The organism is Roseateles sp., assembly GCF_039595295.1.
Taxonomy (GTDB): domain Bacteria; phylum Pseudomonadota; class Gammaproteobacteria; order Burkholderiales; family Burkholderiaceae_C; genus Roseateles.
In genome coordinates this window covers 115344-172372 of record NZ_JBCNLU010000005.1, presented here as the reverse complement: position 1 = coordinate 172372, position 57029 = coordinate 115344, and the positions used below count along the sequence as shown (strand labels likewise).

Below are 57029 nucleotides of genomic sequence, written 5' to 3'. Positions count from 1 at the left end.
TTGGCCAGCTTCTGGATCTGATAGGCCAGCTGACGGCGGCCCCAGTCTTCCACGCGATGCACCTTGCCACCACCGTTGGTGACCAGGCCCTTGTAGCGCTCCAGCATGGCCGGAACTTGTTCGCTTTGATCCGGATGGATCAGCAGAACGATCTCGTAATGACGCATAAACACTCCTTGTGGGTTTCAGCGACCCGCCGCGTCAAGCGCTGCAAGTCTGAAAGCCGGACCCCAGCGTCAAACTCGTGGGCCCAGCAAGGGAAGCCGAAGATTCTAATTGATTTGAGGGGGTGGCGTCCAGCCCGGCCGGTGCAGGCCTCGCTGCAAGGCCCGTGACGCGGCCGAGGGCGGCGGTGTCAGCAGGCTGACCACGACCAGCGTGAGCGCTCCGGCCGGGATGCCGAACAGCGCTGCCGCGACCGGCTGGATGCCCCACCACAGCTGCGGATCGCCCGGCAGCCCCAGCGCCTGACGCAGGCCGGCGTGGGCGCTGATCATGTAATAGACGGTCACGCCCAGACCGGCCAGCATCGCGGCCGCCCCGCCCTGCTTGTTGGCGCGGCCCCAGAAGATGCCGCCCACCAGCACCGGCACCAGGCTCGCGCCCGCGAGCGAGAACGCCGCCGACACCAGCATCAGGATCTCCGCCGGCTTCTGCGCCGCGACGGCCGCGGCGGTCAGCGCGGTGGCCAGCAACAGCGCCTTGGAGATCGTCACCCGCTGCGTCATCGTCGCGCGCGGATTGAGGACGCGGTAGTAAACGTCGTGGGACAGCGCGCTGGAGATGGTCAGCAGCAGCCCGTCCGCCGTCGACAGCGCGGCGGCCAGCGCGCCGGCCGCCACCATCGCGCCCAGCACGTAGGGCAACCCGGCGAGCTCCGGCGTCATCAGCAGCACGATGTCCCCGCCCAGCTGCAATTCGCCGAGCTGCAGGATCCCGTCGTGGTTGATGTCGTGGATGCTCAGCAGCGAGGGATCGACGCGCATCCACTGCCGGATCCAGTTGGGCAGCTCCGCGATGGGCATGCCGACCAGGTGGTTGAAGACCTCGTACTTGAGCATCACCGCCAGCGCGGGCGCGCTCAGATACAGCAGCGCGATGAAGAACAGCGACCAGCCGACCGAGCGGCGCGTCTCGGCCACGCTGGCGGTCGTGTAGTAGCGGGTGAGGATGTGCGGCAGGCCGGCGGTACCGACCATCAGCACGAAGACCAGCGCCAGGAAGTTGCGGCGCGACAGGTCGAAGCGCTCCTGCTCCTCGGGCGTGCCGGCGGGATCGCCCGCGAAGGGCCGCGCGTGCGGCGGCATGCCTGCGAGCGGCTCGGCGCGCTGGCGGTTGGAGACCACCGCCCGCTGCCAGACCTCGCGCGCTTCGGCCTCGGTGCGCGGCAACGCGGCGCGCAGCTTCTCCGCGGCCTGGATCTGCGCGAGCGGCGCGTCCTCGGCCTTCAATCGCGCGATGACTTGCGAGGCGCGCTGGCGCTCGGCGTCCAGCGACTGCGGCAGGCCGGCGAGCAGCCGCTCATGCTCGACCGCGCGCTGCTCGTAGAGGGCGCGCACCTCGAGCTCCTTGGGATCCTCGAGCAGTTGCCGCTCGCGGGCGGTGATCTGGCGGACCTCGCTGCCCGCGGTGATCTGCGGCAGCGGGAAGCCTGTCTGCTGGACCGAGAGCCACATTACCGGCAGCACGTAGGCCACGATCATGATGATGTACTGCGCCACCTGGGTCCAGGTCACGGCCCGCATGCCGCCGAGAAAGGAACAAACCAGCACCCCGCCCAGACCGACGAACAGGCCGATCTCGAAGGTCAGGCCGGTGAGGCGCGTGGTGATCAAGCCGATCGCGTAGATCTGCGCGACGAGATAGATGAACGAGACCAGGACCGCGGCAGCCGCGCCCATCACGCGCAGCGCGCGGCTGTCGAAACGGGCGCCGAGGAAGTCGGGAACGGTGAAGCCGGCGAAGCGTCGCAGATAGGGCGCGAGCAGCAACGCGACCAGGCAGAAGCCGCCCGTCCAGCCGAGCACGAAGGCCAAGCCGCCGTAGCCCGCCAGGTACAGGCTGCCCGCCATGCCCAGGAAGCTGGCGGCGCTCATCCAATCGGCGCCCGCGGCCATGCCGTTGTAGAACGCGGGCACGCGCCGGCCGGCGACGTAGTACTCGACCGGATCGGTGGTGCGGCTGAACACGCCGATGCCGGCGTAGACCAGCACGGTCAGCAGCAGGAAGGAAAAGCCCAGCCACTGCTTGGGCATGCCCAGCCGCTCCAGCAGACCGAGCAGCGCGACCAGCAGCACGAAGCCCACCGTATAGGCGGCGTAGCTGCGGTTCAGGCGGCGGCGGAAGGCGGCATCGGGGAGTCGGGACATGGCCGCGCATCATCGACCGTGCACGGCTCGATGCGCATCCACAACTTCCCGACCGCCCACCCGCCCTCGCCCAGCGCTGGGCGGTGGGAGCGAAATGAAAAAGCGGCCCGGAGGCCGCTCGTGGCGATCGTGAGGTCGCGAGATCTCGGATCTCGGATCAGCGCTTGGCGAGTCGCTGCCAGGTTTCGACCACCGTGTCCGGGTTCAGGGACAGCGAGGCGATGCCCTCGGCCGCCAGCCATTCGGCGAAGTCGGCATGGTCGCTGGGCCCTTGGCCGCAGATGCCGACGTACTTGCCGGTGGCGCGGCAGGCCGCGATGGCGCGCGAGATCATGGCCTTGACCGCCGGGTCGCGTTCGTCGAAGTCACCCGAGAGCAGCTCCAGGCCGGAGTCGCGGTCCAGACCCAGCGTCAACTGCGTCAGGTCATTCGAGCCGATGGACATGCCGTCGAAGTGCTCCAGGAACTGCTCGGCCAGGATGGCGTTGCTCGGGACCTCGCACATCATGATGACGCGCAGGCCGTCGGTACCGCCCGCCGCGGCGCGCTTCAGACCGCGCTCGGCCAGCATGGCCACGACCTTCTCGGCCTGCTTCACCGTGCGGACGAAGGGCACCATGATCTCGACGTTGGTCAGGCCCATGTCGTGACGCACGCGCTTGAGCGCCTCGCACTCCATCGCGAACGCGTCCTGGAATTCGCCCGAGATGTAGCGCGACGCGCCGCGGAAGCCCAGCATCGGGTTCTCTTCGTCCGGCTCGTAGCGCGAGCCGCCGATCAGCTTGCGGTACTCGTTGCTCTTGAAGTCGGACAGACGCACGATCACCGGTTGCGGCCAGAACGCCGCGGCGATCGTCGCGATGCCTTCGGCCAGCTTGTCGACGTAGAACGCGCGCGGCGACGCGTGACCGCGGGCCACCGACTCGACCGCCTTCTTCAGGTCGTTGTCGATGTTCGGATAGTCCAGGATCGCCTTGGGATGGACGCCGATGTTGTTGTTGATGATGAATTCAAGCCGCGCCAGGCCCACGCCGCTGTTGGGCATCTGCGCGAAGTTGAAGGCCAGCTGCGGATTGCCGACGTTCATCATGATCTTCACCGGGCTGTAAGGCATCTCCCCGCGGTGGACTTCGCTGATCTCGGTCTCGAGCAGCCCGTCGTAGATGTAGCCGGTGTCGCCTTCGGAGCAGGCCACCGTGACCAACTGGCCGTCCTTCAGGCGGTCGGTCGCGTCGCCGCAACCCACGACCGCCGGGATGCCCAGCTCGCGCGCGATGATGGCCGCGTGACACGTGCGACCGCCGCGGTTGGTGACGATGGCGCTGGCGCGCTTCATCACCGGCTCCCAGTTCGGGTCGGTCATGTCGGTGACCAGCACGTCGCCCGGCTGCACGCGCTCCATCTCGGCGACGCTGTCGACCAGTCGGACCGGACCGGTGCCGATCTTCTGGCCGATCGCGCGGCCCTCAGCCAGCACCGTGCCCTGGCCCTTGAGCTTGAAACGCTGTTCGACCTGCCCCTCGGACTGGCTCTTCACCGTCTCGGGACGCGCCTGCAGGATGTAGAGCTGGCCGTCGCCGCCGTCCTTGCCCCACTCGATGTCCATCGGGCGGCCGTAATGCTGCTCGATGATCACCGCGTACTTGGCCAGTTGCACCACGTCCTCGTCGGTCAGCGAGTAGCGGTTGCGCTGCTCGACGTCGACGTCGACGGTCTTGACCAGTTTGCCGCTGGCGGCCTTCTCTTCAGGGGTCGAGAAGGTCATCTGGATCAGCTTGGACCCCAGGTTGCGACGGATCAGCGCGAACTTGCCGCGCTGCAGCGCCGGCTTGTGGACGTAGAACTCGTCCGGGTTGACGGCGCCCTGCACCACCGTCTCGCCCAGGCCGTAGCTGGAGGTGATGAAGACCACGTCCTTGAAGCCGGACTCGGTGTCGATGGTGAACATCACGCCGGCCGCGCCCAAGTCGGAGCGCACCATGCGCTGCACGCCCGCCGACAGGGCGACGTCACTGTGCGCGAAGCCCTTGTGCACGCGGTAGCTGATCGCACGGTCGTTGTAGAGCGACGCGAAGACTTCCTTCATCTTGTGCAGCACGTCCTCGATGCCGACGACGTTCAGGAAGGTTTCCTGCTGACCGGCGAAGGAGGCGTCGGGCAGGTCTTCCGCGGTGGCGGACGAACGCACGGCAAACGACGCGTCGGGGTTGTCGGCGGTCAGCGCGGCGAAGGACGAGCGGATCGCCGCTTCCAGGTCGGCCGGGAAGGGTTGGGCTTCGATCCAGCCGCGGATCTCGGCGCCGGCTTCGGCCAGCGCGCGGACATCGTCGGTGTTGAGCGTGGCCAGACGCTTCTGGATGCGGGCATCCAGACCCTCGTGCTTGAGGAAGTCGCGGAAGGCGTGCGCCGTGGTGGCGAAGCCGCCGGGCACGCGCACGCCGGTTTCGGCCAGCTGCGAGATCATTTCGCCGAGCGAGGCGTTCTTGCCGCCGACCGACTCGACGTCGGTCATCCTCAGTTTCTCGAAGGGTACGACCAGGGCGGTCGCCTCGAAGCGAGCATCAGACATGGGAAAACTCCGTGATGTTGAGAAACCGGGGCTCCCTGCACACGCCCCGCCGCACAGGTCACCACAGTGACGGCGCGGGGGATGGGCATGACGCGGCGCGCGACAGGTCTTGTCGATTCTTGTGGGCGACGCGGGGCGGCGTTCATGCGGGTCAGGGGCAAGTTGCGGGCGATTCTAGTGGGTCGCCGATCTATGATGTAAGCCCTCGTTCGGGGCCCGGTCGGCGACAAGCTTCGCCCTTTGGCACATGGCGTTCCCGGAATGGAAAAGGCTCTGCCCGAAAGCGCTTCATGACCCAGCACACCGTGTTCTTCGTCTCGGATGGCACCGGCATCACCGCCGAAACCTTCGGTAACTCCATCCTGGCCCAGTTCTCGGTGAAAGCCCGCCACGTGCGTCGTCCCTTCGTCGACAACGCCGACAAGGCCATCCAGCTGGTGCGCGAGATCAACGAGACCGGCGAGCGCGAAGGCCAGCGGCCCATCGTCTTCGCCACGCTGGTGAACCGCGAGGTGCTCAACGTCGTGCGGCAGGACTGCCAGGGCCTGGTGCTGGACATGTTTGGCACCTTCATCGCGCCACTGGAGGACGAGTTCCGCATCAAGTCCAACCACCGCGTCGGTCGCTTCTCGGATGTGGCCAAGAGCCAGGAGTACCACGACCGGATCGAGGCCATCAACTTCTCGCTGGCGCATGACGACGGCCAGTCGGCGCGCAACCTGGACACGGCGGACGTGATCCTGGTCGGCGTGAGCCGCTGCGGCAAGACGCCCACGTCGCTGTATCTGGCGATGCAGCACGGCATCAAGGCGGCGAATTACCCGCTGATCCCCGAGGACTTCGAGCGCGGTCACCTCCCCTCGCTGCTGATCCCGCACAAGAAGAAGTGCTTCGGCCTGACCATCGATCCGGAGCGTCTGGCGCAGGTGCGCAACGAGCGCCGCCCCGGCAGCAAGTACGCCGATCTGATGAACTGCCATTACGAGGTCCGCGAGGCCGAGACCATGATGAAGAAGGCGGGCATCAACTGGCTGTCCTCGACGCACAAGTCCATCGAGGAGATCGCGACGACGATTCTTCGCGACATCCGCCCGGACCGCTTGATGTATTGAGCGCGGAGCATCCTGAAGCATGCCGGCTTCCGCGCTGGCCTTGGTCGTCGCCGCTGCGCTGATCCACGCGCTGTGGAACTTCGCCGCCAAGAAGGCCCAGGGCAATCATCATTTCGCCTGCATGACCGCGGTCGGCGTGACGCTGCTGTGGCTGCCGGTCGTGTGGGTCCTCGGCTTCGACGAACTGCCCCACTGGGGCTGGCATGCCTGGACCGCGACCATCGCCAGCGCCGTCGTGCACCTGGCCTACTTCAACGCGCTGCTCGCCGGCTATCGCGCCGCGGACATGACGGTGGTCTATCCGGTCGCGCGCGGCAGCGGGCCGCTGCTGTCGTCCGTGGTCGCCGTGATGCTGCTGGGCGAGCACCTCGGCCTGGGCGGTGCGCTCGGGCTGGCGGGGGTGGTCGGCGGCATCCTGCTGATGGCGGCGGGTCCCACGTTCTTCTCCAAGGGCGCGAATCAAGATCCCGAGCTGCATCGCAAGCGCCAACTGGGCATCGCCTGGGGCGCGCTGACCGGCGCGACCATCGCCGCCTACAGCGTCATCGACGGCTACGCGGTGAAGGTGCTGGCGCTCTCGCCCATCCTCTACGACTACCTGTGCAACCTGCTGCGCGTCCCGGTGAGCCTGCCGGCGGTGCTGCGTGACCGCGCGGGCTTCATGCCGGCGCTGCGCAAGCAGTGGAAGCATGCGCTGATCGTGGCGATCGGCGCGCCGACGGCCTACATCCTGGTGCTCTATGCGATGCGGCTGGCGCCGCTGTCACGCGTCGCGCCGGCGCGCGAGCTGTCGATGCTCTTCGCCGCGCTGATCGGCGGTCAGTTGCTGGGCGAGGGTGAACGCGGCTGGCGCATCGCGGGCGCGGTGTTCATCGCGATGGGCGTCGCTGCCTTGGCGATGGCCCGCTGAAAGCGCCGCTCCTCAGACGAGACGGCGTCGCGCGGACTCGTAGAGACAGATGGAGGCCGCGCTCGCGACGTTGAGCGACTCCTCGCCCCCCGGCTGCGGAATGCCGATGCGCAGCGCGCAGCGCTGCATCAGCGCCTCCGACACGCCCTGCCCTTCATGCCCCATGACCCAGGCGCACGGGTTCGGCAGATCGGCCTCGTGCAGCAGCGCATCCGAATGCGAGCTCGTCGCCAGCAGCGGGACCTTCAGCGCCTCAAGATCCTCGACAGCCAAGCCCTCGATGAGCTTCAGTCCAAAGTGCGCGCCCATCCCGGCGCGGAGCACCTTGGGCGACCACAGTGCCGCCGTACCCTTGAGCGCCAGCACCTGCCGGAAGCCCAGCGCCGCGGCGCTGCGCAGGATGGTGCCCACGTTGCCCGCGTCCTGCAGTCGGTCCAGCACGATGGAATCCGCGCGCGCCTCCATGCGCGGCGGCGCCGGCAGCGCCAGCTCGAAGCCGATCTGGGCCGGCGACTCCAGCCCGGACACCGTCTTGAACAGCGCCGGCGACACCACCAACACCTTGGGCGCCACGTCCGCCAACGCCCGCATCGCCTCGTCAGCCGCGGCGGCATCGGTGATCAGCGCCAGCGCCGGTACCACGCCGCGCTGCACCGCCGCACGCGCGAGGTGATCGCCCTCCAGCCAGATGCCGCCCAGCTTGCGATAGGCGCCGCCGTCCTGGGCCAACTTGCGCAGGTGCTGCAGCTTGGGGTTGTCTCGCGCGGTGATCGACTGCCAGCTCATGCGGCGCTCATTCCAGGTTGCTTGCGGGCTCGCGCCCGCGGGATCGGATCAATCGAGCTCGGTCACGCCGGCGCCGGCATTCGCGCCCGCGCCGACACCGATGGTCAGGCTCACGGCGCTCAGCTCCAGCGTGCGCACCGGCGCGAAGGTCTGCCGATGCCAGGCCGACGCGCCATGCAGGCGCAGCGCTTCCAGGTGCTCCCGCGTGCCGTAGCCCTTGTGGTTGTCGAATCCGTACTGCGGGTACTGCTCGTGCATCTGCAGGCAGAAGCGGTCCCGATGCACCTTGGCCAGGATGGACGCCGCCGAGATCGCCGGCACCAGCGCATCGCCCTTGACGATGGCCTCGGCCGGAATGCGCAGCACGGGAAGCCGGTTGCCGTCCACCTGCACCCGCGCGGGCTTGAGCCGCAGGCCCTCGACCGCGCGGCGCATCGCCAGCATCGTCGCCTGCAGGATGTTGATCTGGTCGATCTCCTCGACGGTCGCCTCGGCGATGCAGAAGCACAGCGCCTTGGCCCGGATCTCGTCGAAGAGCTGCTCGCGCTTCTTCTCGCTGAGCACCTTGGAGTCGCCCAGCCCCTTGATCGGATTCTGGTCGTCCAGGATCACCGCGGCGGCCACCACAGGGCCGGCCAGCGGACCGCGGCCCGCCTCGTCGACTCCGCAGAGCAAGCCCTCGCGCGCCCACTCCAGGCCGAGCTGTTCGGGCGGCTCAGCGGCCGAGGATTTTCGCGATCGCATCGCCGGCCCTTTGCGCGGTGTTGCAGCGCAGCTGTTGGTGGATCTCGAGGAAGCGCGCCTGCAGACGCGCGCGCCGCGGCGCGTCGTCCAGCCAGGCCAGACCTTCCGCGGCGATGCGCTCGCCGGTGCACTCGTCCTGCAGGCACTCGGGCACCAGGGTCTCGCGCGCGAGCACGTTCGGCAATCCCACCCAGGGGAGCAGCGCCTTGCCCTTCATCCGCCAGGCGTTGAACCAGTGCAGCTTGTAGGCGATGACCATGGGCCGCTTGAGCAGCGCCGCCTCCAGCGTCGCCGTGCCGCTGGCCACCAGCGTCAGATCGCAGGCCGCCAGCGCATCCTGCGCGCGGCCGTCGAGCAGCGTCAGCGGCAACCCGGCGCCATGACGCGAGACCAGGGCCTCGACCAGCGGCCGCAGCCCCGGCGCGATCGGGATCACGAAGCGCAGCTCGGGCCGCGCCTTCAGCATCCGCTGCGCCGCGTCCAGCAGCGCGGGTCCGATGTAGGTCAGCTCGCTGTTGCGGCTGCCCGGCAGCAACGCGACGATCGTGTCCCGCTCGCCGAAGCCGAGCTCGCGGCGGGCTTCCTCGGTGGGCGGCTCGAACGAGATCTGGTCGGCCAAGGGATGTCCGACATAGGTCGATGCGATGCCGGCCTTGGCCAGGATCTCGGGCTCGAAGGGGAACAGGCACAGCACGTGATCCGCGCTGCGCTTGATCGTGTTCACACGCTCCGCGCGCCAAGCCCAGATGGACGGGCAGACGAAGTGGACGGTCTTGATGCCCGCCTCGCGCAGCCGCTGCTCGAGACCGAAATTGAAGTCCGGCGCGTCGACGCCGACGAACACGGAAGGCCGCTCCGCGATCAGGCGGTCGCCGAGCTGACGACGGATCGCCAGCAGCTCACGGATGTTCTTGATCGCGTCCCAGTAGCCGAAGATCGACAGCTTGTGGCTGGGCCACCAGGCGTCGAAACCTTGCGTCTGCATCTTGGGCCCGCCGATGCCGGCTGAGCTCAGCGCAGGCCAGCGGGCCTTGAGGCCCTGCAGCAGCAGGCTCGCGAGCAAATCCCCGGAGGCCTCGCCGGCCACCAGGCCCAGTCGAGGATCCGTGGAGGTCATGACGCGCAGTCCGTGGGGCTTAGCGGACGAGGCCGCGTTTGGCGGCCGCCACGAAGTCCAGCATCAGCTGGATGTCGCGCAGCGACTCCGCGTCCTGTCCGTGCTTGAGCGCCTCGATGTTGGCGACCGATTGCTCCAGCGTCGTGCCGTCGCGGAACAGCAGCTTGTGGACTTGCCGGATCACGCCGATGCGGTCGTTGCTGAAGCCGCGGCGACGCAGGCCGGTCAGGTTGACCGCGCGCACCGTCAGCGGGTTGCCGTCGACGGTCATGTAGGGGGCGACGTCCTGCGCGACATGGCCCTGGAATCCGATCATCGCGTGCGCGCCCACATGCACGAACTGGTGGATGCCGGTCAGACCGCCGATCGTGGCCCAGTCGCCGACATGGACGTGGCCCGCCAGCGTCGCGTTGTTGGCCAGCACGCAGTGGTCGCCGATCACCACGTCATGGGCCAGATGCACGTAGGCCATGATCCAGTTGTCGGAGCCGACGCAGGTCACGCCCTGCTCCTTGAACGTGCCGGTATTGAACGTGCAGAACTCGCGGATCGTGTTGCGATCGCCGATGACGAGCTCGGTCACTTCGCCGCCGTGGCTCATGTCCTGCGGCATCGCGCCGATGGACGCGAACTGGAAGATCTTGTTGTCGCGACCGATCGTGGTCTTGCCCTCGACGACCGTGTGCGGGCCGATCGACGTCCCGGCGCCGATGCGCACCTCCGGACCGATCACCGCGTAGGGACCGATCTGGACCGAGTCGTCGAGCTGCGCCTTCGGGTCGACGATGGCGGTGGAATGGATCTGGGCCATGGGCGAATCGAACGAAAGCCGCGCGCTCAGCAGTCGAGCTTGCGCATGGTGCACATCAGGCCGGCTTCGGCCACGACGTCGTTGCCGACCAGCGCCTTGGCGCCGAACTTGTAGATGCCGGCCTTGGCGCGGTCCAGCGTCACTTCCAGGATCAGCTGGTCGCCCGGCTCGACCGGACGCTTGAAGCGCGCGTTGTCGATGCCGGCGAAGTACACGACATGGTTCTCGTCCAGCGTGAAGTTGTAGCTCTCCACCGCCAGCAGCGTCGCGGCCTGGGCCAGCGCCTCCAGGATCAGCACGCCCGGCATCACCGGCCGGTGCGGGAAGTGGCCTTGGAAAAACGGCTCGTTGATGCTGACGTTCTTCAGCGCGCGGATGCGCACGCCCTTCTCGACCTCGATGACGCGGTCGACGAGAAGAATGGGGTAGCGATGGGGCAGCTTCTCGAGGATGCCGTGGATATCGATGAGCTTCTCGGTGGTCATGTCGTCTTCTTTTCCAAAGCGCGCACGCGCTGGCGCAGGTCGTAGAGACCGCGCAGCGCGGCGGCATTCTTCTGCCACGAGGCCGCATCCTCGAAGGGCCACATGCCGGCGTAGGCGCCGGGTTTGTCGATGCTGTTGCTGATGTTGGCCGTGGGCCCGATCTGCACGCCGTCGGTGATCTTGATGTGCCCGTTGATGCGGGCGGCGCCGGCGATGATGCAGTTGGCGCCGATCTCGGCGCTGCCCGCGATCGCGACCGCGCCGGCGATCGCCGTGCCGCGGCCGATCTTCACGTTGTGGGCGATCTGAACCAGGTTGTCGATGATGACGCCGTCGGCGATCACCGTGTCGCCCAGCGCGCCGCGGTCGATGCAGGTGTTGGCGCCGATGTCCACGCCGTCGCCGATGCGGACCGCGCCGAGCTGCTCGATCTTGACCCACTCGACGCCCTGCTCGCCCTTGGTCGGGGCGAAGCCGAAGCCGTCGGCACCGATCACCGCGCCGCTGTGGATCAGCGAGCGCTCGCCGATCACGCAATCGCGGCCGAAGACCACATGCGGTTCAAGAACGGTGTGCGCGCCGACGCGGGCGTCCTGCTCGACGATCGTGTGCGCGCCGATGCGCACGCCCTCGCCCAACACGGCGCCGGACTCGATCACCGCATGCGGGCCGACCTCGACATCACGCCCGATGACCGCGTCCGCCGCGACCGTCGCGGTCGGATGGACGGCCGGTGCCGCGCGCGGCTTGCGCATGTTCGCGGCCCACCACTGGGTCAGGCGCGCGAAGTAGAGATAGGGATCCGGCGTGACGATGCAGCAGGCGATCGTGCCCGCGCCCTGACGCGCTGCGGCGGCCTCGGCCTGCTTCGGATGCACGATGACGCACGCAGCTTGCGTCGACGCGAGCTGCGCCTCGTACTTCGGATTCGAGAGAAACGCGATCGCGTCCGCGCCGGCGTCCTCCAGCGGAGCGATCGCTGCGATCGCCACGTCGGAGGCACCAACAAGATCGCCGCCCAAGGCGGCGATCAGTTCCGAGACCTGCACCTGCTTCACGGTCACTTCTGAGCGTTGAGCGCGTCTATCACCTTCTTCGTGATGTCCACGCGGGGGCTGGCATGAATCGCGTCCTGAACGATCAGGTCGTACTTTTCCTGCTCGAAGATCTGCTTGATGACCTTGTTGGCCTTCTCGACCAGGGCCGTCGTCTCTTCGCTCTTGCGCTGCGCGACGTCCTCGTTGAACTCGCGGCGCTTGCGCTGCAGATCGCGGTCCTGCTCAATCAGCTCGCGCTGACGGCGGTTGCGCTCGACGTCGCCCAGTGCCGGGCCGTCCTTGTCCAGCTTCTCGGCGGACGCGCGCAGCTTGCCTTCCTGGTCCAGCAGCGCCTTCTCGCGGCGGCTGAACTCGGCCTGCAGCTTGGCCTCCGCCGCCTTGGCGAGATTGGTCTCGCGCAGGATGCGTTCGCTGTTGACGTAGCCGATCTTGACTTCCTGGGCTTGCGCGCTCAGGGACGCCGTCGCCGCCAGACAGGCGGCCACGACGATCTGCGACAGCTTGCTCTTCATCAGAATGCAGTCCCGATCTGGAATTGGAATCGCTCGATTCTATCCGTGGGCTTCTTGCGCAGCGGGGAGCCGTAGCTCAGGCGCAGCGGACCCATGGGGGACAGCCAGCTGATGCCGACGCCGGCCGACACGCGCGTGTCCTTGAACTCGAGCTTCTCGTCCTGGCCCCACACGTTGCCGGCGTCCACGAAGCCGAACAGGCGGAAGCTCTTGTCGTTGCCCGATCCGGGCACGGGGACGTAGAACTCGGTGTTGATGTTGAACTTGCGGTTGCCGCCGGTGTACGAGCCGGTGACGTCGACGGGACCCAGCGTGCCGGGCTCGAAGACCCGCACCGAACCCAGGCCGCCGCCGTAGAAGTTCTTGAAGATTGGGTACGGGCGTCCGCCCAGGCCCTTGCCGTAGGCGACTTCGCCGTTGACCATCAGCGAGAACTTGCGGCCCAGGGGAATGAACTGCTGGTACTGCAGGTTGGCGATGGTGTACTGCGAATCGCCGATCGGGCTCAGTTCCAGGTTGACGCGCTTCATCGAGCCGGCGGTCGGCGTGATCACCGAGTCGCGGTTGTCGCGCTTCCAGCCGATGGTCAGGGGGATGGACATGGCCGAGGAGCCGAACTGGTTGCGGAACAGCCAGTAGCTGTTGGGCAGGCCGGTCGTGGTCGTGATGCGGGTGGTCTCGTAGCCGATGCCGAAGAAGACGGTGTCGTCTTCCGAGAACGGGACGCCGAACTTGACCGAGCCGCCGTAGGACGCGAACTCGTATTCCTCGCCCAGGTTGTTGATCGGCTTGACGGTCCGGTAGAACACGTCGATCGCGCGCGAGACGCCGTCCACGGTGAAGTACGGGTCGACCGTGGTCACGCCCAGCGAGCGGCCCGTGCTGGCCGTGTTCACCTGGATGCCCAGGTAGTTGCCGGAGCCGAAGACGTTTTCCTGCGAGATCGAGCCCGACAGCGACAGCTTGCTGGCGCTGGAGTAGCCGGCGCCGATCTGGATATTGCCGGTGGGGCGCTCGGTCACGGTCAGGGTGACGTCGACCTGGTCCGGGGAGCCGGGGACTTCCGAGGTGTCGATGGACACGTCCTTGAAGTAACCCAGACGCTCGACGCGGTCACGCGAAGCCTTGATGCGAGCGCCGTCGTACCAGGACGATTCGAACTGTCGGAACTCGCGACGGATGACTTCGTCACGGGTGCGGGTGTTGCCGGAGACCAGCACGCGGCGCACGTAGACGCGGCGTTGCGGCTCGCCCACCAGCGTCACGGTGACCTGGCCGGTCGCGCGGTCGATCTCGGGACGGCTCTCGACGCGCGCGAACGCATAGCCGAAGGTGCCGTACAGGTCCTGGAAGTTGCGGGTGGTCTGCGCGACCGCCTCGCCGTTGTAGGCCTGGCCGGGCTTGAGCGCGATCAGGCGCTTGAATTCTTCCTCGCGGCCCAGGAACTCGCCTTCCAGCTTGACCGCGTTGACCGTGTAGGGCTGGCCCTCGTTCACGGTGACGGCGATGCTGATGCGCTGCTTGTCCGGAGAGATCGTGACCTGGGTCGACTCGACGTTGAACTCCAGATAGCCGCGGTTCAGGTAGTACGAGCGGATCGTCTCCAGGTCGGCGTTCAGCTTGGCGCGGGAGTAGCGGTCGGTCTTGGTGTACCAGGTCAGCCAGCCCGAGGTCGTCTGTTCCAGCAGGCCCAGCAGCGTGCTCTCGCTGAAGACCTTGTTGCCCAGGATGCGGATCTCGGCGATCTTGGCCGGCTCGCCCTCGGTCACCGAGAAGCTGACGTTGACGCGGTTGCGCTCGATCGGGGTGATCGTGGTCGTGACCTCGGCACCGTACAGCGAGCGGGTCAGGTATTGACGCTTGAGCTCCTGCTCGGCGCGGTCGGCCAGCGCCTTGTCGAAGGGCTTGCCTTCACCGATGCCCACGTCCTTCAGGGACTTGCTCAGCGCCTCGGTGTCGAATTCTTTCAGACCGACGAAACTGACGTTGGCGATGATCGGACGTTCCTCGATCACCACGACGACCGCATCGGTGTCGATGTTGATCCGCACGTCCTTGAACAGACCGGTCGCGAACAGCGCGCGCAAAGCCGCGGCGCCCTTCTCGTCGTTGTAGGTGTCGCCGATGCGGAACGGGAGCGCCGCGAAGACCGTCCCCGGGTCGGTCCGTTGCAGGCCCTCGACACGGATGTCCTTCAGAACGAACGGGTCGACGGCCCAGGCGGATCCGGCGTGCAGCGCGGTGGCCAGCACCGCCAGTTGAATCACATGGGGGCGCAAAGCGTCGGGCAGGAATCGGGACATGCGGAAGCTTCAGTGCAGACCCAGCGAGCGGGTCAGATCGTTGAAAAGGGCCAGGCTCATCATCAGCGCCACCACGGCGATCCCCGCGCGTTGCAGCTGCTTGAGCCACCACTCGGAGACAGGGCGGCCGCTCAGACCCTCGAAAAGATAATACATCAGGTGTCCGCCATCGAGCATCGGCAGCGGCAGCAGGTTCAGGACGCCCAAGCTCACGCTGACGGCGCCGAGGAAGCTCAGGAATGCGGCGATGCCCAGCGTCGCCGACTGGTCCGCCGCCTTGGCGATGGTGATGGGGCCGCTCAGGTTCTTTACCGAAGCTTCACCGACCAACATCCGGCCCAGCGTCTTGACCGTCAGCGCGCTCAGCTCCCAGGTGCGGGTCAGGCCTTGCCTGATCGATTCGACGGGGCCGTAGTGGACGGTGACCATGTCGGCCTTGCCCGCAAAGCCCGCGCCGATGCGAGCAACGCGGTCCTCCCCGACCACGTCCACGCGCGGCGTGACGTCGAACTCAAGCACCTGCCCGTCACGCTGCACGGCCACGTGCAACGGCTTGGCCTGACCGTCCGAGACGGCGCGGCGCACGCGCTGGATCATCCAGGACGCATCGGGCACCGGCTCGCCGTCGATGCGCAGCACGCGATCACCGGCGCGCAGGCCTGCGGCCTCCGCCGGATCACCCGCGATCAGTTGCCCAAGCACCGGCGCCGCAAACACGCCGCCCAGTCCGAGCTGACGCATCGCGCGCTCGTCGAAGTCACGGCTCTCCAGCGTGTCGGTGTCGAGTCGCAAGGTGCGGCGGCCGTGGCCCTGCGCATTGCTGACGTCGAGGAACAGCGGCCGCTTGTCCGCCACCGCCTGCGCCACCTGCCAGCCGAAGTCCGGCATCGAGCGGATCTCGTCCCACGCCTGTCCGTCCTCGGACCAGGCCTGGATCCAGTCGCCGGCGCGCAGCCCCGCGCGATCGGCCAGCCCGCCGACCACCGGCGTGCCGAGCACCGCCTTGGCCTCGTCGCGCCCGATCCAGCCGGCAGCCGCGAACAGCGCCACCGCGAGCACCAGATTCGCGGCCGGTCCGGCGGCGGTAATGAACGCGCGCTGCCAGAGCGTCTTGCGATTGAAGGACCGATCGCGCAGATGCGCGGGCACGTCACCGTCGCGCTCATTGAGCATGAGCACGTAGCCGCCGAAGGGGATGGCGCTGAACGCAAACTCCGTGCCGTCGCGATTGGTCCGGCGCATCAGCACGCGGCCGAAGCCGAAGGAGAAGCGCAGCACCTTGACGCCGCAGGCCAGCGCCGCGCGGTAGTGACCCCACTCGTGGATCACGATGAGCACGCCGATCGTGATGAAGTAGTACAGGAGTTGGGAGAGCACGTCAGCGGTCCGATCGACGGAAAGGTCAGTGGGCGCCGAGTGACGCGATCAGGCTCTGCGCGTGACGCCGAGCGCGAGCGTCCAACGTCAACAGCCCCTCGACGCTGTCGACCTCGCCGGCCTGCGGCGCAACGCTTTCCAGCGTCGCCCGGTTGACCCGGCAGATGTGGTCGAAGCGCAGCTTGCGGTCCAGGAACGCGGCGACCGCTTCCTCATTGGCCGCGTTCAGCACTGCGGTGCTGCCCTCGGCGGCACGCAGCGCCTGCCAGGACAGATGCAGCCCGGGGAAGCGATGAACGTCGGCCTCCTCGAACGTGAGCGTCGGCTTGGCCAGGAAATCAAGCGGGTCGGCGCCGGAGGTGATGCGCGCCGGGAAGGACAGCGCATAGGCGATGGGGACGCGCATGTCGGGCGTGCCCATCTGCGCCAGCACCGAGCGGTCGCGGCAGACGACCATCGAATGGATGATGCTCTGCGGATGGATCACGACCTTGACCTGCTCCGGGGTCAGGTCGAACAGCCACCGCGCCTCGATGACCTCGAGCGCCTTGTTCATCATGGTCGCCGAGTCCACCGAGATCTTGCGGCCCATCACCCAGTTCGGATGCGCGCAGGCCTGCTCGGGCGTGACGCCGGACAGCGTCGACGGGTCGCGCTGGCGAAAGGGGCCGCCGGACGCTGTCAGCACGATGTGATCGATGCGTTCATGCCAGGTCGAGCGGTCCTCGGGCAGGCACTGGAAGATCGCCGAATGCTCGGAGTCCACCGGCAGCAGCGTCGCGCCGCCCTGCTCCACCGCGCGCATGAACAGCGCGCCGCCCAGCACGATGGCTTCCTTGTTGGCGAGCAGCAGGCGCTTGCCCGCGCGCGCCGCGGCGATCGCCGGCGACAGGCCGGCCGCGCCGACGATGGCGGCCATCACCGCATCGACTTCTGGATGGGCGGCGATCTCGCTCAGCGCGGCCAGACCGTCCAGGACTTCCGTGCGGGACCCCGCCTCGCGCAGCTTCACGCGGAGCTCCGCGGCCAGCGCGGGATCGGGCAGCACGGCGAAACGCGGCGCGTGCTGCACGCATTGAGCGGCGAGTTCGTCGACCCGGCTCATCGCCGACAGCGCGAAGACGCGATGGCGATCCGGATGGCGCGCGATCACGTCCAGCGTGTTGGTCCCGATCGATCCGGTGGATCCCAGCACGCAGACCTGCTGCGGGCGGTTGGAGGAATGGCTCATCGCGAACGGACCCGAAAAAGCAGGATCAAAGAGAGGTCAGCGCCAGCGCCAGCGGCAGCACAGGGAGCAGCGCGTCGACCCGGTCGAGCACGCCGCCATGGCCGGGCAGGAGCTGGCTGCTGTCCTTGGCGCCGGCGGCGCGCTTGACCAGCGACTCGAAGAGATCGCCGACCACGCTCATGGCCGACAGGAAGATCAGCGCGAGCACCGCCACCACGCCCAGCCGCTGCACCAGCACCGTGTACATCGAGGCCGAGTCCACGGCCACGCGCGCGTCGATCACATGGACCCAGACGAAGCCCAACGCGATCACGCCGATCAGGCCGCCGATGGCGCCTTCCCAGCTCTTGCCCGGGCTGATCGCCGGGGCGAGCTTGCGGCGGCCGAAGGCCTTGCCGGAGAAGTAGGCGGCGATGTCGGCCATCCAGACCAGGCACATCGCCGACAGCAGGAAGTTGATGCCGCGTTGCTTGGCGACGACCAGCGCCAGCCACGCCGCCCACAGCAGCACCGCGCCCAGCGCCAGGCGCAGCGTCGGGGACAGCTTGGGCCAGCCGACCACGCCGGCCGCCAGCGCACGCACGCCGCCGAGCACCCACACCCCGCCCGCCAGCCACCAGCACCAAGCGGGCACCGCGAAGCCCAGCGTATAGAGCGTGAGCGCGCAGACCGCGGCGAGCGCCAGACCGAAGCCCACCGCGAACGCGCCGGGCTTGCCGTTCAAGCGCGACCACTCCCAGCCGGCCGCGCCGATCATGACCAGCGTCAGCAGCGCGAACCACAGCGGGTTCGAAGCGAAGAGCGCCGGCAACAGGATCGCCAGCAGCAGAACCGCGGTGATCACGCGTTGGAGCAGCATCTCAGGCCTCCTGGGGCACGCCGGGAACGTTGACGCCGCCGAAGCGGCGGTCGCGGGCGCCGAACGCGGCGATCGCCTCGTCCAGCTGCGCCTCGCCGAACTCCGGCCAGAGGCAGTCGGAGAAGACGAACTCGGTGTACGCGGCCTGCCAGAGCATGAAGTTGCTGATGCGCAGCTCGCCGCCGGTGCGGATGAAGAGGTCGGGGTCGGGCGCGTAGCTCATCGCCATGAACTCCGACAGCTTGGCTTCCGTCAGCTCGTTGGCGGGGACCCCGGCCTCGATCGCCTTGCGGCAGGCCTGGACGATGTCCCAGCGGCCGCCGTAGTTGAAGGCGACGTTGAGCGTGAGCTTGCTGTTGTGCGCGGTCGAGTTCTCAGCCTCGGCCCAGGCGGCGCGCAGCTTGTCGGAGACCGCCTCGCGGTCGCCCACGATGCGGATGCGCACGCCCATCGCGCCCATGCGGGCCAGATAGCGCGACACCGCCGCCAGCACCAGACCCATCAGGCCGGACACCTCGTCGCTGGGCCGCTTCCAGTTCTCGCTGGAGAACGCGAAGACGGTGAGAAATTCGATCTCACGATCGATGCAGGCCTGGACCACGCGCACCAGCGCATCCACGCCCTGCTTGTGGCCGAAGAAGCGCGGGAGGAAACGCTTCTTGGCCCAGCGGCCGTTGCCATCCATGACGATGGCGACATGGCGGGGCACTCCCGCCTTGCGGTCTTCGCTCACGAGCCGCGTGCCGATCAGACCGCCATGATCTCGGCTTCCTTGGCCGAGAGCAGCTTGTCGATCTCGTTGACGACGCGGTCGGTCAGCTTCTGGACTTCGTCCTGGCTGCGACGCTCGTCGTCCTCGGTGATGACCTTGTCCTTGGCCATCTTCTTCGCCTGTTCATTCGCGTCGCGGCGCAGGTTGCGCACGGCGACCTTGGCGTCCTCGGCGGCACCCTTGGCCACCTTCACCAGATCGCGGCGGCGCTCTTCCGACAGCGGAGGCATGGGGACGCGGATCAGGTCGCCCATGGACGACGGGTTCAGGCCCAGGTCCGACTCGCGGATGGCCTTCTCGATCTTCTGGCTCATGCCCTTTTCCCAGGGCTGCACGCTGACCGTGCGGGCATCCAGCAGCGTGACGTTGGCCACCTGCGAAATCGGGACCATCGAGCCGTAGTAGTCCACGTGCACCTGGTCCAGCAGACCCGGGTGGGCGCGACCGGTACGGATCTTCTGCAGCTCGTTCTTGAAGGCCTCGACGGACTTGGCCATCTTGGCTTCGACGTTCTTCTTGATGTCGGCGATGCTCATGTTCTTTTCCTCAATCGAAGTCTGGGACGATGCGGCACTCTCAACGCGCCGCGCCGGTCAGACGTGCACCAGCGTGCCCTCGTCCTCGCCCATGACGACGCGCTTGAGCGCGCCCGGCTTGAAGATCGAGAACACCTTGATCGGGAGCTTCTGGTCGCGGCACAGCGCGAACGCCGTCGCGTCCAGCACTTGCAAGTTCTTGCTGATGGCCTCGTCGAAGCTGATGCGCGTGTAGCGCGTGGCCGTCGGGTCCTTCTTCGGATCGGCGGAGTAGACGCCGTCGACCTTGGTCGCCTTCAGGACGATCTCGGCGCCGATCTCGGCACCGCGCAGCGCGGCGGCCGTGTCGGTCGTGAAGAAGGGGTTGCCCGTGCCGGCCGCGAAGACGACGACCTTGCCCTCTTCCAGATACTGCAGCGCCTTGGGGCGCACGTAGGGCTCGACGACCTGCTCGATCGCGATGGCGGACATGACGCGGGCGGTCATGCCTTCCTGGCGCATCGTGTCGGCCAGGGCCAGCGAGTTCATCACCGTCGCCAGCATGCCCATGTAGTCGGCCGTCGCGCGGTCCATGCCGACCGAGCCGCCGGCCACGCCGCGGAAGATGTTGCCCCCGCCGATCACGACCGCGACCTCCACACCCAGCTTCGTCACTTCCTGGATTTCCTGCACCATGCGGACGATGGTCGCGCGGTTGATGCCGTAGGAATCGTCACCCATCAGGGCTTCGCCGGAGAGCTTGAGCAGGATGCGTTTGTGCGCGGGCATTGTTACCTCGTCTATACAACCAAAGGAGAGTGTCGTGCCTGCTGCGCAGGGCTTGCAGGGGCACAAGTGTAAAGGGCGCCAGAGGCGCCCTTTTTGAGTCGCGGAGCTTACTGCTGCTTGCTCGCGGCGGCCACCTGGGCAGCCACTTCGGCGGCGAAGTCGTCGACCTTCTTCTCGATGCCTTCACCGACCACGTACAGGGTGAAGGACTTCACCGTGGTGGCCTTGTCCTTGAGCATCTGAGCCACGGTCTGCTTGCCGTCGGCGGCCTTCACGAAGACTTGATCCAGCAGCGAGACTTCCTTCAGGAACTTCTGCACCGAGCCCTCGACCATCTTGGCGACGATCTCGGCCGGCTTGCCGGACTCGGCGGCCTTCTCGGTGGCGATCTTGCGTTCCTTCTCGACCAGATCGGCCGAGACATCGGCGGACGACAGCGCGGCCGGCTTCATCGCGGCGACGTGCATGGCGACGTCCTTGGCGGCGACGTCGTCACCGTCGAACTCGACCACGACGCCGATGCGGGTGCCGTGCAGGTACGAGGCCAGCTTCGAAGCGCCTTCATAGCGCTTGAAGCGGCGGATGGTCATGTTCTCGCCGATCTTGCCGATCAGGCCCTTGCGCACGTCTTCCACCGTCGGGCCGAAGCCTTCTTGCGACAGCGGCAGCGCGGACAGCGCGGCGATGTCGGCCGGGTTGGCGTCGACGATCAGGCCGGCGACGGCGTTGACGAAGGCCAGGAAGGCATCGTTCTTGGAGACGAAGTCGGTTTCGCAGTTGACTTCGACGATGGCGCCGACGTTGCCCTTCACGGCCGCGGCGACGATGCCTTCAGCGGTGACGCGCGAGGCGGCCTTGCCGGCCTTGTTGCCCAGCTTGACGCGAAGGATCTCTTCCGCGCGCTCCATGTCGCCTTCGGCCTCGGTCAGCGCCTTCTTGCACTCCATCATGGGAGCGTCGGTGCGGGCGCGCAGCTCGGCGACCATGCTTGCGGTAATTGCTGCCATTTCAATCTCCGTGTGTCGCGATGCCGGAACGACCCGGCACCGCAGATATCTGAATCTGATTGGACGAAGGGGGCTGAATCAGCCCCCTTGTCAGAACCCGTGAGGGTCAGGGCCTGGATCAGGCGCCTTCGTTCACTTCGACGAATTCATCGCCTTCGGCGGCGACAGCGGTCACGACTTCGTTCGAAGCGTTGGCGCGGCCTTCCAGCACGGCGTCGGCGACCGCCTTGGCGTACAGCGCGACAGCCTTGGCCGAGTCGTCGTTGCCAGGAATGACGTAATCGATGCCTTCGGGCGAGTGGTTGGTGTCGACCACGCCGATGACCGGGATGCCCAGCTTCTTGGCTTCGGCGACGGCAATCTTGTGATAGCCGACGTCGATGACAAACAGCGCGTCCGGCAGGCCGGCCATGTCCTGGATGCCGCCGATGTTCTTTTCCAGCTTGCTGATGTCGCGTTGGAACATCAGGGCTTCCTTCTTGATCGCGGGCTGGGTGCCGGCGTCGATCTGGGCCTGCATGTCCTTGAGCTTCTTCAGCGAGGTCTTGACCGTCTTGAAGTTGGTCAGCGTGCCGCCCAGCCAACGCTGGTTCACGCTCGGGACGCCAGCGCGCTCGGCTTCGGCGGCGACGATGTCGCGGGCCTGACGCTTGGTGCCGACCATCAGGATCGTGCCGCGCTTGGACGACAGCTGGCGCACGAACTTCAGGGCTTCCTCGAACGCGGGCAGCGTCTTCTCGAGGTTGATGATGTGGATCTTGTTGCGATGGCCGTAGATATACGGGGCCATCTTGGGATTCCAAAAGCGGGTTTGGTGGCCAAAGTGGACGCCGGCTTCCAGCATCTCGCGCATCGTGACGGACATGTAATAACTCCGAAGGTTGGTTCTAGAATCCGGCGCGAATCGCAACAGCTGCTTGCCGTTGCAACACCTTTGATCGCCGGATCCGCGAATTTGCGAGGTGAGCCAGCGGATCGGCCGCCTTCCACACCCCGCGTTCCCACCAGACTCCAGCCCCTTTGGCTGGCTTATCCGGCGAAACCCGACGAGTATAACCCGTTTTCGCATGCCGATCGACCTCACCGAGGCCCTCACTGCGCTGGGCGCCTGCCGCCGCGACGCCCGCGCCCTGTTGGAAGAGAGCCTCGCCCAGGCCGACAGCCCGGCTTGCGAGCACGTCTTCCTGCGCCGCTTCGACGACCAGGCCCGCGCCGCCGCGCAAGCCAGCGACGCGCTGGCCGGGCGCGGCGCGCCGCGTCCGTTGCTGGGCGGATTGGCGGTGTCGGTGAAGGATCTCTTCGACGTCGCCGGGCAGCCGACCACCGCCGCCTCCGCCGCGATGGCGGACGCACCTCCCGCCGCGCAGGATTCGCCCGCTGTCGCCCGACTGCGCGCCGCAGGAGCCGCGCTCATCGGCCACACCAACCTGAGCGAGTTCGCCTTCTCTGGCGTCGGCATCAATCCGCATCACGGCACGCCCCGGAATCCGGTGACACGCTCCATCGACGGCAAGGACCGCATCCCCGGCGGCTCGACCTCCGGCGGCGCCGTCAGCGTCGCGACCGGCGCGGCCTGGGCGGCGCTGGGCTCGGACACGGGCGGCTCGCTGCGCATCCCCGCGGCGCTGCAAGGTCTGGTCGGATTCAAGAGCACCGCGCGTCTCGTCCCGCTGGGCGGTGCGATCCCGCTGTCGCCCTCGCTGGACACGGCGGGCGCGATCACACGATCGGTGCGCGATGCCGCGCTGATGCATGGCGTGTTGAGCGGCGCGCCGATCGCGCTCGACCATCGACCGCTCGCCGAATGGCGGCTCGCCGTCACGCGGAGCTTCATGCAGGACGAGCTCGAGCCCGCCGTCGCGACGGCCTTCGAGCGTGCACTCGACGCGCTGCGCGCGGCCGGCGCGCGCATCGAGGAGCGCGCGCTCCCCGCCCTGCATCGTGTGGCGGAACTGCAAACCCAGGGCGGCATCACCGCCGCCGAGTCCTGGGCATGGCACCATGCGCGCCTCGCCGAACGCGGCGACCGTTACGACCCGCGCGTCGCGCTGCGCATCCGCCGCGGCGAAGCGATCGCGCCGGCGGCCTATCAGGCCCTGCTCGACGCCCGCACCCGCTGGATCCACGACATGACCGCCTCGATGCAAGGCATCGAGGCTTTCCTGAGCCCGACCGTACCCCTCCAAGCCCCGGAGATCGCCCCCTTGCTGCACAGCGACGACCTGTTCTTTGCCACCAACGCGCGCCTGCTGCGCAACACCGCCGTCGTGAATCTGCTCGACGGCTGCGCGATCTCGATCCCGTGCGAGCACCCCGGCGAGCTGCCGGTCGGCCTGATGCTGTGGGCGCCCGCGATGCGGGACGCCACGCTGCTGGGCGCCGCATCCGCGGTGGAGCGCACGCTGGCCGCCTCGGCGGGAGCGCGCTGATGCGGGTCGCGATCATCGGAGCCGGCCTGGCCGGCGTCACGAGCGCGTATGAACTCGCGCTCCAGGGCCACGAGGTCCATGTCTTCGAACGCGACACCAGTGTCGCCACCGGCGCGAGCTTCGCGCCGCCGGGGCTGATCGCTCCGGGCCTGATGGCGGCGCGTCCGCAATGGCCGATGGCCTGGCGCGGCAAGCCCTCCCAGCTGGGATGGAAGCTGGCCCATTGGCGCGCCCGTCGCGCCCGCGGCCAGCAGGCGCTGCCCGAGGCGCTGCATGCGCTGGCGCTGCGCGGTCAGGCGGTGATGGCGGTCTGGCGGCGCGAGCTGCAGATGGACGTCGAGCGTGAAGGCGGCGTACTGATGCTGTGGCGCAACGCCAAGGACTACAAGGCGGCCGCGCCGCTGCTGGCGCGCCTGCAGGAGCGGCAGGTGCCGCATCGCGAGCTCGATGCCGAGGGCTGCCGCACGCACGAGCCCGGCCTGAACGCCGAGTCGCCGCTGCACGGCGGCATCCTGCTGACGCAGGACGAAGCCGCGAACGCGCGGCAGTTCAGCCAGGCGCTGAAGCTGGAAGCGCAGCGGCTGGGTGTGCGCTGGAACTTCAACACCGAGGTGCTGCGCATCGAGCCCGGCGCGCAACCCGCGGTGCACGTCGCCGCCGGCGAGCCGCTGCGCGTGGACGCGGTGATCGTCTGCGCCGGCAAGGGCGCGGCGGCGCTGCTGGCCGCGCAAGGCCTGAAGCTGCCCTGGGGCACGACCCACACCCACACGCTGACCGCGCCCTTGCGCCAGCTCGAGGCGCATCCCGACCTCGGCCCGCGCGCGACGGTGATCGACATGAGCCTGGGCGTCAGCCTGACGCGACTCGGCCAGCGCGTGCGCGTGGGCGGCGGCAACGAGCTGGGCGGCTCGTCGACGCAGCCGGACGGCCAGTCGATGGGCACGCTGCACCAGGCGGCGCACGACTGGTTCCCGGGCGCGCTGCTCGCGGCGGGCCAGCAGCGCTGGAAGACCGCGCGCTTGATGCTGGCCGACGAGCTGCCGCTGATCGGCGAATCCGGCTTGCCCGGCGTGTGGCTGAACATCGGCCATGGCGAACACGGCTGGACCATGGCCGGCGGCGCCGCGCAACTGCTGTCGGCGCGACTGGCCAAGAAGGACGCGGGCATCGACGCCGCGCTGCTGGAGCCGGGCCGACTGCGCTGAGCGCGCCGCTGCGAGGCAGCGGATAGAGTCGGCAGCATGTTGCCAGTGCTGCCCCTCTCCCACGATTGGTCCCTTCACGACGCGCCGTCGAGCCGCCGCATCGAGGCCGCGGCACTGTCGGTGCACCCACCCCATACGCTGATCGAGCGCGCCGGCCTGGCCGTGGCGCGACTGGCGCTCGCGCTGAAGCCGTCGGGCAAGCACGCACGGGTCTTCGCCGGACCGGGCAACAATGGCGGCGACGGACTCCTCGCGGCGCGCCATCTCGCGACGCGCGGGTGGTCGGTCGAGGTCATCCTCGTCGGCGCGATGCCGAAACCTGGGACCGATGCAGCCCATGCCTTCGAGGCGGCGCAGCAGGCTGGACTCTCGATGCGTCATGGCGTGTCGGATGCGCCCGGCATTCCCGGCACCCCAGAGCCAGCAAAGCACACCGGCGCGGCCGGCTGGGCCGACATCGTCATCGACGCCCTCCTCGGCCTCGGCGCTTCGCGCCCGCCCGACGGCGAGTTCGCCGCCGCGATCCAGGCCATCAACGCGTCACGTCAGAAGGGCGCGATCGTCCTGGCGGTCGACCTCCCCAGCGGGCTGGACGTCCGCACCGGACAGCCGCTCGGCGCCGACGTCGTCCGTGCCGACCACACGCTCAGCTTCCTCACGTTGAAGGCCGGCCTGTTCACCGGTGAGGGCCGCGCGCTCGCGGGCCGGATCTGGTTCGACGACCTGGACACCCCGGTGGGCGAGGACGGCATTGCTTCGCTCTTCGGCCCCCTTCACATCGAGCGCTGGCAGCGCGCCCATGAGCGCTCGGCCACCAGCCACAAGGGCCGCAACGGCGACGTGGTCGTGCTGGGCGGCGCACCCACGATGCGCGGCGCCGCCTGGCTCGCCGCGACCGCCGCGTTGAGCGCGGGCGCGGGCCGCGTCTACGCGGCGCTGCCCGACGACGACGGCAAGCCCTGGCCCGCTCGGCCCGAGCTGATGCACTGGGACTTCGACCGCTGGAACGCCCCGAGCGCCGACTGGCGCGAGGTCGTCGCGGTCTGCGGCTGCGGCGGCGGCTCGGCGATCGCGCCGGCCTTGTCGACGGTGATGCATTCGGCCACGCGGGCGGTGCTCGACGCCGATGCGCTCAATCTCATCGCCGCGGACGAATCGCTTCAGGCCGCCGTCCGCAAGCGCGCCGTGCAGGGCTGGGGGACGGTGCTCACGCCTCACCCGCTGGAGGCGGCGCGGCTGCTCGGACTTCGCTCGGCGGCGGACATCCAGGCCGACCGACTCGATGCCGCGAAGCAACTGGCGTCTCGTTTCGCGGCGACGGTGGTGCTCAAGGGCTCGGGCAGCGTCGTCGCAAGTCCCGGCCGACGCCCGGGCATCAACAGCACCGGCTCATCCGCGCTGGCGACCGCGGGCAGTGGCGATGTGCTCGCGGGCTGGATGGGCGGACTGTGGGCGCAGTCGCCCGACATCGCGCCGCACGAACTCGCCCGCGCCGCCGTCGCGTGGCACGGTGCGGCCGCGCAGGGGCATGCAGGTCCGTTGCTGGCAACGGACCTGATCGAGGCCATGGCCGCGCTGCATGCGCATTCCCGTTGAAACGCATGGCCGCTTGACCGTTCGGCCGTCAAACTGGGGGGGGCGAATCGCGGATCAAAGCGCTGTCGGACTTTTTGACAGTTTTGTTAACGCAGCCCGTACGGTTTCCTCACGACCCGCGCTAAGCCCTTGGCGCCCCTAGAACTAGGGGGAGTTGGCATGTTGTTTGCAAATGTGACAGCGGCCGCGACCTTGCCTATGCCGTCGCGCGCCCAGACTCCAAAACGAACAACAGACGAGGGAACCCCATGTTCAAGTCGATCAAAGCCGTCGCCGCCCTGGCGCTGGTTCTGCTGGCAGGCGCCAGCCAAGCCGCCCCGGTCCTGCTGGGCTCCGTCACGCATAACTACGGCAACGGCGCCAGCCTGTCCAATGGCGGCTACTCCAACAACAGCTGCGTCAAGTCGGGCTACGTCATCGTCAAGGACGCCGCGAACGGCTGCGGCAACTCGCGCTTCGCGGACAGCTTCGACTTCTCGTCGCTGAACATCGGCAGCGTCACCAGCCTGTCGCTGACGCTGACCTTCTCCGCCACCAACGACATCGCCTGGTTCATCTTCCCCGAAGACTGGCGCGTGCGTCCGGCCAGCGGCAGCACGGGCAGCGCCACGCTGTTCGACATGACCCGCACGGGCAGCACCATCAGCCAGACCTTCACCTTCACGGCCGCCAACCTGGACGTGTTCGCCAGCATCGTGGCCAACCGCAACTTCGGCCTGTGGTTCTCGGAAGAGTCGGCGTTCTCGCAGCAGTTCAACTTGCAATCGGCGACGCTCAACGTCAACGGCAACGCCGCCGTGGCCGCCGTGCCGGAACCGACCGCCCTGGCGCTGGCCTCGCTGGCGCTGCTGGCACTGGGCTTCGCTCGCCGCCGCAACGCGCGCTGATCGCTTCACGCCGAGCCGCGCGCCCAGCGCGACGGCACAAAAAACAAGGGTCTGGCGGCATCGCCAGGCCCTTTCTCATTGGCGTTTGTTCGACGCCCAAGGAGGATCAGTTGGTCCCGCTGCGCTTGCGGCGCGTCGCCTTGGCCGACGGCCCCGCGCTGCTCTTGGCCGCGACCGACTTGGCCGCGCCGCGCGCCGTGCGCTTGGCCGCCTTCACCGGATGCGTGTTCGAGGTCTTGGTCGCGCGCGCCGACTTGCGGCGCTCGGCCTGCAAGGCGCGGTCGACCTGCTCGATGCGCTCCAGCGCGTCGATCGCCGTCGGCGGATCGGGCAGCGGCACGGGCATCGGCTCAACCTTGGCGACCGCCGAGGAGCCGGCGCTCGCGGCGTCACGGCGGGCCCGTTTCTCCGCACGCTTGTCGAAGCGCTTGGCGTCGCCGCCATGCTTCTCGCCGAACTTGTCGCGATGCGCGCCGCGCAGCAGCCGCGCCTCGTCCTGCTCCCGCACCAGGCGGAAGTCGATCTTGCGACCGTCCAGGTCCACGCGGCTGACCTGCACCTGCACGCGCGCGCCGGTGGCGTAGCGGATGCCGGTGCGTTCGCCGCGCAGCTCCTGGCGCACCTCGTCGAAGCGGAAGTACTCGCCGCCGAGTTCGGTGATATGGATCAGGCCTTCGACATAGAGCGCATCCAGCTGCACGAACAAGCCGAAGCTGGTCACCGCGCTGACGGTGCCGGCGAATTCCTCGCCCAGGTGATCGCGCATGAAGCGGCACTTGAGCCAGGCCTCGACGTCGCGCGAGGCCTCGTCGGCGCGGCGCTCGTTGGCGCTGCAATGCGCGCCGACGACTTCCCAGCGCTCCGCCTCGGTCGACGCGGACGCGGGCGTCGGCGCCTTTGACGCCGGCTTGCCCGGCCGCTTGGGCATCGGGTTCGCCGCATCCATCTTGTGGGCGTCGAGCACGTACTTCTTCGAACCCAGCAGCGCCTTGATCACACGGTGGACCAGCAGGTCCGGATAGCGGCGGATCGGGCTGGTGAAGTGCGTGTAGGCCTGGTACGCGAGTCCGAAGTGGCCCGAGTTGGCCGGCGTGTAGATCGCCTGCTGCATCGAGCGCAGCAGCATCGTGTGGATCTGCTGCGCGTCGGGACGGTCCTTGGTCGCTTGCGCGATGGCCTGGAACTCGCCGGGCGTGGGATCGTCGCTGATGCCCATGCCGATGCCCAGCGCGCGCAGGTACGCCTGCAGCGTGCCGCGCTTCTCAGGGGTCGGGCCCTCGTGGACGCGGAACAGCGACGCATGCTTGCCGCCGGCGATGAAGTCCGCCGCGCAGACATTGGCGGCGAGCATCGCCTCCTCGATCAGACGATGGGCCTCGTTGCGGGTACGCGGGACGATCTTCTCGATGCGGCCGTTGTCGTCGCAGACGATCTGGGTCTCGGTGGTCTCGAAGTCGATCGCGCCGCGTTTGCCGCGTTGCGACAGCAGCGCACGGTAGACCTCGTGCAGATGCAGCAGATGCGGCACCAGCGTCTTGCGCTTGTGAGCCTCGGGGCCATGGGTGTTGCCCAGGATCGCCGCGACTTCCGTGTAGGTGAAGCGCGCGTGCGAGTTGATGACCGCCGGATAGAACTGGTAGGCGTGGAGCTCGCCGGCTTCCGTGACGAGCATGTCGCAGACCATGGACAGGCGATCCTGCTCCGGGTTCAGCGAGCACAGCCCGTTCGAGAGCTTCTCCGGCAGCATCGGGATGACGCGGCGCGGGAAGTAAACCGAGGTCGCGCGCTCATACGCGTCGCGGTCCAGCGGCTCGCCCGGCTTGACGTAATGGCTGACGTCGGCGATCGCGACCAGCAGGCGCCAGCCCTTGAACGCCGTCTTGCCGCGGCCCTGCTTGTGCGGCTCGCAGTAGACCGCGTCGTCGAAGTCGCGCGCGTCCTCACCGTCAATCGTGACGAGCGCGACGTCGCGCAGGTCGATGCGGTTCTTCATGTCGGCGGCGCGCACCTTGTCCGGCAGCTTCGCGGCCTGCGCGAGCGTCTCGGCGCTGAAGGCGTGCGGCACCTCGTACTTGCGCACCGCGATCTCGATCTCCATGCCGGGATCGTCGATCTCGCCCAGCACCTCGGTCACGCGACCGACGGGCTGCGAGTACAGCGAGGGGGGCTCGGTCAGCTCGACCGCGACGATCTGGCCGGCGGTCGCATTGGCGATCGCGTTCTTCGGGATGAGGATGTCCTGGCCGTAGCGCTTGTCCTCCGGGGCGACGAGCCAGATGCCCGATTCGAGCAGCAGGCGGCCGATGATGGGCTTCTTGCGGCGCTCCAGAATCTCGAGCACGCGCCCTTCGGGCCGGCCGCGTTTGTCGAGCCGCACGATGCGCACGCGCAGGCGATCGCCGTGCATCACCGTGTGCATTTCCTGGGACGACAGATAGACGTCGGACTGGCCGTCGTCGGGCATCAGGAAGCCGTGCCCGTCGCGATGGCCTTGAACCGTGCCCTCGACTTCGCCCATCAGCGAACTGTTTTGCTGAGGGCTTGTGTTCTTGAAGTTTTTGATAGTAGAATCCTTGTCTTTCCTGAAACGCAAAAGCTTTCCAGAGCGTTTCGAGAAACTGAAGGCTCAAGAATACTTCAAAGTAGCTTGAGCGAGTTTTTCGGAGCGTTGGCTTTTGAACCTTGCCCAGGTGGCGGAATTGGTAGACGCACTAGTTTCAGGTACTAGCGGGTAACTCCGTGGAGGTTCGAGTCCTCTCCTGGGCACCATAATTCGAAAAGCCGGCCTCGTGCCGGCTTTTCTCATTCTGCCGCCCAGGAAGTGATGTCCTGCGGACATCACGGGAGGACTCGAATGGTTTGGACCGGCAGGTCCAAACCGGGGTCGCGCTTGCGTGACCGAGTCCTCTCCGCGGCGTCAGCGAGCCTGCGAACTCTCGCACCCGCCTCCTCCAAGAAAAAAAGGGCTGACATTCTCGTCAGCCCTTTCGTTCATCAGATCGCGAATTTCTTCGCCAGCGCGTCCGGCCGCAGCGAGTCGTAGTCCTCGAACGGCTGATGGATCCACGGGCTGGTTTCCAGCATCTCGACGTAGTAATCCGGGGTGTACTCCGACACGCTCTTGGTCCAGATCACCGCCGAGCGCAGCTCGCTGATGGACGGCATGCCGCGCAGGCGCTCCACCACAGCCTTCAGCGTCACGCCCGAATCCGCCAGGTCGTCGACCAGCAGCACGCGGCCGGCCAGCTCGCCCTTGGGCATGGTGATGTACTTGGCGATGTCCAGACGGCCTTGGATCGTGCCGGCCTCGGCGCGATAGGAACTGGTGGACATGATGCCCAGCGGCTTGTCGAACACGCGCGACAGCACGTCGCCCGGACGCATGCCGCCACGGGCCAGGCACAGGATCTGGTCGAACTGCCAGCCGGAGGCATGCACCTTCAGCGCCAGACGTTCGATCAGCAAGTGATATTCGTCCCAGGACACGTACAGGTGTTTGCCGTCATCGGTCAACATGGGGAGGGCTCCTCAGCGATATAGGGGTGAAGTCGGAATGGAGGGTCTGAGGCGGACAGCTCAGGCCTGGAACGGATGCTGCAGCAGGATGGTGTGATCACGGTCGGGACCGGTGGACACCATGGCGATCGGCGCGCCGATCACTTCCTCGACGCGCTTGAGGTACTTGCGCGCGTTCTCGGGCAGTTGCTCCCAGCGGGTGATCCCGAAGGTCGACTCGGTCCAGCCGGGGAACACTTCATAGATCGGCTTGCAGGCCACGATCTCGTCGGCATCCAAGGGGAGGATGTCCACGGTCTTGCCGCCCAGCTCATAGCCGACGCACATGTTGATCTCGGGCAGGCCGTCCAGCACGTCCAGCTTGGTCAGGCACAGGCCGGTGATGCCGTTGATGATGATGGAGCGCTTCAGCGCGGCCGCATCGATCCAGCCGCAGCGGCGCGCGCGACCGGTCACGGTGCCGCGCTCCTGGCCGACGGTCGACAGGTGGTGGCCGACGGTGCCCGGGGTCTCCCAGTCCAGCTCGGTCGGGAAGGGACCGGAGCCCACGCGCGTCGCATAGGCCTTCGTGATGCCCAGCATGTAATGCAGCATCTGCGGACCGACGCCCGCGCCCGCGGCGGCGTTGCCGGCGACGCAGTTGCTCGAGGTCACGTAGGGATAGGTGCCGTGGTCGATGTCCAGCAGCGTGCCCTGCGCGCCTTCGAACAGGATGTTGTCGCCCGCCAGGTGCGCCTTGTGCAGCATGTAGCCGACGTCGGCCATCATCGGCTTGATCTGGTCGGCCAGGGACATCGCGTGGTCGAAGACCGATTGGAACTCCACCGCCTTGGCGTTCAGGTAGCCGGTCAGCGCCACGTTGTGCAGCTCGATCAGCTCCTTGAGCTTCTTGGCGAAGCGATCCGGATGCTTCAGGTCCTGCACGCGCAGCGCGCGGCGGGCGACCTTGTCTTCATAGGCCGGGCCGATGCCCTTGCCGGTGGTGCCGATCTTGCCGCTGCCGCTGCTTTCGCGCAGCGCCTCGCGGGCACGGTCGACCTCGACGTGGAAGGGCAGGATCAGCGGGCAGGACTCGCTGATGAACAGGCGCGAGCGCACTTCCACGCCGGCCTTTTCCAGACGCTCGATTTCCGACAGCAGGTGGGTCGGGTCCAGCACCACGCCGTTGCCGATGTAGCAGGCCACGCCGTCGCGCATGATGCCCGAGGGGATCAGTTGCAGCGCCGTCTTCACGCCCTTGATGACCAGCGTGTGGCCGGCGTTGTGACCGCCCTGGAAACGCACCACGCCCTGGGCGTGATCGGTCAGCCAGTCCACGACCTTGCCCTTGCCCTCGTCACCCCACTGGGTGCCGACGACCACCACGTTGCGGCCGCGCGCGATCTCACTGCTTTGCATGTTGTTCATCCGATGATTGGGTTGGATTACGGGTGGATGCCTGACGCGCCGCTCACAGCGAACGCAGCACCCACTGACCGCCGGCCTGAACCAGCTCGCGGTCGCATTCGAACTCGTCGTTCTCTTGTTCGTGGCCTGGTAGGACGCAGACCACGGTTTCGCCCTGCTCGCGCAAACGGCGGACGGCCGCGCGCAGATCAGGGGCTTCGCCCCACGGCGCACGCACCGCGGCCCGCAGGGACGTCGTTGGGATCAGCCCCACCAGCGTCTTCAGATCCAGACTGAAACCGACCGCCGGGCGACGACGGCCGAAGACCGCGCCGACCTCGTCGTAGCGGCCGCCGCGCAGCACCGCATCGCTGCAGCCTTGCGCGTAGAGCGCGAAACGTGCGCCGCTGTAATAGCCGAAGCCGGGAAGATCGGCCAGGTCGACACCGATGCGCACGTCGGGATAGGCGGCCGTCAGATGACGGATCAGCCATTCCAGATCGTCCAGCGCAGCGGTCACCAGCGCATTCGCCGGCAGCGCGCGACGCGCGTCGGCCAGCACTTCCGCGCCGCCATAAAGCTTCAGCAGCGCCTGCAGCGACGCGACGACCTCGGGCGACAGCTCGCGCGCGAACGCGGCGACACCGGCGGCATCCTTGGCCGCCATCGCAGAGACAAGCGCCGTCAGCCGGTCCTCGCTCAGCGTGTGCCCGCCCAGCAGGCCGCGCACCAGACGGGCGTCGCCCAGATCCAGCACCAGGCCGGTGAGGCCCGCGCGCTGCATCGCATCGATGGCCAGCTCCTGCGCTTCCAGGTCGGCCTCCAGGCCGGCGTGGCCGTAGATCTCGACACCAAACTGCAGCGGCTCGCGGGTGGCGGTCAGACCTTCGGCGCGCGTGTGCAGCACCGGGCCGCAGTAGCAAAGCCGCGTCACGCCGGCGCGATTCAGCAGATGCGCATCGATGCGGGCGACCTGCGGCGTCGTGTCGGCGCGCAGACCCAGCGACCGGCCGGACAGCTGGTCGACGAGCTTGAAGGTCTTGAGATCCAGCGCCTGGCCGGTGCCGGAAAGCAGCGAGTCGAGATGCTCCAACATCGGGGGCATCACCAGCTCGCAACCATAGGTCCGCGCCATGTCCAGCAACTCGCGGCGCAGTTCTTCGATGCGGCGGGCCTGGGAGGGCAGGACGTCAGCAATGTGCTCGGGCAGCAGCCAAGCAGAGGCCATGGACGTTCAGGAGGGGGTTAAAAACGGCATTGTACCGGGGTCGCGACGAACCCCGGCATGCCCGACCCTCACGCGGGGGTCGCGCGGCATGCCCTCGCGGCGGGGATGCCGCGAAAAAACCACGGGGACGCGACCACCGGCCCGCCCCCGTCGATCGCGGCACCCTCCCCGGCCACGACAGCCAGGAGGACCCGCATCATCGCGTCAATGGGCCCTCCAAAGAAGGCACGCCGCGCGATGGCCGCTTACTTGCGCGGCGCCGTCGGAGCGGGCGCTGCCGCACCGGGGCCACCGGTACGCATGGTGTTGAAGAACTGGCTGTTGGGGTCCAGCACCATCACGTCGCTCTTGCTCTTGAAGCTGCGCTGATAGGCGTCCAGCGAGCGATAGAACTGAGCGAACGCGGGGTCGCGGCCGAAGGCTTCGGCATACAGCGCGGAAGCCTTCGCGTCGCCCTCACCCATGGTCTTCTGCGCATCGCGATAGGCCTCGGCGGTGATGATCTCGCTCTGCTTGTCGGCGTCGGCCTTGATCTTCTCGCCCTCGGCGGCACCGGTCGAGCGCAGCTCGTTGGCGACCCGCGCGCGCTCCGACTTCATGCGGTTGTAGACCGACTCGGTGATGCTGGACGAGAAGTCCACGCGCTTGACCCGCACATCGACAATCTCGATGCCAAATTGCTTGGCCTCTTCCTCGAGGCGCTTGCGCACGTCCAGCATGACCTTCTCGCGCTCGGTGGCCAGCACCGCGCGCACGGTGCGCTTGGTGACTTCCTCGTTCAGCGCGGCCTGTACGATCGGGCTCAGGCGGGCTTCCAGATTGCGTAGGTTGGTGCCGCTGTTGCGGATGTACTGGCGCGAATCGACGATGCGCCACTTCACCAGCCAATCGATGACCAGCGACTTCTTTTCAGCCGTGAAGATCGGACGCGAGTCCGGGCTGTCCAGCGTCTGCACGCGGCGGTCCAGGAAGACCACATTCTGCAGCGGCGGAGGCAGCTTGAACTTCAGACCGGGCTCGGTGATGACTTCCTTGATCTCACCCAGCGAATAGACGACAGCGAACTGGCGCTGGTCGACGACGAACAGCGTCGAGCTGGCGACCATGAACAGGATCAGCAGGCCCAGGACGACGGAGACGATGCGATTCATTGTTGTTGGCTCCTGTCGTTCAGCGGCCGTCGCGGTCGCGGCTGCGCATGCTGTCGCGCGAGCGCGGATCCGTACCGATCGCGCCGGTGCTCGTGGACGGATCCGGCGTGGTGATCGCGGGGGTCGGCGTCGTGGTGGTCACCGTGCCGGTGCCCTGCTGCTGCATCAGCTTGTCCAGCGGGAGATACAGCAGATTCGAGCCGCTGCGGGCGTCGACCATCACCTTCGTGATGCGCGAGTAGACCTGCTGCATCGTGTCGATGTAGAGCCGGTCGCGCGTGACCTGCGGGGCCTTCTTGTACTCGTCGAGCACGCTCTTGAAGCGCTGCGAATCACCGTCGGCAAAGGACACGACCCGAGCGCGATAGCCCTCGGCGTCCTCGCGCAGACGGGCGGCCTTGCCCTGGGCGCGCGGGATCACGTCGTTGGCGTAGGCCTCGCCCTCGTTCTTCAGACGTTCGCGGTCCGCGGTGGCGCGGAAGGCGTCGTCGAAGGCGGCCTGCACCTGCTCGGGCGGCTGCACGTTGCCGACATTGACGTTGACGACCTGGATGCCGGTCTTCAGACGGTCCAGCTGTACCTGGATGGACTTGGCCAGATCGGTGGCGATCAGGTCGCGCTGCTCGTATAGCACCGAGTCCATGTTGCTGCGGCCGACGATCTCGCGCACGGCCGACTCGGCCGCCTGCGTGACCGCGTCATCGGTGTTGGCGTTCTCGAAGAGGTAGTCGCGCGCATCCTTCAGCCGGTACTGCACGGTGAAGCGGATGTCGACGATGTTCTCGTCCTGCGTCAGCATCGACGAGTCGCGCAGGCCCGAGGCCTGTCCCACCGAGCTGCGGCCGACCTCGACCGATTGCAGCTGCGTGAACTGCACGACCTCGTGCGCCTGGAACGGGTACGGGAGCCGGTACTGGATGCCGGCATCCACCGTGCGGCTGTACTTGCCGAAGGACGTGATCACGCCCTGCTGGCCTTCCTGCACGATGAACACGCCGCTGGCCAGCCAGCCCAGCACCACCACGCCCAGCACCAGGCTGATGCCGATGCCGGCGCCCTTCATGTCGGGCTGATAGTTGCCGCCACCGTTGCCGGACGGGCCGCCGCCGTCGTTGTTGCCGCCTCGGCCGCCGAACAGCCGCGAGAGCTTGCGATTGAAATCGCGCCAGAGTTCGTCCAGATCCGGCGGGCCCTCGTTGCGGCCGTTGCTCATCCAGAGCCCCACCCAGCGACGCAGGCCCGTGGCTCCCTGAGGGTCACGTCCACGGCCTGCGATGGACATGCGATCGTCTTGATTCATACGCATCCTGATGAGGAAGTCTTGTTGCAAGTATCGGGCATCGCGAGGGGGCACCGCACGCTGTCAACCTGTGCGTCCCTGCGGATGATCCTGGGCCTCGTGTCGATCTTGGGGCAGGTCTTGCCCATTCAAGTCAGCGCCCTCGTCGTCCAGGTCAGGCGAAACCTCGTCCGAATGATCGTGCGCGGCCTCGGCATCCGCCATGCCCGCGTACTCGGGCACGGGCGCGGCCTGCATCAGCGAGGCAACCATCGCGCGCAGCTCGTCCAGGCCTTCGCCCTGCACCGCGCTGACGAAGATGCGCGGCAGCCGCTGGCCGCCGTGCTCGCCCCCGATGCGGGTCAGCCAGTCCTGCAGCGCACGCGGGCGCTGCGTCGGCTCCAGCAGATCGAGCTTGTTGTAGACGAGGATCTGCGGGATGTGCTCCGCGCCGATTTCGGCGAGAACCCGTTCCACCTCTTCCATCTGCTCGCTCAGCACCGGGCTGGCCGCATCGACGACATGCAGCAGCAGGTCCGCGTCGGCGGCCTCTTGCAGCGTGGCCTTGAAGGCCTCGACCAGCTTGTGCGGGAGATCGCGGATGAAGCCCACCGTGTCCGACAGCGAGACGCTGGTCCCCGCCTCCTCGAGATAAAGCGAGCGCGTGGTCGTGTCCAGCGTCGCGAAGAGCTGGTTGGCCGCATAGGCTTTGGCCTTGGTCAGCGCATTGAACAGCGTGCTCTTGCCCGCGTTGGTGTAGCCCACCAGCGAGACCCGGAACACGCCATTGCGCGCCCGCGCGCGGCGCTGCGTGGCGCGCTGCTTCTGGACCTTCTTGAGCCGTTCCTTGATCGACTTGATGCGGTCGTCGATCATGCGGCGGTCCAGCTCGATCTGGCGCTCGCCAGGGCCGCCGCGCATGCCGATGCCGCCGCTCTGGCGCTCCAGATGGCTCCAACGGCGCACCAGGCGCGTGGCCAGGTACTGCAGCCGCGCGAGCTCCACCTGCAGCTTGCCCTCGAAGCTCTGCGCGCGGGCGGCGAAGATCTCCAGGATCAAGGCCGTGCGGTCAGCCACGGGCACCCCAAGATGGCGTTCGAGGTTGCGCTGCTGGGCGGGTGAAATCGCCTGGTCGAAGAGCACGGTGTGCGCGCCCAGGGCTTGCACCATCAGCTTGATCTCGTCGGCCTTGCCGGATCCGATGAACAGCGCGGCGTCGGGCGCCTTGCGCTTGGCCACGACGCGGGCCACCGGCGTGTCGCCCGCGGATTCCGCGAGCAGTGCGAGTTCGTCGAGGGTGGGATCGAAGGGCTCGCCTCGGCCCAGGTCGACACCCACCAGAATGGCGCGCGCCGCCTCGGGGGGCGGCGTCGAATGAGAGGGATCTTGCGTTGTCAAGATTCTGTCGTGCGGCGAGCCGGTTCGCGGCCCGCGTCATGCGCCCTGATCACCGGCGCGGCATCGACATCGATGCGCGCGCGAGCGGAATCAGTTGCTGGCGTCGTTGGTCTCGCCGGGGTGGAAATTCACCGCGCGAGTGGGGACCACCGTGGAGATGGCGTGCTTGTAGACCATCTGCGTGACCGTGTTGCGCAGCAGGACCACGTACTGGTCAAAGGACTCGATGTGGCCCTGCAGCTTGATGCCGTTCACCAGGTAGATGCTCACGGGAACATGCTCCTTGCGCAGCTGGTTCAGGAAGGGGTCTTGCAAGAGTTGTCCTTTGTTGCTCACGATATGCTCCGTGTTGTGAGAGAGAGGTGTTGGAACCCCGCACCTTATCACAGCACCGGGTTTCCCCGGACTGGCCGCGAATCAGGTTTCGGCGAACGGATTCTTGGACGAGCGCAACTCGATCTTCAGTGGGGTACCGACCAGCTTGTAGTGATCGCGGATGCGGCCCTCCAGGTAGCGCTTGTAGACGTCGCTGACCCCTTCCAGCGCATTCCCGTGGATCACGACGATCGGCGGATTCATCCCGCCCTGGTGGGCGTAGCGCAGCTTGGGCCGGGAGATCCCGGCCCGCTGCGGCTGCTGATGCTGGACCGCTTCCTGGATCAGGCGCGTCAGCACCGGCGTGGTCATCTTGCGGTAGGCCGACGAGTACGCGTCCGCCAGCGCCTTCCACAGCGGTCCCAGGCCCTGGCGCTTGAGCGCCGAGATCTTGAGGATGGGGGCGAAGCGCAGGAAGGCCAGACGCGTCAGGATCTGGCGCTCGATGGTCTCGCGCTGATAGCTGTCGATGGCGTCCCACTTGTTGATCGCGATGACGACCGCGCGGCCGCTGTCCAGCGCGTAGCCGGCGATGTGGGCGTCCTGGTCGGTCACGCCCTGCGTGGCGTCGATCAACAGCAGCACCACGTTGGCGTCGGAGATCGCCTGCAGCGTCTTCACGACCGAGAATTTCTCGATCGCCTCGAAGACCTTGCCCTTGCGGCGCAGGCCGGCCGTATCGATCAGCTTGAACTTCTGACCGCCGTGCTCGAAGTCGACGCTGATGGCGTCGCGCGTCGTGCCGGGCATGTCGAAGGCGACCAGACGTTCCTCGCCCAGCCAGGTGTTGATCAGCGTGCTCTTGCCGACGTTGGGCCGGCCGGCGACCGCCAGGCGGATCGCCTTGGACTCGTCCTCTTCCTCCGCGTCGCCTTCGAAGACCGCGTCCTCGGGCACCTCGAAGCTGTCCAGCACCGCCTCCAGCAGCGAGCGGATACCCTGCCCGTGCGCGGCCGAGACCGGATGCGGCTCGCCCATGCCGAGCTCATGGAACTCGGCCAGCAGCGGACTGTCGCTCATGCCCTCGGCCTTGTTGACGGCGACGAAGACGCGCTTGTTGCACTGGCGCAGGTAGCGTCCGATGTCCTGGTCCTGGCCGGCCAGGCCGGTGCGCACGTCCAGCACGAAGATCACCGCATCCGCCTCGGCCACGGCCTGGCGGGTCTGCTTGGCCATCTCCTTGACGATGCCGGTCGAGCTGTCCGGCTCGAAGCCGCCGGTGTCAATGACGATGAACTCGCGATCGCCCAGGCGACCGTCGCCGTAATGGCGGTCGCGCGTGAGGCCGGAGAAGTCCGCGACGATGGCGTCGCGGCTCTTCGTCATCCGGTTGAACAGCGTGGACTTGCCCACATTGGGGCGGCCCACCAGGGCGATCACAGGTTTCATGTCAGTCTTGGCGCAGCGCGAACAGCCGTCCGCCGCGGGTGGCGATCAGCACGGTGTCGCCGAGTTGGACCGGCGCCGCGGCAATGCCGGAGCTGTCGGTGGAGAGTCGTTGAATGGTCTGGCCCTTGTCGCGCGACAGGAAGTGCACATAGCCCTCCGAGTCGCCGACGATGACGGACTTGTCCGTCACCAGCGGGGCGCTGAGCTTGCGATTCTGGAACTGGTCCGCAGTCCAGACCACGTCGCCGGTGCGCGTGGCCCAGGCGGTCAGGCGGTCCGAGGCGTCGCCGCCGACGACCAGCGTGGCGTCGGTGCCCACGCCCTGCGTGCCGCCGACGTTGCGGCTCCAGATCGAGTTGCCGCGATCGGCGTTGATGCAGGCCACGGCCGATTGGAAGGCGCGGGCGCAGAACACATCCTTGTCGCGGCCCATCGGGGCGACCAGGTCGGCCAGACGCTCGACTTCGTTGGTGCCGCGCGGGTTGGACACGGTCGCTTCCCACATCAGCAGGCCGCGGTTCGGGTCGATGCCGGCCAGGCGGGCGCCCTGCCCCACCAGAAGCGTGTTCTGATAGGCGCCGATGACACCCGCCTGCTGCAGGGTGAGCGGCTCGCCCGGACGGCGCAGTTCCCACAGGCGGCGGCCGTCGGCGGCGTCGAAGGCCAGCACCGCGCGATCCAGCGTCAGCACGAAGACGCGCTCGCCGGCGACGAAGGGCGCCGTCACGACCGGGGTCGTCAGCGCCTTGCGCCACAGGATCTTGTCGCCCTCGGTGACGACCAGCTCGTTCTCGCGCGTGACGGCGGCGGCGAAGCGGCCGTCGCTGCCGACGCCGGCGCTCAGGCCTTTGCCGATCTCGGCGCGCCACAGCGTGGTGCCGTCCTTGGCGGAGAGGGCGCTGATCACGCCGTCCGAGCCGCCGACCACGAAGCGGTCATTGACGGCGGTGATCGACAGCGGGAACTTGACGCTGTCCACGCGCGCTTCCCAGGCCACGCGGGCCTGCAGCGACGGGGTGATGGTTTCCAGCGGCGCGGGCTTGATCTCCTTGGAGGAGGAGAACAGCGAGCAGGCGCTCAGCGCCATCGCCATGCCGCCCAGCGCCAGCGTGCGGACCAGGACTCGGCTGTTGAAGCGGGCGATCATTGCGCGGCTCCCGGAGCGTCTTCAGAAGCGACCGCCACGCCCAGCGTGGCCAGCTTGGCTTCGAGCAGGCGGCGGTAGTCCAGCTGCTTGTCCATGCCGTCGTAGGCCTTCTTGAACTGCGTGCGGGCCTCGTCGGGCTTGTTCTGCAGCAGGGCCAGATCGCCGCGGCGGTCGGCGACCAGCGGGCCGAAGTCGGCGCTCTTGACCGCGTCCAGCGTCTTGCCGGCTTCGGCGTACTGCTTGGACTCCATCTGCAGCGCCGACAGGCGCAGGCGGGCCAGGTCGCGGTAGGCGTCGCCCTTGGCGTTGTCGGCGGCCCAGGTGAGCGTCGTACGCGCCTCGTCGCCCTTGCCCTTGTCCAACTGCAGCTTGGCGGCCACCAGAGCGCCTTGCGCGGTGTAGCCGGTCGAGCCGAAGTCCGACTTCATCGCGTTGAAGATGGTCGTTCCCTTGGCGACGTCGCCGGCCTGCGCCGCGCGTTCCAGTTCGCTGAACATGGCGCCGGCCTTGGCGGCCTGGTTGCGCTGCCAGTAGTTCCAGCCGGTCCAGCCGGCGTAGCACAGCAGCGCCAGCGTCAGCAGCCAGGTGATCGCATTGCCCCAGCGCTTCCAGAACGCCTTGAGCTGCTCCAGCTGTTCCTGTTCTTCGAGATCGAGATGAGACGCCATGTGCGTGAAACGGTCCGTCGGTTAATGGATCAAGCCGGCGCCGACCTCTCGGTCGTTCCGGCGAAGCCGCGATTATGCGGTGCGCAGATCGGCCGCCCAGGTTGCCGCCGCGTGAAGCGGCCGACTCACTTGCTCGCCTTCGCCGCGAAGCGGCTTGACCGCGACCTCGCCGCGTGCCAGCTCGTCGGGGCCGAACACCAGCGCCCAGCGGGCACCGGACGAATCCGCCTTCTTGAACTGCGCCTTGAACGAGCCGCCGCCCGCATGCATCTGCACCGCCACGCCGGCGGCGCGCAACGCCTCCAGCACCGGCATGGCCTGCGGCAGCGCCGCGGCGTCGGGCAGGATCGCGTAGACGTCAGGGGACGACGACGGGACCGCCAGGCCCAGCTCGTCGATCAGCAGCAGCAGACGCTCGACGCCCAGACCGAAGCCCACGGCCGGCGTCGGCTTGCCGCCGAGCTGCTCGAACAATCCGTCGTAGCGACCGCCGCCGCAGACCGTGCCCTGCGAGCCCAGCTGATCCGTGACCCACTCGAAGACGGTCAGGTTGTAGTAGTCCATGCCGCGCACCAGGCGCGTGTTGACGCGGTATGCCAGGCCCGCGGCGTCCAGGATGGCGCGCACCGCGTTGAAGTGGGCCAGGCTGGCCTCGCCCAGGAAGTCCATCAGATGCGGGGCGGCCTCGACCACCTCCTGCATCGCGGGGTTCTTCGTGTCCAGGATGCGCAGCGGGTTGGTGTGCAGGCGGCGCTTGGCGTCCTCGTCCAGCTTGTCGGCGTGCGCCTCGAAGTGGGCGATCAGGGCGGCGCGATGCGCGGCGCGCTCTTCGGGCTGGCCCAGCGAGTTCAGCTCCAGTCGCACATGCTGGCCGACCACCAGACCCAGTTCCTGCCACAGGCGGCGGATCATCAGGATGATCTCGGCGTCCACGTCCGGACCGGCGAAGCCCAGGGCCTCGACGTCCAGCTGGTTGAACTGGCGGTAGCGGCCCTTCTGCGGGCGCTCGTGGCGGAACATCGGTCCCATCGTCCACAGACGCAGCGGGCCGTTGTAGAGCGCGTTGTGCTCGACCATCGCGCGCACGATGCCGGCGGTGGCTTCCGGACGCAGCGTGAGCTGGTCGCCATTCATGCTGTCGGTGAAGGAGTACATCTCCTTCTCGACGATGTCGGTCACCTCGCCCAGGCCGCGCACGAACAGCGCGGTCGGCTCGACGATCGGGGTCAGCATGTACTGGTAGCCGTAGCGCTGCAGCACGCCGCGCAGCGTGGTCTCGAACCAGCTCCACAGCTGGCTGCTGGGCAGCTTGTCCTTGCGGTCGACACTTGCCGGGAGGATGTCATTCATCCCCTTCACGGCCTGGATGTTCTTGCTCATGCGGTGGTGGTGCTCGCGCCGAAGCGCTTCTCGATGTAGGTCTCGACCAGGGCGTGGAACTCCGTGGCGATGTTGTCGCCGCGCAGGGTGAGCGCCTTCTGGCCGTCGATGAAAACAGGGGCGGCCGGCGCCTCGCCGGTGCCGGGCAGGCTGATGCCGATGTCGGCGTGCTTGCTCTCGCCCGGGCCGTTGACGATGCAGCCCATCACGGCCACCTTCATGTTCTCGACGCCGGGGTACTTGTCGCGCCAGATCGGCATCTGCGCACGCAGGAAATCGTCGATCTGCTTGGCCAGTTCCTGGAACGTGGTGCTGGTCGTGCGGCCGCAGCCGGGGCAGGCGGTGACGCTGGGGTTGAAGGCGCGCAGACCCAGCGATTGCAGGATCTCCAGCGCGACCACGACTTCCTGGGTGCGCGACTCGCCGGGCTGCGGCGTCAGCGAGACGCGGATCGTGTCGCCGATGCCCTCCTGCAGCAGCACGCCCAGCGCCGTGGCCGAGGCCACCGTGCCCTTGGTGCCCATGCCGGCCTCGGTCAGCCCCAGGTGCAGCGCGTAGTCGCAGCGCTTGCTCAGCGCGCGGTAGACCGAGATCAGGTCCTGCACGCCGCTGACCTTGCAGCTGATGATGATGTTGTCCGGGTTCATGCCCAGTTCGCGGGCATAGGACGCCGACGACAGCGCCGACTGGATCAACGCCTGGTACATGACCTGCTTGCCGTCCCACGGATTCGCGCGCTTGGCGTTGTCGTCCATCATCTGGGCCAGCAGCTCCTGATCCAGGCTGCCCCAGTTCACGCCGATGCGCACGACCTTGTCGTACTGGATCGCGGCCTCGATCATCTGGGCGAACTGGCGGTCCTTCTTGTCGCCCTTGCCGACGTTGCCCGGATTGATCCGGTACTTGGACAGCGCCTGCGCCATGGCCGGATGCTCGGTGAGGAGCCGATGGCCGTTGTAATGGAAGTCGCCCACCAGCGGCACGTCGATGCCCATGCGGTCGAGCTGCTCGCGGATGTGCGGAACGGCGTCGGCGGCCTCCGGCGTGTTGACGGTGATGCGCACCAGCTCGGAGCCGGCGACGGCCAGTTCCTTGATCTGGATGGCGGTCTCGATGACGTCGACCGTGTCGGTGTTGGTCATCGACTGCACGCGCACCGGCGCGTCGCCGCCGATGGTGACCACGCGGTTGCCCCAGCGCACCTGCGCCTGGCGCGAGCGGCGCGCGGCCGGCGCGGCGGCGGAGATCAGGTCCGACAGATCGGCGTCAGCGACGTCGGCGGCGAGATCGAGGGAGACTGGCTTGTCCATCATGCGGCGCTCTTGCGAACTGGCGATAAAGAGGTTGAGGCTGTGCGGCGCCGTGTGAGGCGGGTTCAGTTCAGGTCGAAGCGGGCGACGTTGTCGCGCGCTCGGGCCGCCAGGTCCACCGGCTGACCGCGGAACACCAGCGCCGTGCCCGACACATTGCCCACGCGCAGCTTGAGCGGGGCGACACCGTTGACGTCGACCTGATCACCGGCGCGCATCAGCTTGGAAAGCAAGACCTGCCCCTTGGCGTCGACGACCTCGACCCAGGATTCGGCGCTGGCCTTGACGACCAGCGGCGAGGATCCGGGCGGCGGCGCCACCGGCGTCGCCGGACCGGTCGCGGCGGCAGTCGGCGCCGGCGCCGCCGAGGCGCCCGCGTTCTGGGCGTTCGGGTTCTGAGCGTTCGGCGTGGCGGTCGACGGGACCGTCGTCGCGGGCGCCGTGCCCGGCGCGGTCGTCACCGGCGCGCCGGCCATCTGCGGCGATTGCGGCGACTGCGCGGACATGCTGGCTCCCGGCACCACGGCGAACGCGGCCTCCGACGAAGCGGCCACCGGCGCATCGGCCGTGGGCGCGGCCTCACCGCCGACAGCGGCATCCGTCGTCGCGGCCGGCGTGTTCGTCGAGTTCGCGGCGGCGGTGTCCGCGCCGCGCAGACGCTGCGCCACCGCGTCGATCCAGGTCGAGGGGACCGCGTAGACGGCGATCGCCGCCACCAGCAGCGCACCGGCGCCCAGCACCACCGGACGCTTGAGCAGCTCGGTGGAGAGCATCGGCTCCTGGCTCATCGCGCGCTCGCGGAATGGCTGGTTCAGCCCCGGCGACACGCGATCCAGAGACGCTTCGGCCCCCGTGCTCGGCAGCATCTTGAGCACCGGCTCGGCCTCGACCTTGAGCACCCGGCACATCGAGCGCGCCAAGGCCCGCGCGAAGGTTGCGTCGGGCAGGTCCTGATAGCGATCGGCTTCCAGCGCCTCCAGCTTGGACTGCGGCACCTTCAGCGTCGCGGCCAGCGCAGCGATGTGCAGACCGCGGGCCTCGCGCGCGCGGCGCAATGCGGCGCCGGCCGTGGCCGCCGCGGAAACAGCCGGCTCGGCCGCGGTCGTCGCCTCGTCGGCCGCCATCGGAGTCATGCGATGTCCCTCATTCATCGAATCGACCATTGTTCAGCGCTTGTGTCTCGGCCGCCTGCGGGTACTTGCGCCGCAGCTGCTGGCCCAGATCGTCCATCGTGGACGTGTTGCCCATGCGGCGCTCGATGCGCAGTTCCAGCCACAGGCTGGCCGCGTTCGACTGCTCCACATTCGCGTTGACGCGGCGCGCATAGAAGCGCGCGCGTTCATATTCGCCCTGGCGGTACAGCACCTCGCCCAGGTTGAGCGCCACGGTCGGATTGCCGGGGTCGAGCTCAAAGGCCTTGGACAGGTGAGCTTGCGCCGGGATCAGACGTCCCTCGCGCGCCTCGCAGGCGCCCCAGGCCAGCCAGGTGCGGGCGGGCGTGCGATAGCTCTGAATCGCCAGCGCGGATTCGAACTGCTGGTAGGACTCAGCCCAGCGCTGACGCTGGCACAGGAACCAGCCGTAGTTGTGCAGCGTGTCGGCGTTCTTGGGATCGCGGGCGAGCAGCTGCTTGAAGCCGTCCTCGGCCAGTTTGGTCTCGCCCATGGCCGCGAAGATCAGGCTGCGCAGGTTGATCGCCTCGGGCATGTCCGGCTTGGCCGCGAGTGCCTGCTTCACTTCGTCGAGCGCGGTCTCGTACTGGCCGCGGCCGAAGTAGCCGCCGGCCAGTTCCAGCCGCACCGCGGCGCGGCGGTCGTTGTCGGTCTGGTCGCTGGCCGTGCGCGGCTGCTGCGAGCCGCCCGTGTTCGCGCAGCCCGCCAGCATCGCGGCGATCAGCAGCACAGCGCAGATCGGCCGGAAAGTGCGACGCGAGACAGAGACGGCGAGCGACGAAACGGTCATGGACGTGGGCCTGGGTTGTGTTTGGCGGCGGGCGGCTGCGCCAGCTCTCTGGAGCCGTCCGATGCCGCCGCACCCCGCTGTACCACCACGGGGGCGCGCACCATGCGCAGATGGACCCGCGTCCGATCCTGCACCTCGCCGGCGAGCTGACCGCAGGCGGCGTCGATGTCGTCGCCGCGCGTCTTGCGCACGGTGGTGACGATACCGGCCTGGATCAGCACGTCGGCGAAAGCCTTGACGCGTTCGTTCGAACTGCGTTTCAGGCCCGACGCGGGGAAGGGGTTGAACGGGATCAGATTGATCTTGCAGGGCACTTTGCCCTTGAGCAGCGCGATCAGCTCGCGGGCCTGCTCGGGGCTGTCGTTCACCTGATCGAGCATGCAGTACTCGAAGGTGATGAAGTCACGGGGGGCTTTCTCCAGATACCGGTTGCAGCTCTCGAGCAGCTCCGCGATCGGGTACTTGCGGTTGAGCGGAACCAGTTGGTCGCGCAGCGGATCCGTCGGGGCATGCAGCGACACGGCCAGCGCCACGGGGACGTCCTCGCGCAAGCGCTCGATCATCGGGACCACGCCCGAGGTCGAGACCGTCACCCGGCGGCGCGACATGCCGTAGCCGTGGTCATCCAGCATCATGCGCAGCGCGGGCACCAGCGCGGCGTAGTTCTGCAGCGGCTCGCCCATGCCCATCATCACGACGTTGGAGATGATGCGTTCGTCCTTGCCCAGGCGCTGGCGCAGCGAGTGCTCCGCGTACCAGAGCTGGGCGATGATTTCCCAGGTCTCCAGGTTGCGGCTGAAGCCTTGATGGCCGGTCGAGCAGAAGCGGCAACCCACGGCGCAACCGGCCTGGCTGGAGATGCACAGCGTGGCCCGGTCGTCCTCGGGGATGTAGACCGCCTCGACGGCGTTGCCCTGACCGACGTCGAACAACCATTTGATGGTGCCGTCGGCAGAGACGTGTTCTGAGATCACCGGCAGCGCGGTGATGTGGGCGCGCCCGGCCAGCTTGTCGCGCAGCGACTTGGCCAGGTCGGACATCATGTTGAAGTCCGAGGCGCCCTTCTGATGGATCCAGCGGAACAGCTGGGTCGCGCGAAAGCGCTTCTCCCCCAGCTGCTCGCAGTACGCGGCCAGGCCTTGCAGATCGAATCCGAGCAGGTTGACCGCGTCCATCATGCGTTCCTCTTTCTCAAGGGCCTCGTGGCCCCGAGGGTCAGAGGCGTTGCCCAGTTCAGCGGGCGTTGATTTCCAGACCGGAGAAGAAGAACGCCACTTCGACGGCGGCGGTCTCGGGAGCGTCCGAGCCGTGCACGGCGTTCGCGTCGATGCTCTCGGCGAAGTCGGCGCGGATGGTGCCCTTCTCGGCCTTCTTCGGATCGGTCGCACCCATCAGGTCGCGGTTCTTCAGGATGGCGCCTTCGCCTTCCAGAACCTGGATCTGCACCGGGCCGGAGATCATGAACGAGACCAGGTCGTTGAAGAACGGACGGGCCTTGTGCACGGCGTAGAACGCTTCGGCTTCGGCGCGCGACAGCTGCTTCTGCTTGGAGGCGATGATCTTCAGGCCGGCGCCTTCAAAGCGCGAGTAGATCTGGCCGATGACGTTCTTGGCCACGGCATCGGGCTTGATGATGGAGAGGGTGCGTTCGATGGCCATGTCTTTTCCTTGAGAATCTTGGGCTTGGCAAAGCCGGGCATTGTACTGCGTGAAGTCAAGCCCCCGGTGACATCTCGTTGTCAACCGGGGCCACCCGGATCCTCCCGATGAGCCATGGCGCATCGGGATGGTTTCGGCAAAGGGACGCCGTCAAGGCATCACCGGGGCGCCACCCCGACGTGGATGTCGACGTGGCCCACAGGAAATCAGCGGCGACCGCGGCCGCCGCCGCCTCCACCACCGCCGCCACCGCGACGACCGCCGCGATTGCCCCGGTTGATGAAGGCGTCGGCGCCGATGTAGCCGATCGAGGTCTTCATCGGGTCCGGTTGACGCTCGCCGCCGGGGCCGCGCTTGTTGCCGCCGCCCTGGTTCTGGTTGTGGCTCGGGTCGCTGCCGCCACGGCCGAAGCCCTGCGGAATGCGCTTGCTGCCGGTGGCGAAGCGACGGTCGAAGGTCTGCTCCAGCGGATTGATGTGCTTGGGGATGAAGTCTTCATCATCCTCGTCGCTGCGACGGCGGTCGCGGTCCTGCTGCTGCGGACGCGCCTGATGCTGTTGCTGCTGAACGCGCTGATCGTTGCGCTCGCCGCGATCACCACGATCGCCGCGATCGGGACGATCATTGCGGTCGCCACGATCCTGACGATCGCCGCGCTGCTCGTTGCGCGACGACTCCGGACGGCTCGGACGCGGTCCGCCGCTGTTGCCGCGGCGGCGCTGCTTGTCGCGCTCGTTGCGGTTGTTGCGATCGGCGCGTTGCTCGCGCGGCTCGTTGCCGGCCAGTTGGCGGATGACGCGGACATCCGCGTCGCCCAATTCGATGTAGACGCCGCGGCGCAGGCCGCGCGGCAGCACCACCGTGCCGTAACGGATGCGGATCAGGCGGCTGACCGCCAGGCCCACGGTCTCGAACAGCTTGCGGACTTCGCGGTTGCGGCCTTCGGTGATGACGACGCGATACCAGCGGTTCACGCCTTCGCCGCCGCCGTCCACGATGCTCTTGAAGCTGGCTTGCTGGCCTTCGACCTCGACGCCGGCCAGCAGCTTGTCCTTCTGGTCCTTGCTCAGCGAGCCCAGCACGCGCACCGCGTACTCGCGCTCCACGCCGAAGCGGGGATGCATCAGCTGGTTCGCCAGTTCACCGGAGTTGGTGAACAGCAGCAGACCTTCGGTGTTCAGGTCCAGGCGACCGACCGATTGCCATTTGCCTTGCGGCAGGCGCGGCAGGTTGCGGAACACCGTCGGACGACCTTCCGGATCGTTGAAGGTCGCAACCTCGCCGACCGGCTTGTGATAAGCCAGGATGCGGGGCGCCACCGGAGCGATGCGGACCTTGATCGGCTTGCCGGCCACCGCCACGCGGTCGCCGTAGGAAATGCGCTGACCGACGTGGGCGACTTCACCGTTCACGGTGATCTGACCCTTGGCGATCATGTCCTCGATATCGCGGCGCGAGCCGACACCGGCTTGCGCCAGCACCTTCTGCAGCTTGGGCGCGTCAGCATCGGGGGCCAGCACGCGCTTGGCAGGTTGATCGACACCTTCGGCACCGTCGTCGACCGATCCGTCGTCGGCAGCGACCTCGAAGGCCTCGACCGGCGCACCGGTCTCGCCGTCGACATCGGCGTCGAACTCACCCGAGATCAGCGCGTTGAAGCGGTCTTGCGCCTCGGCTTGGAGCTGGGCGTCGTCCGCCCGAGGCGCTGCACCGTCGAGTTCACCGGCGGGTTGACGAGCCTGCTGGCCCTGACCCTGCGGCGCCTGCTGAGCTTGCTGGTCGGATTGACCTTCGCGGGGCTCACGGCCGTCGCGACCGCGGCGGCGACGGTTGCGGCCACGGCCTTCGCGCTCGCCTTGCGGCTCATCGCCGCCTGCACCCATCGCGGGACCGGCTTCAACCGACGCCTCGTGGGCGACCAGTTCGCCCACAGCCTCGGCCACCGGCGACACCGGCGCGGGGGAGACCTCGACCGTTGCCACCGGCACGCCTTCGACCGGAACGGCCTCCGCTTCGGCCGTTTCGGCGACCTTGGCGCGCGTCGTGCGGCGCTTGGGCTTGGCGGGCGCCTCGGCGTCCGCCGGGGCGACCTCGACCGGAGCGGCTGGCGCGGCAGCTTCGACCGGCGCCTCCGCGGCGGCCGTCTTGCGGCGCGCGCGCGGCTTGGGCGCAGCCTCGGCCGGCGCCTCCGCGGAGGCCTCGGTCACGGGCTCGGCCGGCGCGGCGGTCTTGCGGGTGCGCTTGGGCTTGGCGGGCGCCTCGGACGGGGCGTCGGGCGTGGAGGCCGTCAGCGAGTCGGGCTTGGAATCGTCGATATCGTTGGAATTCATGTGTCGGCTTGCACCTTGTCAGCGGTGGACACGGCCCCTTCCCGGGGCGCTCATGTGGACTCGGGGTTGACGGCCCCAGCCTGTGGTTCTTCGCCCGGCCCGCGCAGGGCGGCCGGCTTGTCGGTGGCGTGATCGGCGCCGGCTTCGGCGTCGATCGCGATGTCGTCGGCCGTGGGATTCGCGGCCTGGGTACCAGCTTCGGAGCCGTCGCCCTCCTCGGCTTCGGTTCCGACACCGGCCTCGGTGTCTTGCTCGGGCGCGGCGTCAGTGGTCGCCGCCTCTTCCCCTGCTGCCTCGGCTTGCGCCGGGGCTTGGGCGTCGGCGTCGAGGCTCGTGACCTCGTCCGCCGTCCCGTTCTCCGCCTGCGGCGCCACAGCGTCCGGCACGTCGGATGCCCGGGTCTGCGCGCCTTCGGCCGCCTCATCCTCCCTGGTCGCCTCGGTCGACGCGGTCGCCGCCGGCTGAGCCTCGGGCTCGACCTCGACCACCACGTCGCCCGGCGGCTCGTCCAGCAGCGAGGCCTGCAACGCGCCCGGGATCTGCGTCGGATCGCCGCCCTGAATCAACGCGGGCAGCTGCTCCAGCGAGTGCAGCCCCAGATCATCCAGGAACTGCTTGGTCGTCGCGAACAGCGCCGGCCGGCCGGGCGCCTCGCGATGACCGATGACCTCGATCCAGTTCCGATCCTCCAGCTGCTTGATGATGGGGGTCGCCACCACCACGCCGCGGATGTCCTCGATGTCGCCGCGCGTCACCGGTTGACGGTAGGCGATGATCGCCAGCGTCTCCAGCACCGCCCGCGAATACTTGGGCGGCTTCTCCGGATTCAGCCGATCCAGTTGCTCGCGCATCTCCGGCCGGCTCTGGAAGCGCCAGCCCGAAGACAGCGCCACCAGCTCGATCCCCCGCCCTTCCCACTCTCGCAGCAGCTCGTCGAGCAGCGACCGCAAGCTGTCCGCGTTGAGCTCGTCCGCGAACAGCGCGCGCATGTCGCGCAGCGTCAGCGGCGCCTGGGCGCACAGCAAGGCGGTTTCCAGAACTCGCTTGGCCTCCTGCGTGTTCATGGGCTCAGCTCATGAAGCCGGCCTCGGGGCCGGTCAAATCGGTGTGTGTCGCCATGTCGAGCCGGCGGCGGCTACGGGCCGCGCGGAACTGTTTCGATCTGCTTGCTTGGAGCGTTCTGTGCCGCCGGCGGCCGCGTCGCGCGGGCCCTGCCGAAGGGACGGGAGCCGCGGGCGGTCGACGACACGGACCTCGGCTCGGGCGCTGCGCGCGGGATCTGGACTGCTTCCCCGACGCGTCTTCGCGCAAAACTGGCTCGCATTGTAGCGCGAGCCGCGCGACTCTCCTCAGAAGGCCGGATCGGGCAAACCCGCGAGGCGCCAAGCCGACGCCAACTCCGCCGGAAGCGGGGCCTCGAAACGCAGCGCCGAGCCGGTGATCGGATGCTCGAACGAGAGCCGCGCCGCATGCAGCGCCTGGCGCGACACGCCCAGCGCCTCGGCCCCGCCGTACAAGGCGTCCGACACCAGCGGATGCCCGCGATACGCGGCATGGACGCGGATCTGGTGGGTCCGCCCCGAGTGCAGCACGCAATGCAGGGCCGACACCGTCCGGCTGAGTTCGCGCGCGTCCTGCCACTGCCCTTCGGCCAGCTGGTAGAAATCGGTCCGCGCGGGCTTGCCGCTGCCGACCACCGCCATGCGGGTGCGCGACTGCGGATCGCGGCCGATGGGCGCGTCGACGGTCCACTCGTCCGGCGTGCGGCCGTGGGCCAGGGCCAGATACTCGCGACGGACCTCGCGGGCGGCGATCATCCGCACCAGCGCGGTCACCGCCGGCAGCGTCTTGCCGACCACCATCAGGCCCGAGGTGTCCTTGTCCAGCCGGTGCACGATGCCCGCGCGCGGCAGCGTCGCGGCGCCGGCGTGATGCGCGAGCAGCCCGTTCATCAGCGTGCCGGACCAGTTGCCCGCTGCCGGATGGACCACCAGCCCGGCCGGCTTGTTCACCACCAGCAGGTGCTCGTCCTCGAAGAGGATGTCCAGATCCAGCGGTTGCGCGCGAAAGGCCAGCGCCTCCTCCGTCGGGACCAGCTCGATGACCAGGCGCTGCCCCAGCCGGGGCTTGCGCGACGCGTGCGTGGCAACCTGGCCGTCCAGCGTCACGCAGCCGCGCTCGATCAGCCCTTGCAGGTGGTTGCGCGAGAACTCCGGCGCCAGCTGCACCAGCCACTTGTCCAGCCGCATGGCGATCTCGTCGCGTCCGGCCTCGGCCTCGCGGCGCTCGGGCGCATCGGCGCCGACGTCCTGCGCGTCCTCGCCGGGCATCTCATCGCCGAGGGCTCGGGGGCCTGCCGGTGTCCCCGGGTAAAGCCCGTCCTCGGGCGCCGGGGTGGGGTCGGCCTGAACCATATAATCGCCGCTCCAATTTCTGATGCGGGCCGCTGTATCGCGCGCCCTGTGGACCATGATCGAGACTTGGGTGTTGCGCCGCCGGACCGGCCTGTCGGCTGAAGCTTCGCGTGAAACGCGTGAAGCGTCCGGATCCTGGCGTTCCGCTTGGCGTGCCGTGGCGCTGAGCGCCGCGTCGGCCGCGGTGCTGGGGCTGGCGGCCTGTTCGTCGCCTCCCAAAGAAGACCCGAATTCCCAGGCCAGCCTGGAGAAATTGTACGCAGAGGCCAAGGAGGACATGATCTCCGGCTCCTACGACAGGGCGATCAAGACGCTGGAGCGCATCGAGGGCCGCGCCGCCGGCACGACGCTGGGCCAGCAGGCGCAGCTCGATCTGGCCTGGGCCAACTACAAGAGCGGCGAGCGCGTGCAGGCCGTGACGGTGCTGGACCGCTTCATCAAGCTCAACCCGTCCAGCCCGGCGCTGGATTACGCGCTGTACATGAAGGGCCTGGTCAACTTCAACGACGACCTGGGCCTGTTCGGCCGCATCGCCCGCCAGGACATCAGCGAGCGGGACCAGCAGGCCGCGCGCGACTCGATGCAGGCGTTCAAGCAGCTGGTGGAGCAGTTCCCGGAGTCCAAATACGCTGCGGACGGCCGCATCCGCATCGACTACATCACCAACAGCCTGGCCGCCTACGAGGTGCACGTGGCGCGCTACTACTACAACCGCGGGGCGTATCTCGCCGCGGCCAACCGCGCGCAGTCCGCGCTGCTGGAGTTCCAGCACGCCCCGGCGCTCGAGGAGGCGCTGTTCCTGATGACCCAGAGCTACGACAAGCTGGGCATGCAACAGCTGCGGGATGACTCGAGGCGCGTGCTCGCGGCGAGCTTCCCGGACAGCACGTATCTGACGACTGGAAAGGCCAAGCCCAAGGATCGCGCCTGGTGGCAGATCTGGTGAGCTGAAAGCCCGCCGTACGTCGTTGCTCGGGACCTTGCATAGCGCTGCTATGCGGCGGACCCTCCCGCCTAGTCTGGCAAGCTTTCAGCCCACCAGATCGCCGCATCGACGGTTGTTTTGAAGCCCGCTTCGAGCGGGCTTTTTCATTCCTCGTGCGAGGCCTTGAGCTCGGCGAGCCACGCCTGGGCGGTCGCCTCGTCGGGCACTTGCGTCATCGGGGGGAGCGCCTCGCGCAGGCGCTTCCCGTAATGCGAGCCCGCCAGCCGCGGGTCGCAGACGACCAGCAGACCACGATCGGTCTCGGTGCGGATCAGGCGGCCGGCGCCCTGCTTCAGCGCGATGGCGGCTTCGGCGACGAAGTACTCCATGAAGGGATTGCGGCCCTCGGCCTCCAGCCGCGCAACGCGCGCCTCGACCAGCGGATCGTTGGGCGGCGGGAAGGGCAGCTTGTCGATGAGCACGCATTGCAGCGCATCGCCGGGCACGTCGATGCCCTCCCAGAAACTGGCCGAGCCGACCAGCACCGAAGCCGGCTGCTCGACGAACTGCTGCAGCAGCTGCCGCTTGGGCATCGTGCCCTGGACCAGCACCTCGATGCGATGCCCGCCCTCCTCGAAGCGCTGGCGCAGCACCTCGGAGACGACCTGCAGCTGACGCAGCGTCGTCGTCAGGATGAAGGTCCGGCCGCCCAGCTTCGCCGCCAAACGCGCCCCCAGCCAACCGACGGACTCGCCGTGATCGGGCTCGGAGGGCTTGGGGAAATGCTTGGGCACGTAGAGCCGCGCATGCGCCGGATAGTCGAAGGGACTGCCGACCCGCAGCGTCCGCGCGTCGCCGAGGCCGGCGGGCTCGGTGAACCAGCCAAGGTCCTCGCCCTCCCCCAGCGTCGCCGAGGTGAACACCCAAGCCTTGGGCGTGCTGGCGAGCGCTTCCTGCATGGCCTCGCGAATGTCCAGCGGCGACTCGATCATGCGCACCTGGTGCGTGCCGACATCGACCCAGCGCACCGCGCCAGGATCGGGATCGCGCGCAAAGAGCTGCGACGACTTGTAGAGCTCGACCGAGCGCTCGTGCAGCCGCGCGAGATCGGGGCCGACCTCCATCACCGTGGCCAGCGCGTCGACGCTCAGCTCCAGCGCTTGTGCGACCAGTCCCAGCGCCGTGTCGAAATCGGTGCGGCCGGCGCATTCGGTCCAGCGCAGCTTGAGCATGCCGCGCAGATCGCGGCCACCGGCGCAGGCCAGTCGCAGCGCGCGCGCGGCGCGCTCGACGCCGCCGGCAATTTCCTGCCACTCCTGCAGACCGCGCGCCTGCGACAGGCCCTGCGCGAGCATGTCCTTGGCGAAGTCAAACATCTGCGCGCTGCCCAGCGCGCGGCCCAGGAAGTTCAGGCCGGCCTCGGGCAGCTGATGCGCCTCGTCGAAGATCGCCACCTCGACGCTGGGCAGCAGCTCCGCCACGCCGCTGTCGCGCAGCACCAGATCGGCGAAGAACAGGTGGTGATTGACGACGACCAAGTCGGCTTCCATCGCCTCGCGGCGCGCCTTGACGACGTGGCAGTCGCGATAGCTCGGGCAGTCGGTGCCCAGGCAGTTGTCGCGTGTCGAGCTGACGATGGGGATGATGGGCGAGCGCTCGTCCATGCCGTCGATCTCGGAGAAGTCGCCGGTGTGGGTCTCGATCGCCCAGCGCTCGATGCGGGCCAGTTGCGCGACGGCGCGGCGGTCGGGCAGCTCGGCGCTGTGCCGGGCCTGCTCCAGGCGATGCAGGCAGAGATAGCTGCCCCGCCCTTTCAGCAGCGCGGCGCGCAGCGGCAGCGAGAAAGTGTCCAACAGCCGGGGCAGGTCGCGCATGAAGAGCTGATCCTGCAGGCTCTTGGTCGCGGTGCTGATCAGCGTGCGGCCTCCCGCGAGCAGCGCCGGCACCAGATAGGCGAAGGTCTTGCCGACGCCGGTGCCGGCCTCGACCACCAGCGTGTCGCGGCCGGCGATCGCCTGCGCGACGGCCAGCGCCATGCGCTGCTGCGGCTCGCGCGGCGAGTAGCCGGGGTCATGGCGGGACAAGGGGCCGCCAGCGTCAAAAGCCGCGACGACGGATTGCTCGAGCTCGCCGGGTCGGCGCTCTTCCGCCGCATCCCGGGCCCGCGACGCGGCGAGCGGCGCCCCCTCGGCCAGCGCCGAGGCCCAGGGTGCGTCGGCCATCAGCGCCGCCGCATCGTCATCGACGGCATCGCCATCGCGGCTGTCGACGCGAGGGGCATCGGGAACAGGAGCGGTGGCGTTGCGGTCGTCGCAGGGGTCGTGATCAGGCCGGCTCATCGGGGTCGCTGGCCCGCTCCAGCCGCGCGATCTCGTCGCGCAGGGCCAGACGCTGCTTCTTCAGGCGACGCAGGGTCAGGTCGTCGCCGGGCTGGTCGAGCACCGGGGCGGCGAGCGCGTCGATACGGCCATCCAGCTCGGCATGCGCCATGCGCAATTCGATCAGACGTCGGGCTGGAGAGTGAAGTTGTTCATCCATGGATGGGGAACCACTCGACCGGGAGGCCGAGCCGCGCGATTATAGTTTTGGGATGAGTCGCACCACCCCAGGCTTTCGCCTCAGCGCCGCCACCGGCATCCATCGCGGCGATCGCCTGTACCAGCAGGACCAGGTCCAGATCATCGCCCACCCGCGTCAGAGCGGATGCGTGCTCGGCATCGTCGCCGACGGCATGGGCGGCAAGAGCGGCGGACGCAAGGCCGCCGACCAGGTCATCCTGACCGCCCAGCAGCTGTTCGAGCGCTTCGTCCCCGGCGAGGAGGACGAGGCCGAGCTGCTGCGCCAGATCGTGTCCGAGGCCCATCTGATGATCCGCTTGACGGCGATCTCGGCGGAGGAGGAGCCGCACAGCACGCTGGCCGCCTATCTGCTCACCGCCGACCGGCGCTGCTTCTGGATCCACACCGGCGACTCTCGGCTGTATCACTTCCGCGGGCCCAATATGGTGGGACGCTCGCTGGACCAGTCCTACGTGCAGCGTCTGGTCGACGAGGGCCAGATCACGGAGGAAGAGGCCCTGGTCCACCCGCAGTCCAACCTGCTGACCGCCTGCCTGGGCACGGTCCAGGAACCGACGCCGGTCGAATCCGTGATCGAGCAGGTCGAGCACGGCGACAGCCTGATGGCCTGCAGCGACGGTCTGTGGCATTACTTCAGCGCCGCCGAGCTCGGCACGGTCATGCACAGCCTGCCGCCGCGCGACGGCGCCGAGCTGCTGGTCAACAAGGCGCGTCAGCGCGCCAAGGGATCCGGCGACAACCTCTCCATCGCGATCGTGCGGCTCGACCACATCAGCTGAGGCCGACGCGGGCGCCCTGCCCACCCGGGCCGCTGGGGCCGCTCGCTCCTCTCCCCAATGAAGAACGCCGGTCCATCAGACCGGCGTTCGTGTTTGAGGGCGCCCCCGGGCGCTCATTCAGCGCTTGGGCAAGGCCTGGATGTCGGAGGCCGAGGGCAGCGGCAGATGCGCCGGAGCCGGCTTGGGCGTCTTGATGCCGCCCGGCGACACTGCCGTGGCACCGGACGCCGCTTTCTCCACACGCTTGGCCTGCTGGTCCTGCGCCTTGCGCTGGCGTTCGGCGATGTCCTTGCGGCGCTCAGCGGCGGCCTGGCGGCGCTTGGCGGCCTCGGCCTGCGCAGCGGCTTCCTGCTGCGCCTGACGGCGCTGATGCAGCTCCGGATTCGCGCGCGGCGTGTGCGCCACGGGGACCTTCGGCGGCGCCACCGGTTGCTCGGCCGCCTTCACCGACTCGGTCTTGCGCTTGGCCTCCTCGGCGGCAGCATCGCGCTCCTTCTGCTCGATGCGCTCACGGGCGACGGCGGCCCGGCGTTGGCGCTCCTCGGCATTGACCTGGTGCTCGGCGCGATCCAGCGGGCGCAGCAAGCGGATGCGCTCGTCGCGCGCGTCTTCCAGACAGCTGGTGACGACGAAGCGCTGACGGCATTCGCGCACCTTCTCGGCGTATTCCTTCTCGACGCGCTGACGCGCGGCGTCGAGTTCCTTCTTCGA

50 protein-coding genes and 1 tRNA gene (2 of these 51 cut by a window edge) are annotated in these 57029 nt (G+C 68.2%); 9 read left to right on the top strand and 42 right to left on the bottom strand.

The annotated features are described in order from the left end of the window. From rpsF to ppsA, 3 genes are all read right to left on the bottom strand, one after another. On the bottom strand, positions 1-167 hold the 5' end (the start) of the coding sequence (gene rpsF, locus ABDW59_RS06100; RefSeq protein WP_343628642.1) for a 30S ribosomal protein S6. It extends 196 nt beyond the left edge of the window; 167 of the gene's 363 nt are visible here — the first part of the coding sequence; it begins with the start codon at positions 165-167; its stop codon lies beyond the left edge, outside the window. 105 nt (positions 168-272) lie between these two features. After that, positions 273-2369, bottom strand: a complete 2097-nt coding sequence (locus ABDW59_RS06095; protein ID WP_343628641.1) for a VC_2705 family sodium/solute symporter — start codon at positions 2367-2369, stop codon at positions 273-275. Positions 2370-2526: 157 nt separating this feature from the next. Continuing rightward, on the bottom strand, positions 2527-4938 hold the full coding sequence (gene ppsA / locus ABDW59_RS06090) for a phosphoenolpyruvate synthase (RefSeq protein WP_343628639.1): 2412 nt from the start codon (positions 4936-4938) through the stop codon (positions 2527-2529). Positions 4939-5228: 290 nt separating this feature from the next. Here ppsA and ABDW59_RS06085 point away from each other — a divergent pair, with 290 nt between their 5' ends. Together ABDW59_RS06085 and ABDW59_RS06080 are read left to right on the top strand one after the other, a co-directional pair. Next, a complete protein-coding gene (locus ABDW59_RS06085) occupies positions 5229-6050 on the top strand; it encodes a pyruvate, water dikinase regulatory protein (protein WP_067062522.1) in 822 nt (273 codons plus the stop codon). A gap of 19 nt (positions 6051-6069) precedes the next feature. Beyond that, positions 6070-6960: an EamA family transporter gene (locus tag ABDW59_RS06080; protein WP_343628637.1), complete on the top strand. Its 891-nt coding sequence runs from the start codon at positions 6070-6072 to the stop codon at positions 6958-6960. Between the two features lie 12 nt (positions 6961-6972). On the opposite strand, the gene ABDW59_RS06075 is transcribed toward ABDW59_RS06080, so the two are convergent. The 16 genes from ABDW59_RS06075 to rpsB all read right to left on the bottom strand — a co-directional run bounded on the left by ABDW59_RS06075 (position 6973) and on the right by rpsB (position 22191). Continuing rightward, complete coding sequence (locus ABDW59_RS06075) at positions 6973-7746, bottom strand: RNA methyltransferase (RefSeq protein ID WP_343628636.1); 774 nt, start codon at positions 7744-7746, stop codon at positions 6973-6975. Positions 7747-7794: 48 nt separating this feature from the next. After that, a complete protein-coding gene (gene rnhB / locus ABDW59_RS06070) occupies positions 7795-8490 on the bottom strand; it encodes a ribonuclease HII (protein ID WP_343628635.1) in 696 nt (231 codons plus the stop codon). Continuing rightward, a complete protein-coding gene (gene lpxB / locus ABDW59_RS06065) occupies positions 8462-9607 on the bottom strand; it encodes a lipid-A-disaccharide synthase (RefSeq protein WP_343628634.1) in 1146 nt (381 codons plus the stop codon). Before lpxB ends, rnhB begins: the two co-directional genes overlap by 29 nt. Before the next feature lie 19 nt (positions 9608-9626). Next, positions 9627-10418, bottom strand: coding sequence for an acyl-ACP--UDP-N-acetylglucosamine O-acyltransferase (gene lpxA, locus ABDW59_RS06060; protein WP_343628633.1), 792 nt, complete (start codon positions 10416-10418; stop codon positions 9627-9629). A gap of 26 nt (positions 10419-10444) precedes the next feature. Continuing rightward, a complete protein-coding gene (gene fabZ, locus ABDW59_RS06055) occupies positions 10445-10903 on the bottom strand; it encodes a 3-hydroxyacyl-ACP dehydratase FabZ (protein ID WP_343628632.1) in 459 nt (152 codons plus the stop codon). Next, on the bottom strand, positions 10900-11961 hold the full coding sequence (gene lpxD, locus ABDW59_RS06050; protein WP_343628631.1) for a UDP-3-O-(3-hydroxymyristoyl)glucosamine N-acyltransferase: 1062 nt from the start codon (positions 11959-11961) through the stop codon (positions 10900-10902). The genes fabZ and lpxD overlap by 4 nt, the downstream gene beginning before the upstream one ends. Before the next feature lie 2 nt (positions 11962-11963). Then, positions 11964-12473 (bottom strand): OmpH family outer membrane protein, encoded by a 510-nt coding sequence (locus ABDW59_RS06045; RefSeq protein WP_343628630.1) that lies wholly within the window; start codon positions 12471-12473, stop codon positions 11964-11966. Further along, complete coding sequence (gene bamA, locus ABDW59_RS06040) at positions 12473-14776, bottom strand: outer membrane protein assembly factor BamA (RefSeq protein ID WP_343628629.1); 2304 nt, start codon at positions 14774-14776, stop codon at positions 12473-12475. Before bamA ends, ABDW59_RS06045 begins: the two co-directional genes overlap by 1 nt. Positions 14777-14785: 9 nt before the next feature. Then, positions 14786-16153, bottom strand: coding sequence for an RIP metalloprotease RseP (rseP, locus tag ABDW59_RS06035; protein ID WP_343628628.1), 1368 nt, complete (start codon positions 16151-16153; stop codon positions 14786-14788). 25 nt (positions 16154-16178) lie between these two features. After that, complete coding sequence (ispC, locus tag ABDW59_RS06030) at positions 16179-17384, bottom strand: 1-deoxy-D-xylulose-5-phosphate reductoisomerase (RefSeq protein ID WP_343628627.1); 1206 nt, start codon at positions 17382-17384, stop codon at positions 16179-16181. Between the two features lie 25 nt (positions 17385-17409). Then, positions 17410-18243 (bottom strand): phosphatidate cytidylyltransferase, encoded by an 834-nt coding sequence (locus tag ABDW59_RS06025; RefSeq protein ID WP_343628626.1) that lies wholly within the window; start codon positions 18241-18243, stop codon positions 17410-17412. Between the two features lies 1 nt (position 18244). Further along, positions 18245-18976, bottom strand: coding sequence for a polyprenyl diphosphate synthase (gene uppS, locus ABDW59_RS06020; RefSeq protein ID WP_343628625.1), 732 nt, complete (start codon positions 18974-18976; stop codon positions 18245-18247). A 14-nt stretch (positions 18977-18990) separates the two neighbouring features. Next, entirely contained in the window at positions 18991-19551 is a 561-nt protein-coding gene (gene frr / locus ABDW59_RS06015) for a ribosome recycling factor (RefSeq protein ID WP_343628624.1), read from the bottom strand. Between the two features lie 57 nt (positions 19552-19608). Further along, entirely contained in the window at positions 19609-20319 is a 711-nt protein-coding gene (gene pyrH / locus ABDW59_RS06010) for a UMP kinase (RefSeq protein ID WP_343628623.1), read from the bottom strand. 107 nt (positions 20320-20426) lie between these two features. Continuing rightward, positions 20427-21326, bottom strand: a complete 900-nt coding sequence (gene tsf / locus ABDW59_RS06005; protein WP_343628622.1) for a translation elongation factor Ts — start codon at positions 21324-21326, stop codon at positions 20427-20429. 118 nt (positions 21327-21444) lie between these two features. Continuing rightward, on the bottom strand, positions 21445-22191 hold the full coding sequence (rpsB, locus tag ABDW59_RS06000; RefSeq protein ID WP_343628621.1) for a 30S ribosomal protein S2: 747 nt from the start codon (positions 22189-22191) through the stop codon (positions 21445-21447). Between the two features lie 202 nt (positions 22192-22393). Between rpsB and ABDW59_RS05995 the strand changes: the two genes are divergently transcribed. The 4 genes from ABDW59_RS05995 (at position 22394) to ABDW59_RS05980 (ending at position 27443) form a co-directional block, all read left to right on the top strand. After that, positions 22394-23755 (top strand): amidase, encoded by a 1362-nt coding sequence (locus ABDW59_RS05995; RefSeq protein ID WP_343628620.1) that lies wholly within the window; start codon positions 22394-22396, stop codon positions 23753-23755. Further along, positions 23755-24960, top strand: coding sequence for an FAD-dependent oxidoreductase (locus ABDW59_RS05990; protein ID WP_343628619.1), 1206 nt, complete (start codon positions 23755-23757; stop codon positions 24958-24960). The genes ABDW59_RS05995 and ABDW59_RS05990 overlap by 1 nt, the downstream gene beginning before the upstream one ends. A gap of 36 nt (positions 24961-24996) precedes the next feature. Further along, a complete protein-coding gene (locus ABDW59_RS05985) occupies positions 24997-26556 on the top strand; it encodes an NAD(P)H-hydrate dehydratase (RefSeq protein WP_343628618.1) in 1560 nt (519 codons plus the stop codon). A gap of 248 nt (positions 26557-26804) precedes the next feature. Beyond that, a complete protein-coding gene (locus ABDW59_RS05980; protein ID WP_343628617.1) occupies positions 26805-27443 on the top strand; it encodes a PEP-CTERM sorting domain-containing protein in 639 nt (212 codons plus the stop codon). A gap of 106 nt (positions 27444-27549) precedes the next feature. On the opposite strand, the gene rnr is transcribed toward ABDW59_RS05980, so the two are convergent. Beyond that, positions 27550-29961, bottom strand: coding sequence for a ribonuclease R (gene rnr, locus ABDW59_RS05975; RefSeq protein WP_343628615.1), 2412 nt, complete (start codon positions 29959-29961; stop codon positions 27550-27552). Between the two features lie 166 nt (positions 29962-30127). On the opposite strand from rnr, the gene ABDW59_RS05970 reads away from it, so the two are divergent. Beyond that, a tRNA-Leu gene (locus ABDW59_RS05970) sits at positions 30128-30212 on the top strand. A 225-nt stretch (positions 30213-30437) separates the two neighbouring features. Here ABDW59_RS05970 and ABDW59_RS05965 read toward each other — a convergent pair. The 19 genes from ABDW59_RS05965 to ABDW59_RS05875 form a co-directional block, all read right to left on the bottom strand. Continuing rightward, positions 30438-30959, bottom strand: a complete 522-nt coding sequence (locus ABDW59_RS05965) for a phosphoribosyltransferase (protein ID WP_067062480.1) — start codon at positions 30957-30959, stop codon at positions 30438-30440. Between the two features lie 60 nt (positions 30960-31019). Continuing rightward, entirely contained in the window at positions 31020-32357 is a 1338-nt protein-coding gene (locus ABDW59_RS05960) for an adenylosuccinate synthase (protein ID WP_343628614.1), read from the bottom strand. 52 nt (positions 32358-32409) lie between these two features. Then, positions 32410-33573 (bottom strand): ATP phosphoribosyltransferase regulatory subunit, encoded by a 1164-nt coding sequence (locus ABDW59_RS05955; RefSeq protein ID WP_343628612.1) that lies wholly within the window; start codon positions 33571-33573, stop codon positions 32410-32412. Positions 33574-33818: 245 nt separating this feature from the next. Continuing rightward, on the bottom strand, positions 33819-34724 hold the full coding sequence (gene hflC / locus ABDW59_RS05950) for a protease modulator HflC (RefSeq protein WP_343628611.1): 906 nt from the start codon (positions 34722-34724) through the stop codon (positions 33819-33821). Between the two features lie 19 nt (positions 34725-34743). Further along, complete coding sequence (gene hflK, locus ABDW59_RS05945; protein ID WP_343628610.1) at positions 34744-36024, bottom strand: FtsH protease activity modulator HflK; 1281 nt, start codon at positions 36022-36024, stop codon at positions 34744-34746. A 63-nt stretch (positions 36025-36087) separates the two neighbouring features. Next, the gene (gene hflX, locus ABDW59_RS05940; protein WP_343628609.1) at positions 36088-37401 is read right to left on the bottom strand and encodes a GTPase HflX; all 1314 of its coding nucleotides are present in this window, start codon (positions 37399-37401) and stop codon (positions 36088-36090) included. Positions 37402-37491: 90 nt separating this feature from the next. Then, positions 37492-37737, bottom strand: a complete 246-nt coding sequence (gene hfq, locus ABDW59_RS05935; RefSeq protein ID WP_343628608.1) for an RNA chaperone Hfq — start codon at positions 37735-37737, stop codon at positions 37492-37494. Positions 37738-37818: 81 nt separating this feature from the next. After that, a complete protein-coding gene (der, locus tag ABDW59_RS05930) occupies positions 37819-39165 on the bottom strand; it encodes a ribosome biogenesis GTPase Der (protein ID WP_343628607.1) in 1347 nt (448 codons plus the stop codon). 1 nt (position 39166) lies between these two features. Beyond that, a complete protein-coding gene (bamB, locus tag ABDW59_RS05925; RefSeq protein ID WP_343628606.1) occupies positions 39167-40312 on the bottom strand; it encodes an outer membrane protein assembly factor BamB in 1146 nt (381 codons plus the stop codon). After that, entirely contained in the window at positions 40309-40980 is a 672-nt protein-coding gene (locus ABDW59_RS05920) for a tetratricopeptide repeat protein (protein ID WP_343628604.1), read from the bottom strand. Before ABDW59_RS05920 ends, bamB begins: the two co-directional genes overlap by 4 nt. Positions 40981-41052: 72 nt before the next feature. Further along, positions 41053-42360 (bottom strand): histidine--tRNA ligase, encoded by a 1308-nt coding sequence (hisS, locus tag ABDW59_RS05915; protein WP_343628603.1) that lies wholly within the window; start codon positions 42358-42360, stop codon positions 41053-41055. Next, positions 42357-43673: a flavodoxin-dependent (E)-4-hydroxy-3-methylbut-2-enyl-diphosphate synthase gene (gene ispG / locus ABDW59_RS05910; RefSeq protein WP_343628602.1), complete on the bottom strand. Its 1317-nt coding sequence runs from the start codon at positions 43671-43673 to the stop codon at positions 42357-42359. Before ispG ends, hisS begins: the two co-directional genes overlap by 4 nt. Before the next feature lie 62 nt (positions 43674-43735). Beyond that, positions 43736-44821: a RodZ domain-containing protein gene (locus tag ABDW59_RS05905; protein WP_343628601.1), complete on the bottom strand. Its 1086-nt coding sequence runs from the start codon at positions 44819-44821 to the stop codon at positions 43736-43738. Continuing rightward, the gene (gene pilW, locus ABDW59_RS05900) at positions 44814-45632 is read right to left on the bottom strand and encodes a type IV pilus biogenesis/stability protein PilW (RefSeq protein WP_343628600.1); all 819 of its coding nucleotides are present in this window, start codon (positions 45630-45632) and stop codon (positions 44814-44816) included. The genes ABDW59_RS05905 and pilW overlap by 8 nt, the downstream gene beginning before the upstream one ends. Beyond that, the gene (gene rlmN, locus ABDW59_RS05895) at positions 45629-46807 is read right to left on the bottom strand and encodes a 23S rRNA (adenine(2503)-C(2))-methyltransferase RlmN (RefSeq protein ID WP_343628599.1); all 1179 of its coding nucleotides are present in this window, start codon (positions 46805-46807) and stop codon (positions 45629-45631) included. Before rlmN ends, pilW begins: the two co-directional genes overlap by 4 nt. A 58-nt stretch (positions 46808-46865) precedes the next feature. After that, positions 46866-47291 (bottom strand): nucleoside-diphosphate kinase, encoded by a 426-nt coding sequence (gene ndk, locus ABDW59_RS05890; RefSeq protein ID WP_343628597.1) that lies wholly within the window; start codon positions 47289-47291, stop codon positions 46866-46868. 206 nt (positions 47292-47497) lie between these two features. After that, the gene (locus tag ABDW59_RS05885; RefSeq protein ID WP_343628596.1) at positions 47498-49621 is read right to left on the bottom strand and encodes a pseudouridine synthase; all 2124 of its coding nucleotides are present in this window, start codon (positions 49619-49621) and stop codon (positions 47498-47500) included. Positions 49622-49671: 50 nt separating this feature from the next. Then, positions 49672-50685: an SMC-Scp complex subunit ScpB gene (gene scpB, locus ABDW59_RS05880; RefSeq protein WP_343628595.1), complete on the bottom strand. Its 1014-nt coding sequence runs from the start codon at positions 50683-50685 to the stop codon at positions 49672-49674. Between the two features lie 285 nt (positions 50686-50970). Beyond that, positions 50971-51951 (bottom strand): RluA family pseudouridine synthase, encoded by a 981-nt coding sequence (locus ABDW59_RS05875; RefSeq protein WP_343628594.1) that lies wholly within the window; start codon positions 51949-51951, stop codon positions 50971-50973. A 139-nt stretch (positions 51952-52090) separates the two neighbouring features. Here ABDW59_RS05875 and ABDW59_RS05870 point away from each other — a divergent pair, with 139 nt between their 5' ends. After that, on the top strand, positions 52091-52981 hold the full coding sequence (locus tag ABDW59_RS05870; protein ID WP_343628592.1) for an outer membrane protein assembly factor BamD: 891 nt from the start codon (positions 52091-52093) through the stop codon (positions 52979-52981). 143 nt (positions 52982-53124) lie between these two features. Here ABDW59_RS05870 and ABDW59_RS05865 read toward each other — a convergent pair whose 3' ends face one another. After that, entirely contained in the window at positions 53125-55299 is a 2175-nt protein-coding gene (locus ABDW59_RS05865; protein WP_343628590.1) for an ATP-dependent DNA helicase, read from the bottom strand. After that, positions 55286-55498, bottom strand: coding sequence for a YdcH family protein (locus ABDW59_RS05860; RefSeq protein ID WP_343628588.1), 213 nt, complete (start codon positions 55496-55498; stop codon positions 55286-55288). Before ABDW59_RS05860 ends, ABDW59_RS05865 begins: the two co-directional genes overlap by 14 nt. A 52-nt stretch (positions 55499-55550) precedes the next feature. On the opposite strand from ABDW59_RS05860, the gene ABDW59_RS05855 reads away from it, so the two are divergent. Further along, positions 55551-56318 carry a protein phosphatase 2C domain-containing protein gene (locus ABDW59_RS05855; RefSeq protein WP_343628587.1) on the top strand — a complete coding sequence of 256 codons (768 nt, stop codon included), beginning with the start codon at positions 55551-55553 and terminating at the stop codon, positions 56316-56318. Positions 56319-56435: 117 nt separating this feature from the next. Here ABDW59_RS05855 and ABDW59_RS05850 read toward each other — a convergent pair whose 3' ends face one another. Continuing rightward, positions 56436-57029, bottom strand: the 3' portion of a protein-coding gene (locus ABDW59_RS05850; protein ID WP_343628585.1) for a hypothetical protein. Its footprint extends 117 nt past the window's final position; the window shows 594 of its 711 coding nt (coding positions 118-711); the start codon falls outside the window, past its right edge — the gene reads right to left on this strand; it ends in the stop codon at positions 56436-56438.

Coding starts and splice junctions, on each gene's coding strand:
- ABDW59_RS06095 (WP_343628641.1), bottom strand. CDS start 2,369: ATGTCCCGACTCCCCGATGCCGCCTTCCGCCGCCGCCTGAACCGCAGC.
- ppsA (WP_343628639.1), bottom strand. CDS start 4,938: ATGTCTGATGCTCGCTTCGAGGCGACCGCCCTGGTCGTACCCTTCGAG.
- ABDW59_RS06085 (WP_067062522.1), top strand. CDS start 5,229: ATGACCCAGCACACCGTGTTCTTCGTCTCGGATGGCACCGGCATCACC.
- ABDW59_RS06080 (WP_343628637.1), top strand. CDS start 6,070: ATGCCGGCTTCCGCGCTGGCCTTGGTCGTCGCCGCTGCGCTGATCCAC.
- ABDW59_RS06075 (WP_343628636.1), bottom strand. CDS start 7,746: ATGAGCTGGCAGTCGATCACCGCGCGAGACAACCCCAAGCTGCAGCAC.
- rnhB (WP_343628635.1), bottom strand. CDS start 8,490: ATGCGATCGCGAAAATCCTCGGCCGCTGAGCCGCCCGAACAGCTCGGC.
- lpxB (WP_343628634.1), bottom strand. CDS start 9,607: ATGACCTCCACGGATCCTCGACTGGGCCTGGTGGCCGGCGAGGCCTCC.
- lpxA (WP_343628633.1), bottom strand. CDS start 10,418: ATGGCCCAGATCCATTCCACCGCCATCGTCGACCCGAAGGCGCAGCTC.
- fabZ (WP_343628632.1), bottom strand. CDS start 10,903: ATGACCACCGAGAAGCTCATCGATATCCACGGCATCCTCGAGAAGCTG.
- ABDW59_RS06045 (WP_343628630.1), bottom strand. CDS start 12,473: ATGAAGAGCAAGCTGTCGCAGATCGTCGTGGCCGCCTGTCTGGCGGCG.
- bamA (WP_343628629.1), bottom strand. CDS start 14,776: ATGTCCCGATTCCTGCCCGACGCTTTGCGCCCCCATGTGATTCAACTG.
- ispC (WP_343628627.1), bottom strand. CDS start 17,384: ATGAGCCATTCCTCCAACCGCCCGCAGCAGGTCTGCGTGCTGGGATCC.
- ABDW59_RS06025 (WP_343628626.1), bottom strand. CDS start 18,243: ATGCTGCTCCAACGCGTGATCACCGCGGTTCTGCTGCTGGCGATCCTG.
- frr (WP_343628624.1), bottom strand. CDS start 19,551: ATGAGCATCGCCGACATCAAGAAGAACGTCGAAGCCAAGATGGCCAAG.
- pyrH (WP_343628623.1), bottom strand. CDS start 20,319: ATGCCCGCGCACAAACGCATCCTGCTCAAGCTCTCCGGCGAAGCCCTG.
- tsf (WP_343628622.1), bottom strand. CDS start 21,326: ATGGCAGCAATTACCGCAAGCATGGTCGCCGAGCTGCGCGCCCGCACC.
- rpsB (WP_343628621.1), bottom strand. CDS start 22,191: ATGTCCGTCACGATGCGCGAGATGCTGGAAGCCGGCGTCCACTTTGGC.
- ABDW59_RS05995 (WP_343628620.1), top strand. CDS start 22,394: ATGCCGATCGACCTCACCGAGGCCCTCACTGCGCTGGGCGCCTGCCGC.
- ABDW59_RS05990 (WP_343628619.1), top strand. CDS start 23,755: ATGCGGGTCGCGATCATCGGAGCCGGCCTGGCCGGCGTCACGAGCGCG.
- ABDW59_RS05985 (WP_343628618.1), top strand. CDS start 24,997: ATGTTGCCAGTGCTGCCCCTCTCCCACGATTGGTCCCTTCACGACGCG.
- ABDW59_RS05980 (WP_343628617.1), top strand. CDS start 26,805: ATGTTCAAGTCGATCAAAGCCGTCGCCGCCCTGGCGCTGGTTCTGCTG.
- rnr (WP_343628615.1), bottom strand. CDS start 29,961: ATGGGCGAAGTCGAGGGCACGGTTCAAGGCCATCGCGACGGGCACGGC.
- ABDW59_RS05965 (WP_067062480.1), bottom strand. CDS start 30,959: ATGTTGACCGATGACGGCAAACACCTGTACGTGTCCTGGGACGAATAT.
- ABDW59_RS05960 (WP_343628614.1), bottom strand. CDS start 32,357: ATGCAAAGCAGTGAGATCGCGCGCGGCCGCAACGTGGTGGTCGTCGGC.
- ABDW59_RS05955 (WP_343628612.1), bottom strand. CDS start 33,573: ATGGCCTCTGCTTGGCTGCTGCCCGAGCACATTGCTGACGTCCTGCCC.
- hflC (WP_343628611.1), bottom strand. CDS start 34,724: ATGAATCGCATCGTCTCCGTCGTCCTGGGCCTGCTGATCCTGTTCATG.
- hflK (WP_343628610.1), bottom strand. CDS start 36,024: ATGAATCAAGACGATCGCATGTCCATCGCAGGCCGTGGACGTGACCCT.
- der (WP_343628607.1), bottom strand. CDS start 39,165: ATGAAACCTGTGATCGCCCTGGTGGGCCGCCCCAATGTGGGCAAGTCC.
- bamB (WP_343628606.1), bottom strand. CDS start 40,312: ATGATCGCCCGCTTCAACAGCCGAGTCCTGGTCCGCACGCTGGCGCTG.
- ABDW59_RS05920 (WP_343628604.1), bottom strand. CDS start 40,980: ATGGCGTCTCATCTCGATCTCGAAGAACAGGAACAGCTGGAGCAGCTC.
- hisS (WP_343628603.1), bottom strand. CDS start 42,360: ATGAGCAAGAACATCCAGGCCGTGAAGGGGATGAATGACATCCTCCCG.
- ispG (WP_343628602.1), bottom strand. CDS start 43,673: ATGATGGACAAGCCAGTCTCCCTCGATCTCGCCGCCGACGTCGCTGAC.
- ABDW59_RS05905 (WP_343628601.1), bottom strand. CDS start 44,821: ATGAATGAGGGACATCGCATGACTCCGATGGCGGCCGACGAGGCGACG.
- pilW (WP_343628600.1), bottom strand. CDS start 45,632: ATGACCGTTTCGTCGCTCGCCGTCTCTGTCTCGCGTCGCACTTTCCGG.
- rlmN (WP_343628599.1), bottom strand. CDS start 46,807: ATGGACGCGGTCAACCTGCTCGGATTCGATCTGCAAGGCCTGGCCGCG.
- ndk (WP_343628597.1), bottom strand. CDS start 47,291: ATGGCCATCGAACGCACCCTCTCCATCATCAAGCCCGATGCCGTGGCC.
- ABDW59_RS05885 (WP_343628596.1), bottom strand. CDS start 49,621: ATGAATTCCAACGATATCGACGATTCCAAGCCCGACTCGCTGACGGCC.
- scpB (WP_343628595.1), bottom strand. CDS start 50,685: ATGAACACGCAGGAGGCCAAGCGAGTTCTGGAAACCGCCTTGCTGTGC.
- ABDW59_RS05875 (WP_343628594.1), bottom strand. CDS start 51,951: ATGCCCGGCGAGGACGCGCAGGACGTCGGCGCCGATGCGCCCGAGCGC.
- ABDW59_RS05870 (WP_343628592.1), top strand. CDS start 52,091: ATGATCGAGACTTGGGTGTTGCGCCGCCGGACCGGCCTGTCGGCTGAA.
- ABDW59_RS05865 (WP_343628590.1), bottom strand. CDS start 55,299: ATGAGCCGGCCTGATCACGACCCCTGCGACGACCGCAACGCCACCGCT.
- ABDW59_RS05860 (WP_343628588.1), bottom strand. CDS start 55,498: ATGGATGAACAACTTCACTCTCCAGCCCGACGTCTGATCGAATTGCGC.
- ABDW59_RS05855 (WP_343628587.1), top strand. CDS start 55,551: ATGAGTCGCACCACCCCAGGCTTTCGCCTCAGCGCCGCCACCGGCATC.